Raw genomic sequence first — 57,671 nt, 5'->3', positions numbered from 1 at the left:
GCGGAGTTGGGGGGTGAGGATGGCGCCGATGGGGCCGGGGTAGGGGGAGCCGTAGGCGTGGCCGCCGGCGCGTTCGTAGACGGGGCAGACGTTGAGGCAGGCGGAGCAGCGGATGCAGCGCAGGGCCTGGCGGCCGGTGGTGTCGGCGAGGGTGTCGGTGCGGCCGTTGTCGATGAGGACGAGGTGGAAGTTTTCGGGGCCGTCGGTGTGGGTGGTGCCGGTCCACAGGGTGGTGTAGGGGTTCATGCGTTCGGCGGTGGAGGAGCGGGGGAGGGTCTGGAGGTAGATTTCCAGGTCCTGGAAGGTGGGGATGACCTTCTCGATGCCGACGACGGAGATCAGCGTCTCGGGGAGGGTGAGGCACATGCGGCCGTTGCCTTCGGATTCGACGACGACGAGGGTGCCGGTGTCGGCGATCATGAAGTTGGCGCCGGAGATCCCGACTTTCGCGCGGAGGAACTTCTCCCGCAGGTGGAGGCGGGCGGCTTCGGCGAGGTCGGCGGGGGTGTCGGTGAGGTTGTCGGGTGCGGGGCGGCCCCAGGCGGTCATCTGGGTGTGGAAGATGTCGCGGATCTGGTGGCGGTTTTTGTGGATGGCGGGGACGAGGATGTGGGAGGGGAGGTCGTTGCCGAGCTGGACGATGAGTTCGGCGAGGTCGGTTTCGTAGGCGGTGATGCCGGCGGCGGTCAGGGCGTCGTTGAGGCCGATTTCCTGGGTGGCCATGGATTTGACTTTGACGACTTCGGTTTCGCCGGTGTCCTGGACGAGGCGGGTGATGATGCGGTTGGCGTCGTCGGCGTCCAGGGCCCAGTGGACGGTGCCGCCGGCGGCGGTGATGTTCTCCTCGAGCTGGAGGAGGTAGTGGTCGAGGTGGCGCAGGGTGTGGTCCTTGACGGCGGCGCCCGCTGCGCGGAGTTGGGGCCAGTCGGCGAGTTCTGCGATGGCTCTGGCGCGTTTGTCGCGGATGGTGTGGGTGGCGTGGGTGAGGTTCGCGCGGAGCTGGGTGTCCTTCGTGGACGAGGCGGCGGCCTTCGGGAACGACGGCAGACCCAGATACGTACCACTCATCGGACCACTCCTCCATTGCGCGCGCCGCCCGTGGCGACATGGACCGGAACCCCGGCGGTCGGGACCGTCAGCGGGTGCTCCCGCGTACTGGCCAGGATCTCCGCGATGTGCACCGGGCGGATGGCGGTGCGCTGCCGGGACATCGTGCCGTCCAGGTGCATCAGGCAGGAGTTGTCGGCCGCGCACAGCACGTCGGCGCCGGTCTCCTCCGCGTGCCGCACCTTGTCCGCGGCCATCGCGGCCGAGACGTCGGGATTCTTCACGGCGAAGGTGCCGCCGAAGCCGCAGCACTCCTCCGCACCCTCCAACTCCCGCAGCTCAAGCCCCCTCACGGCCTCCAAGAGCCGCCGGGGCCGCTCACCGAGCCCCAGCATCCGCAGCCCGTGACAGGTGGGGTGGTACGTCACCGTGTGCGGGAAGTACGCCCCCACATCCGTCACCCCCAGCACGTCCACCAGGAACTCCGTCAACTCGTACGTCCTGGGCACCACGTCGGCCAGCGCCTCGCTCAACTCGTCGCCGCGGCCCTCCTCCCGGGCCCGTTCGCCGAGGCGCGGGTAGATGTCCCGCACCATCGCCGCGCAGGAGCCGGACGGCGTGACCACGTAGTCGTATCCGGCGAAGACCCGCGCCTGGCGGCGCGCCAAAGGCTCCGCCTCGTGCCGGTAACCGGTGTTGTAGTGCGCCTGGCCGCAACACGTCTGCCCCATCGGGAAGTCCACCTCGACGCCGAGCCGCGTCAGCAGCGCGACGACGGCCTGGCCGGTCCGTGGATAGAGCGTGTCGTTCACGCAGGTGAGAAACAGGGCGGCACGCATCGCGGCTCCCTCGGGGTCGTGCGGGCGGATGACGGACGGCGGTTGGGCGGGTGACGGACGGTCAGGGGGCGGCGAGGGCACCGGAGATACGGGCGTCCGCCGCGTCCCAGGCGCGCAGGTCACCGCGCGGCTCGTACCGGCGCAACTCCTGCGTGTCGGCGACCAGTTGCCGCATCCGGGCCAGATCGCCGACGAGGCCGTGGGTGCGGGCCTGGACGAGGATGTTGCCGAGCGCGGTCGCCTCGGTGGGCCCGGCGATCACCGGCAGCCCGGACGCGTCCGCGGTGAGGCGGCACAGCAGTTCGTTGCGGCTGCCGCCGCCGACCAGATGGATGTGGGTGATCTCCCGGTCGGCGAGTTCGGCGGCCTTGCGCAGCACCCTGCGGTGCGCGAGCGCCAGGCTCTCCAGCACGCAGCGGACCAGCGCGCCCCGGCTCTCCGGCGGGCGCTGCCCCGTACGCACGCAGTAGTCCGCGATGGCCGCGGGCATGTCGGCCGGTGCCAGGAACTCCGGCGCGTCCGGGTCGATCACCGCGCCGAACGGCTCCGCGCGGCCCGCGTCCGCGAGCAGCGACGCCAGCTCGGACGGCTCGCCGCGCGCGGCCCAGACCCGACGGCACTCCTCCAGCAGCCACATCCCCATGATGTTCCTGAGATAGCGGAACGTGCCGTCGATCCCGCGCTCATTGGTGAAATTCGCGGCCCGCGACGCCGCGCTGAGCACCGGCGCGTCCAGTTCGAGCCCGGCCAGCGACCAGGTGCCGCAGGAGATGTACGCGGAACCCGGCGCGGTGGCCGGTACCGCCGCCACCGCAGAGGCCGTGTCGTGCGAGCCCACCGTGGTGACCCGCGTCCCCGCCGCCAGACCCGTCGCCGCCACGATGTGCGGCAGCAACTCCCCTGCGCTGTCGCCCGGTTGCCGCAGCGGCGGCAGCAACGCCGGGTCCAGGCCGATCCGGTCGGCGAGGTCCCGCGACCACTCGCCCGTACGGGCGTCCAGCAGGCCCGTCGTCGAGGCGTTGGTGACCTCCGCACCGACACTGCCGGTCAGCCAGTGCGTCACCAGGTCGGGGATCAGCAACAGCGTCCGCGCGGCGGCCAGTTGGACCGTGCCCCGCGCCGCCGCGAGCTGGAACACCGTGTTGAACGGCAGGTGCTGGAGGCCGTTGGCCGCGTACAGCTCCTGCGCGCCGACCTCGTCCCGCACCCGCGGCGCCACCTGCGCCGTACGGCTGTCCCGGTAGTGGTACGGGATCCCCAGCAGCGCGCCGTCCGCGTCCAGCAGGCCGTAGTCCACCGCCCACGTGTCCACGCCGACGGACGCCACCGCGGCGCCCGACCTCGCCGCCTCGCGCAGTCCGTCCAGAACGCCGGTGAACAGGCCCGGCAGGTCCCAGTGCAGCCCGCTCGGCAGCCGCACCGGCACATTCGCGAACCTGTTCACTTCCGTGAGGGCCAGTTCCCCGCCGCCCACCCGGCCCACGACGACGCGGCCGCTCGTCGCGCCGAGGTCCGCCGCCGCGAACACGCCTGCGGCTGGGCTTGCGCCTGGGGGTTCGCCGATCATGCCTCTCCTTATACGGCCACTCCTGCGGAGTGCGGTGCTTCATTCTTCCCGCCCCGCGGCCCGGAACGGCTCTCCTACCGAGGCGGTAGGCCGACTTCTTTTAGGGGCGCGGCCCGTGTGCGGTGTCCTTGGGCTCGGGCGTTGCGCCGATCTTTTAGGGGCGCTGGGGGCACCTCCCGGCCGCAGGCCGGGGGAGGAACCGCGCGCTCAGCCGAAGCGCTCCCGCAGGTCACCACCGGCCCCAGAGGGGCAATTCGGTGGTGTCCCGACCACCGGCCGGTGGGGGCGGGCCGCGCAGTTCCTCCCGCAGCCTCGGCCGGGAGGTGCCCCCGGCACCCCTGACGGGGCACGTCCTGCGCAGGGCGAACGCCTAGGGCCGTGCCCTTGAACACCGGCCCTGCGCAGGGTGACACGCCCTAGCGGAGGAAGGCGGCCGCGACGCCCGCGTCGACGGGGATGTGAAGCCCGGTCGTGTGGGTCAGCTCCCCGCCGGTGAGGGCGAAGACGGCATTGGCGACGTGCTCGGGAAGAACTTCCCGCTTCAAGAGCGTCCGCTGCGCGTAGAACTCCCCGAGCTTGGCCTCCTCGACGCCGTAGACGGCCGCCCGCTTGGCCCCCCAGCCGCCGGCGAAGATGCCGGAACCACGGACGACCCCGTCGGGGTTGATGCCGTTGACACGTACCCCGTACTCACCCAACTCGGCGGCGAGGAGCCGTACTTGGTGGGCCTGGTCGGCCTTGACGGCCGAATAGGCGATGTTGTTGGGCCCGGCGAAGACCGCGTTCTTGGAGGCGATGTAGACGATGTCGCCGCCCAGCTTCTGCTCGATCATGACGCGCGCGGCGGCGCGGGAGACGAGGAAGGAGCCGCGGGCCATGATGTCGTGCTGGAGGTCCCAGTCCTTGGCTGTGGTCTCCAGGAGCGGCTTGGAGATCGAGATGCCCGCGTTGTTGACGACGAGGTCGACCCCGCCGAAGGCGAGCAGCGCGTCGGCGAAGGCCGCCTCGATCTGCTCCTCGGAGGTGACGTCCACGGTGACCGCGACGGCCTTGTCGGGACCGCCCAGTTCCTCGGCCACGGCGGCGGCGTTGCCCGCGTCGAGGTCCGCGACCACCACGCAGGCGCCCTCGGCGACCAGCCGCTGGGCGATGGCCTTGCCGATGCCGGACCCGGCACCGGTGACGAGCGCGATCCGGGTGGCCAGCGGCTTCGGCTTCGGCATCCGCCGCAGCTTGGCCTCCTCCAGCTCCCAGTACTCGATACGGAACTTCTCCGACTCCTCGATCGGCTTGTACGAGGAGACGGCCTCCGCGCCGCGCATCACGTTGATGGCGTTGACGTAGAACTCGCCCGCGACGCGCGCGGTCTGCTTGTCCTTGCCGTAGCTGAACATGCCGACGCCCGGCACGAGGACGATCGCCGGGTCGGCGCCGCGCATGGCGGGGGAGTCGGGCGAGGCGTGCCGCTCGTAGTAGGCGGCGTACTCGGCGCGGTACTCCTCGTGCAGCGTGCGCAGCCGGGCCTCGGCCTCGTCGAGGGCCGTGCCCGCGGGCAGGTCGAGGACCAGCGGGCGGACCTTGGTGCGCAGGAAGTGGTCCGGGCAGGACGTGCCCAGCGCGGCCAGCCGCGGGTGCTCGGCGCGCGACAGGAAGTCCAGCACCTCGGGGGAGTCGGTGAAGTGGCCGACCTGCGGCCGGTCCTGGGAGGCGATCGAGCGCAGCAGCGGTGCCAGCGCGGCGGCCCGTGCGCGCCGCTCGGACTCCGGCAGCGGCTCGTACCCGTCGAGCACCGGGCCGAACGGGTCGGCCTTGCCGCGCTCCTGGAGGAAGGTCTCCGCGGTGCGGATGATGTGCAGCGAATTGCGTTCGCACTCCTGCGAGGTGGCGCCCCAGGCGGTGACGCCGTGCCCGCCCAGCACACAGCCGATCGCCTCCGGGTGGGCCTCCTTGACCGCCGCGATGTCCAGTCCGAGCTGGAAGCCGGGGCGGCGCCAGGGCACCCACACCACGGTGTCGCCGAAGCACTCCTTGGTCAGCGCCTCGCCGTCGGCCGCGCACGCCAGCGCGATACCGGAGTCCGGGTGCAGGTGGTCCACGTGCGCCGCGTCCACCAGCCCGTGCATCGCGGTGTCGATCGACGGCGCCGCGCCGCCCTTGCCGTGCAGGCAGTAGTCGAAGGCGGCGACCATCTCGTCCTCGCGCTCCACCCCCGGGTAGACCTCGGTGAGGGCGCGCAGCCGGTCCAGGCGCAGCACCGCGAGACCGGAGCCGGTGAGCGTACCGAGGTCGCCGCCGGACCCCTTGACCCACATCAGCTCGGTGTCGGCCCCGGTCACCGGGTCGGGCGCGGTGCCCTTGGCGGACGTGTTGCCGCCCGCGTAATTGGTGTTGCGCGGATCGGATCCGAGCCGGTTCGAACGGCCGAGCAGCGCCCCGACCGTGCTGTCGTCGGAACTGGAGGCGGAAGCCATGCGGTGTCCTTCGGAGAAATGAGTGCGGGTGCGGGTGCGATGGGCTCGACCGGCTCGGAGGCTCCACTGCGCGTCGCGGAGCCGGTCGGCCGCGTGGGCTCGCCGTCAGGAGGGCCGGCGAGTGAACCGAAGCGGAGCGGTCGCTGTTGAAAGGGAGAACGCGCGCAGGTTGTGAGGAACGAGCAACCGAGCACGATCGACCGTCGACAGCGACTCAGCGCAGCGGAGGTGAACCGAGCCTCTAAAAAATCACGCGCCCCAGCCGGCCTGTTCGCCGCCGACGCGTTCCGAGGTGATGCGGGTGGCCCAGCCGGAGCCGCGGTAGGCGGCCATCGGGTCGGGGTCGAGACCCAGTTCGGTGCGCACCTCGGCGAGCAGCGGCCGGACGTCGGTGTTGTAGGCGTCCATCAGTACGGCGTTGGCCTCCAGTACGTCACCGGCGCGCTGGGCGGCGCCGAGAGCGTCGAGGTCGACCAGCAGTGCCTTGGCGGTGGCCTCCTGGACGTTCATCACCGAGCGGATGATCGCGGGGATCTTCGCCTCGATGTTGTGGCACTGGTCGAGCATGAAGGCGACGCCGGTCTCCTGCTTCAGGCCGCCGTTCTTGGCGACCTCGTGCATGATCCGGAAGAGCTGGAAGGGGTCGGCGGAGCCGACCATGAGGTCGTCGTCGGCGTAGAAGCGGGAGTTGAAGTCGAAGCCGCCGAGCTTCTTCTCGCGCAGCAGGAACGCGACGATGAACTCGATGTTGGTGCCCGGCGCGTGGTGGCCGGTGTCCACGACGACCTGCGCCTTGTCGCCCAGCTTGAGGCAGTGCGCGTAGGAGGTGCCCCAGTCGGGGACGTCCGTGGTGTAGAAGGCGGGCTCGAAGAGCTTGTACTCCAGCAGCATCCGCTGGTCGTCGCCGAGCCGGTCGTACACCTGGGACAGCGCCTCGGCGAGCCGGTCCTGGCGGGCGACGATGTCGTCCTGGCCCGGGTAGTTGGTGCCGTCGGAGAACCACAGCTTCAGGTCGCGCGAGCCGGTGGCGTCCATGATGTCGACGCACTCCAGCAGATAGCTGACGGCCTTGCGGCGGATCGCGGGGTCGGCGTTGGTGACCGAGCCGAGCTTGTAGTCGTCGTCCTGGAAGACGTTGGAGTTGATCGCGCCCAGGGTCAGGCCGCGCTCCTTCGCGTACGCGCCGAGCGCCGCGTAGTCGTCCACCAGGTCCCAGGGGATGTGCAGGGAGACGATGGGCGCGACGCCGGTGGCCGCGTGCACCTGGGCCGCGTCGTCCAGCTTTTCGTACGGGTTACGCGGCACGCCCTCCTGCCTGAACACCTTGAAACGGGTGCCCGAGTTGCCGTAGGCCCACGAAGGGGTCTCGATCCGCTGGGACTTCAGCGCCGCCTTCACGGCCGACAGGTCTGTCATGGCAACCTCTGTGAATCGTTTCATTTGACGGCTCACCTTAAAGGCGACACTGCGCCATGTCAATGGTCATGACGAGAACCCGATGGCGGGCCGGTCGCCGTTATTGAATCGTGTCACATGAGCCGGACGCGCTGCTAGAGGGTCTCTTTCCAGCCGCGATTGGCCGTCCGTCGGGGGTTGATCTCCCGAAATGGCTTCCACGGACTCTTGACGGCCTGATCAAGCGGGGCTAACGTCCCGGCAACTCCATTGAAACATTTCACCCCGCGGCGCAAGACCGGGAGATCCAGGAGACATCAATGACCGACCCCGAACCGGAACGGACTCCGGTCCTCGCGCTGGAGGGGGTGAGCAAGTCCTTCGGCGCGGTACGGGCACTGCGCGACGTCTCACTGCGGCTGTACGCGGGTGAGGCGCACGCCCTCGCGGGGGAGAACGGCGCCGGCAAATCGACCTTGATCAAGGCACTGGCCGGGGTGCACCGACCGGACACCGGAACGGTACTGCTCGACGGCGCGCCGGTGGTCTTCCACGGCCCGGCCGACGCGCGCGACGCCGGTGTGGCCGTCATCTACCAGGAGCCCACGCTCTTCCCCGACCTCTCCATCGCCGAGAACATCTTCGTCGGCCGCCAGCCGCGCCGCTCGCTCGGCCGGGTCGACCACAAGGCCGTGCACAAGGCCACCGAGCAACTCTTCAAGCGGCTCGGCGTCGACCTCGACCCCGACCAGCCCGCCCGCGGCCTGTCCATCGCCGACCAGCAGCTCGTCGAGATCGCCAAGGCGCTCTCCTTCGACGCCCGCGTGCTGATCATGGACGAGCCCACCGCCGCCCTCACCGGCAGCGAGGTCGCCCGGCTCTTCGGCGTCGTCAGGGCGCTGCGCGAGGACGGCGCCGCCGTCCTGTTCATCTCGCACCGGCTGGAAGAGGTCTTCGCGCTGTGCCAGCAGGTCACCACCCTGCGGGACGGCGCCTGGATCGCCAGCGAGCCGGTCGACGGCCTCACCGAGGACGACCTGGTCCGCCGGATGGTCGGCCGTGACCTGGACGAGCTCTACCCCAAGCAGGACGCCAAGGTCGGCGACGTCGCGCTGAGCGTGCGCAGGCTGACCCGTGAAGGCGTCTTCACCGACGTGTCCTTCGACGTCAGGCGCGGCGAGATCGTCGGCCTGGCCGGACTCGTCGGCGCCGGGCGCAGCGAGGTGGCCCGCGCCGTCTTCGGCGTGGACCGCTGGGACGCGGGCGAGGTCGAGGTCGACGGCCGCCCGCTGAAGTCCGGCGCCCCCAGCCTCGCCATGGCCGCGGGCCTGGCCCTCGTACCCGAGGACCGCCGCGAACAGGGCCTGGTCATGGAGATGTCCATCGAGCGCAACATCAACCTCACCGGCTTCAAGGCCACCACCCGCGCGGGCCTGATGGACCGCGGCGCCGAGCGCAGCCGCGCCGTCGACTGGGCCATGCGCCTCCAGGTGAAGTACGCCCGGCTCGCCGATGTCGTCGGCACGCTGTCCGGCGGCAACCAGCAGAAGGTGGTGCTGGCCAAGTGGCTGGCCACCGACCCCCGGGTGCTGATCGTCGACGAGCCCACCCGCGGCATCGACGTCGGCACCAAGGCCGAGGTGCACCGGCTGCTCTCGCAGCTCGCCGCCGACGGCCTCGCCGTCCTGATGATCTCCTCCGACCTCCCGGAGATCCTCGGCATGGCCGACCGCGTCCTGGTGATGCACGAGGGCCGGCTGGCCGCCGACATCCCGCGCGCGGACGCCACCGAGGAATCCGTCATGGCAGCGGCCACCGGCCGCGGAAGGAACGCGGCATGACCATGACCGCCAAACCGGCGTCGGCCGCGCCGCCGGACACCGCCTCCACCGGCGGCCTCCTCGACCGGGTGCTGAAGGTCAGGGAACTGGCCATCCTCGTCGTCCTGGTGCTGATGCTGCTGGCCACCCAGCTCGACAACAGCGCCTTCCTGTCCCAGCAGGGCATCAAGGACCTGCTGCTCAACGCGACCATCCTGGTGCTCGTCGCGGTCGGCCAGGCCATGGTGGTGATCACCCGGAACGTCGACCTGTCGGTCGGCTCCACGCTGGGCATCACCGCCTTCGCCGCGGGCGAGTTCCTGCGCGGCGGCGGCAATCCGCTGGTCGCCATCCTGATCGCGGTCGCCCTCGGCGCCGGATTCGGCATCGTCAACGGCCTGTTGGTCAGCCTCGGCCAGGTGCCCGCGCTGGTCGTCACCCTCGGCACGCTCTACATCATCCGCGGCCTGGACTCGATCTGGTTCGGCTCCAAGCAGATCACCGCCGCCGACCTCCCGTCGGGCTTCGGCAGCTTCGGGCACGACGGCCTCGGCGCCGTCCCGTATCTCGCGCTGCTCACCGCGGTCGTGCTGATCATCGCCGCGTACTACCTGCGCAGTTACCGCAGCGGACGCGACCTGTACGCGCTCGGTTCGAGCCCGGAGGCCGCGCGGCTGGCCGGTGTGCCGGTCCGCAAGCGCATCCTCACCGCCTACATCGTCTGCGGCGCCCTCGCGGGCCTGGCGGGCGCTCTCTACCTCGCCCGCTTCGGCAATGTCGACTCCGGCACCGGCAGCGGCTACGAACTCACCGTCGTCAGCGCCGTGGTGGTCGGCGGCGTCGCCTTCACCGGCGGCTCCGGCAGCCTGTACGGCGCCGCGCTCGGCGCCCTGCTGCTGACCTCGATCAACAGCGTGCTCCCCTCGATCGGCGTCAGCTCCGTATGGGTGCAGGCCATCGACGGCGTCCTCCTGCTGCTGGCCATCGCCGTCGACCGGGTGGTCGCGCTGCGGGTCGCGGCGGTGCTCCGTAAGCGGGCCGCACAGACAAGGAGTGCGACAACTCATGCCTGAGCCAACGAAATCCACCGGTCCGGCGAAGGCCGCGAAGCCGTCCGCCGGTACGAACCCGTCCGCCGGTACGAACCCGTCCACCGGTACGAAGCCGTCCGCGAGCGCGAAGCCCGCCACCGCGGGCCGTACGGCGACCGGTTGGGCGCGGGACGCGTTCCGCTGGGACACCGTCGTCGGAGCCCTGCTCGTCGTCCTGCTGCTCTGCTCCTTCTCCCTGGTCGACAACTTCGGCAACGCGCTGAATCTGTCGTTCCTGATCGGCAACACCCTGCCGATCGCGCTCATCGCGCTGCCGATGACGATGCTGGTGATCTCCGGCGAGATCGACCTGTCGGTCGGCTCCACCGCGGGCCTGTCCGGCGCCGTCATGGGCAAACTGTGGAACGACGGCATGGCCATCGAGATGATCATCCCGCTGTGCATCCTGCTCGGCGTGGTCTGCGGCCTGGTCAACGGCCTGCTGGTGACCCGGCTCGGACTGCCCTCGCTGGCCGTCACCATCGGCACCCTGGCCGCCTACCGCGGCATCGCGCAGATCGTGCTCGGCTCCAACTCGGTGACCGACTTCCCGCAGCAGTACCTGGACTTCGGCTCCGCGCGGATCGGCGGCACCTTCATCCCGCAGGCCGCCATCCCGTGGGCCGTCCTGCTGGTCATCGCGGTCGTCGTCCTGCACGCCACCCCGGTCGGCCGCTCGCTGTTCGCGGTCGGCGCCTCGCAGGAGGCCGCGCGCTTCGCGGGCATCCGCACCAAGCGGCTGAAGCTGTCGATGTTCGTCGCCACCGGCACGATCTCCGCGCTCACCGGCGTCTTCTGGGCCCTGCACTACGCCAGCGCCCGCTACGACAACGCCACCGGCCTCGAACTGTCCGTCATCGCCGGTGTGCTGCTCGGCGGCATCGACTTCGACGGCGGCAAGGGCACGCTGGGCGGCGCGATCGCCGGAGTGTTCCTGCTCGGCGCGCTCCAGAACGTGATGAGTCTGATCAACGTCTCCGCGCAGTCCCAGATCCTGATCACCGGAGTCCTGCTGGTGATCTCGGTACTGGCACCGCGGGTGGCCCGGCAGGTGGGCAGGGCGCGAGCCCGGCGCAGAACCGCCGACGCGCCACCACCGGCCGCACTGGCCGCCACCTGACCCCCCGCACCACGCACGTCGTCCGAACACCCTCACCTGGTCGTCACCTGCCGCGAGTGCGGCATCGAAAGGACACCCGCATGTCGTACAGAACCGCCCCCGCCCGTCGCGCCGCGGCCGCGGTCGCCGTTGTCGCCGTCGTCGCGCTCAGCGCCACTGCCTGTGGCGGCACCACCAAGAAGTCCAGCTCGGACTCGGAATCGGCCTCCGCCGGATCCGGTACGAAGGCGTCGGCCTCCGCCGACCCGAACGCGCCCGTCAAGAAGGGCCTGACCATCGCCTACCTGCCCAAGCAGGTGAACAACCCGTACTTCACCATCTCCGACAACGGCGGCAAGAAGGCCGTCGAGGCGCTCGGCGAGAAGTACAAGGAGGTCGGCACCAGCAGCGGCACCGACACCGCGGGCCAGGTCAGCTACGTCAACACCCTGACGCAGCAGCAGGTCAGCGCCATCGCGGTGTCCGCGCAGGACCCGGGCGCGCTGTGCACCGCGCTGAACCAGGCGCGCAAGAACGGCGTCAAGGTCGTCACGTACGACTCGGACACCAACACCAACTGCCGTGACGCGTTCGTCTCGCAGGCCAGCGCGGAGGACCTGGGCCGTACCGAGGTCCAGTTGATGGCCAAGCAGATCAACAACAAGGGCCAGATCGCGATCCTGTCGGCGGCCCAGACGGCCACGAACCAGAACACCTGGATCGACTTCATGAAGGACGAGCTGAAGAAGCCGGAGTACAAGGACATCCAGCTCGTCAAGGTCGCCTACGGCAACGACGACGCGCAGGCGTCGTTCCAGCAGACCCAGGGCCTGCTCCAGCAGTACCCGAACCTGAAGGGGATCATCTCCCCGACCACGGTCGGCATCAAGGCCGCGGCGCAGTACCTGAGCGGTTCCAAGTACAAGGGGAAGGTCCAGCTCACCGGCCTGGGCACGCCCAACGACATGCGCGCGTACGTCAACAACGGCACCGTGCAGTCCTTTGAGCTGTGGGACCCGGCCAAGCTCGGCGCGCTCGCGGGCTACACCGCCGTCGCGCTGGCCTCCGGCCAGATCACCGGCGCCGAGGGCGAGACCTTCACCGCGGGCGACATGGGCACCTTCACCGTCGGCAAGGACAGCGTCATCGTCCTCGGCAAGCCGACCGTCTTCGACAAGGCGAACATCGGCCAGTTCAACTTCTGAGCCGACGGCACCATCCAGTAAGGCAGTTGGACCGCCGGCCCTGTGGGTCCGGGCCGGCGGTGTGCGGAAGGAAATCCTCAAGTGCGGCGCGTCTGCTTTGTGTTGAAGGTCCGTCAGGAACGGCTGGACGAGTACCGTGCCAGGCACGCGGACGTCTGGCCGCGGATGCGTGAGGCGCTGTCCGCCGCCGGCTGGCACAACTACTCGCTGTTCCTGCGCGAGGACGGCCTGCTCGTCGGCTATCTGGAGACCGAGGACTTCGAGCGGGCGCGCGCCGCCATGGACGGTACGGAGGTGAACGCCCGCTGGCAGGCGGAAATGGCGGGCTTCTTCGAGGAGTTGGACGGCGTCGCGCCCGACGCGGCGATGGTCCCGCTCACCGAGGTGTTCCACCTTCCGTGAACATGAGAGGTTGGAACGATTCAGTTCGTGCCGGATCAACCAGCACGCACTGTGCTTGAATAAGTTCAATGCGTTGATTCCGGGTGAACGTCGAGCACGTCGCGCCGACGCCGGATGAGCGTTACGAGGAGCCCTGCCTGCGGCGGGCGGGACGGAGCAGTGGAGCCCATGGTTGGGATCAAGGACGTGGCACGGCAGGCGGGTGTCTCGGTCGGGACCGTCTCCAATGTGATCAACCGCCCGGACCTGGTGTCCGAGGAGACCAGGACCCGGGTGCAGTCGGTCATCAGCCGCCTCGGCTACATACGGAGTGAGTCCGCCCGCCAACTGCGGGCCGGGGCAAGCCGTATCGTCGCGCTGCTCGTCCTCGACATGGGCAACCCCTTCTTCGTCGACGTGGCCAGCGGCGCCGAGCGCGCCGCCCGCGCCGCCGGACTCGGCGTCATGGTCTGCAACAGCGCGCAGAGCACCAGCGAGGAGGTCGAGTACCTGTCGCTCTTCGCCGAGCAGCGGGTGCGCGGCGTGCTGGTCACCCCCGCCGACGCGACCGGACACAGCCTCAAGACGCTGCGCAGCCAGGGCATTCCGTACGTCCTGGTCGACCGGGTCTCCGCCGACGTCGCCGTCTGCTCGGTCTCGGTGGACGACGTCGTCGGCGGACGCCTCGCCGCCCAGCACCTGATCGCCGCGGGACACCGCTCGATCGTCTACGTCGGCGGCCCGCCCGAACTCCCGCAGGTCCGCGACCGCCGCGCCGGGGCGCTCGCCGCGCTGGCCGAGGCCGGACTGCCGCCCGAGTCGCTGACCGAGGTGTCCGCCGAGCGGCTGGACGTCTCGGCGGGCCGCGACGCCGGAGCCCGGCTGCTCGGCCTGGCGCCCCGGCCCACCGCCGTCTTCTGCGCCAACGACCTGCTGGCCCTCGGGGTCCTCCAGGCGGTCTTCGCCGCCAGGATCGCGGTCCCCGAGGAGATGGCCATCGTCGGTTACGACGACATCGAATTCGCCGCCGCCGCGGCCGTACCGCTGACCTCGGTCCGGCAGCCCGCCGTCGCGATGGGGCGGCTCGCCGCCGAGATGCTGCTGGAGGAGACGGCGGACCCCGAGGGCCACGAGCACCGCCAGGTCGTCCTCCAGCCGGAGCTGGTCGTGCGCGGCTCCAGCCTCGGGGCGCGCTGAGGGAGTCCGGCCGCGCGCCCCGCGTTACGTGAGCGGGGCGTCGTTCGGCCGGGTCGGGACGGCGTCCAGCGCGGCGAGAGTCGCGGCGTCGAGCGTCAGCGCGCCCGCGGCCACGTTCGCTTCGAGGTGGGCGGTGTTCGACGTGCCCGGAATGAGGTGGACGTTCGGCGCGTGGTGCAGCAGCCAGGCCAGGCCGACCTGGGAGGGCGTGGCGCCCAGCGCCCGCGCCGCGGCGATCACCGCCGGTTCCTCGGTCACCTTCGGCAGGCCGGGGAAGGCGCTGCCGAGCGGGAAGTACGGCACCCACGCGATGTCCTGCGCGGTGCAGAGAGCCAGCATGTCCTCGTCGTCGCGCGCCACGAGGCTGTACGCGTTCTGCACGCACGCGATGCCCGCCGGGATCGCCCGGCGCAGATTGTCCAGGCTCACGCTGCTCAGCCCGATCGCGCCGATCTTGCCCTCGTCGCGCAGCGCCACCATCGTCGCGAGCTGGTCGTCGAGTTCGACCACCTGGTCGCCCTCGGCCCGCAGGCCCGGCCCGACATCGGTGCGGCGCAGATTCACCAGCGGGATCCGGTCGAGGCCGAGGCTCGCGAGATTGTCCTCCACGGCCGCCCGCAACTCCTCGGGCTTCTGCGCGAGTCGCAGGTGCACCGGCCCGCCGGAATCCGGTGCGGCTCCCACCTTGCTGGCGACCAGCACCTCGTCCTCGGACCTGACCGCCTCGCGGATCACCCCGTTGACGAAGCCGTCGCCGTAGAACTGCGCCGTATCGACGTGGTCCACCCCGAGTTCGACCGCCCGCCGCAGTACGGCGACCGCGGCGGCCCGCCCGGCCCGCTCCGTCAGTTGCATCGCCCCGTACCCGACGCGCGACACCGTCCGCCCGGCCAGCGCCCCCGCCCCTCCGGCCCGCCGCGCCCCGCCGGCCGTCGTCCCGTCCGAGGTCATCCCGCTGGAAGCCATGAGCATCCCGTTCCCGTGCGACACCAGAACAAGCGGAGGTCACTCCGCTTCTTCGACCGTACCACTACCGGAGATCCCTCCGCTTTGCTCCGGCGCTCTCCGCCCGCCCGTGGCGGCGGGCGTTAATTCGGTGGCGGAGGCGGTGGGGGAGGGGATACGGTCCCTGGTGTTGGAGCGGAAGCCGCGGAAGCGGCTCGCCGCTGTCGGCTCGTGAGTACGGCCAGGAGGTGTGACTCGATGACTGCCTTGGTGATGGGCGCTGCCCAGATGCGGAAGTTCATTCAGTTCACCTCTGTGGTCTCCGGCTGACCTCTCTTCTTCTGCCGCGCCGATCGGACGCGCGGTGCCGGGGCCCTGTTGGAAGGGTTTCCCTTGTCTTTCTCGTCTTCTTCCTTCTCGTCGTCGTCCTCCTCTTGGTCCTCACTCGTCCCGTACGGCTGGGACTCGCTGCTGGACGACGCCTTCTCGGCGTACGCGGCGGACGGACTGGTGCCCGCGCGGATCGTGCGGGTCGACCGGGGGATGTGCGACGTCGTCGTCCCCGACGGCGCGGACGGTCTGCTGACGGTCCGCGCCGACACCGATCCGGTGCACTCGCCGGATCCGATGCTCGTGGCGTGCACCGGGGACTGGGCGGCGTTCGACCCGGACCCGGCGCAGCCGAAGGGCCCGTCGGTACGGGCGCTGCTGCCGCGCAGGACCGCGATCGTACGGTCGGCGTCGTCCAAGCGCTCCGAGGGCCAGGTGCTCGCGGCCAATATCGACCACGCGGTGATCGCGGTGTCGCTGGCGGCCGACCTCGACCTGGGGCGCCTCGAACGCTTCCTCTCCCTGGCCTGGGAGAGCGGCGCGCAACCGGTGGTCGCGCTGACCAAGGCGGACCTCGTGCCGGACACCACCTATCTGCTGGAGGACGCCGAATCGGCGGCGCCCGGAGTGCCGGTCCTGGTGGTGAGCGCCACGACCGGCGAGGGGATCGAGGCGCTGTCGGAGCTGCTGGCGGGCGGCACCTCGGTGCTGCTCGGCCAGTCGGGCGCGGGCAAGTCCACGCTCACCAACGCCCTGTTGGGGCGCGAAGCGCAGGAGGTGCAGGCCACCAGGGACTCCGACGGCAAGGGCCGGCACACCACGACCACGCGTGACCTGCTGCCGATGCCGCAGGGCGGGGTGCTGATCGACACGCCGGGGCTGCGCGGGGTCGGCCTGTGGGACGCGGAGTCCGGGCTCCACCAGGTGTTCTCCGAGATCGAGCAACTGGCCCGCGACTGCCGCTTCCAGGACTGCTCGCACCAGTCGGAGCCGGGCTGCGCCGTCCTGGCCGCGCTGGAGGACGGCACCTTGCAGCACCGCCGTCTGGAGAGCTACCGCAAGCTGCTGCGCGAGAACGCGTGGATCGCCTCACGCACCGACCAGCGGCTGCGCTCCGAGATGCGGCGCGAGTGGAAGCAACGGACCGCGGCGGGCCGGGAGATGTACGAGCGCAAGCGCGGCGGGGGCGGCGGCCACCGCCGCCGGTCCTGAACCCGGTCCCGTACGGCCGACCGTACGGGCGCGGACCCTATCCGGCGCCGCCGCCAGGACCCTGCTGGTGGCGGCGCCGCACCGCGATCGGGCTGCCCGCACTCCAGAACGAGCCGACGACACAGGCGACCACGAGCACGACGATCACGACGCCGAGAATCACGCTGTATGCCATGTCGGACCTCCTCGCCTCCGGCACGGCCTTCACCGTGCCCTCACCTTCGCTACCTGTTCGTGACCTTCCCTTCGCCCGACGTTCCCAACCCACAGGTGGGGGACCGGTGTTCGCGCGTGGGTTCGATCCGATGAAGTGACGGTATGTCAGGCGGAGTCGGGCGGTGCCGAGTGCCCTCGGACGGGCGCGGTGCGGCGCTCAGGGGGAAGCGTGGTGCTCGGGCCGGGATTCGGCGCTCAGGCGGAGGCGCGGACCACGAGGTGCGTCGGCGTGACGATGGAGGACAGGGCGGGAACGCTCTGCGGGCCCGTCGGCGGCGCCACCGCGCGCAGGAGGAGGCGGGCCATGAGGCGGCCCATTTCCTCGATGTCCTGGCGGACGGTGGTCAGGGGCGGGTCGGTCCATTCGGCGACGGAGACCATGTCGTCGAATCCGACGACGGCGATGTCGTCGGGGACGCGGTGTCCTGAGGTGCGCAGGACGCGCAGGGCGCCGGAGGCCATGACGTCGGAGGCGGCGAAGACGGCGTCCAGGTCGGGGCAGCGCTGGAGGAGTTCGGCCATGGCGCGGGCGCCGCCTTCCGGGGTGAAGTCGCCCTCGGCGATCATCCGGGGGTCGGTCTCCGGCAGCACGTCGCGGAACCCGTCGAGCCGGTCCACCGACGCCGTCTGGTCAAGTGGCCCCGCGATGTGGGCGATCCGGCGGCGGCCGATCCTCAGCAGGTGACGGACCGCGTCCCGCGCGCCGCCCCGGTTGTCGCAGTCCACGTACAACGTGCCGTGGTCGCTGTCGAAGTCGGTCCAGCCGGGCCGCCCGCCGATCACCGTGGGCACTCCGGCCCTGCGGGCCAGCACGGGCAGCGAGTCGTCGGTGTGCAGCGAGAAGATCAGCGCGCCGTCGACGTGTCCGCCCGCCAGATAGCGGCCGACCCGCTCGTAATCCGCGGCTCCTTCGGTCAGCAGCAGCACCAACTGGTTGTCCCGCGCGGTGAGTTCCTTGCTGATCCCGCGCACCTGCTGCGCGAAGAACGGGTCGGTGAAGAACCGCGTCTCCGGCTCGGCCACCACCACCGCGATGGCGTCGTTGCGCCGCGTCACCAGCGTGCGGGCCGCCTGATTGGGCACATATCCCAGCTCGTCCACGGCCTTGCGGACCCGCTCCACCAGCGGCGCCCGTACCCCTTCGCTGCCGTTGACCACGCGCGAGGCGGTGGCACGCGACACCCCGGCCCGCGCGGCGACGGCCTCCAGCGTAGGACGCGGCGCGAAGCTCGGGTCGGACAAGGGACGTCTCCTTCACGCGGAAATAACAGAAAACCGGGGGCCGGTACGCGCACAGCGTAACGGGTCCCCCGGCGCGGCGTGAGAGCGCTCTCCGTGTCGGTTCGGCAGGTGAGACGGGTGTGCCTTGTGTGCGCCTTGTGCGGGCCGGGCGACGGTGGTGCGAGCGACGCCCGGCGAGGTCCGGCGCGCGGGGTTCAGTCCTCCAGGCCCCAGCCGATAATCGAGTACGGGTGGATCCGGATCAACTCGTCGCTCATCTGCGCGCCGAGGTCGTGCGGGCCCACGACCTGCTCGGCGGTGCCGCGGATCTCGACCCCGCGCACCGTCCACGGGTCGGTGCCCGCGATGTCGTCCACGACCAGCGACACATAGTGGTTCGCCGCCACATTGCGCCACTTCTTCGTGGCGCCCATCGTGTAGCCGCCGATGTCGACCGTGCCGTCCGGGCGAAGGAAGTAGCCGACCGGATTGGCCTGCGGACGGCCCTGCGCGTCCACGGTCGCCAGCCGCCCGAGGCGCTGCGTGCGCAGATAGCGCAGCTCGGCCTCGGTCAGCGCTGTCCTGGGTGTCTTGATCGCCATGCGCTCACCCTCACACGGGTGAGCGCACCGGGCCATTGGACCTTTGACCTATCCAGGACCTAGGCCGATTGGGGACGCGCGGTCGTACGGCCATACGTATGTCCGTACGACCGCACACCCCGTACGTCTCCCCCTGCGCGCGGGGCCGGGTGCCGGTCAGCCCGCGATCACCGCGCCCAGCCACGCGCCCGCCACGACGAGGCACGCCAGGAGTTCGACCAGGACGGAGCCGCCCACCGCGCGCATCGCGGTGCGGGTCGCGGTCCAGGCGGCGCGGTGGCCGCCGAGGCGTACGCGCTCGGTCGCGTAGATCGTGCCGACGAAGCCGAGGACCGCGCCCACCACCGGGATCAGGAAGAAACCGGCGATGGCGAAGGAGCCCGCGACCAGCACGGTGTGCCAGGTGATGCCCGAATCGCGGATCCGGCGCGCCGGGAGCAGCCACACCACCACCTGGACGACGGCCAGCAGACCGGTCGCCCCGGCCAGTACGCCCCAGGTCAGGCTCGTGTGCTCCTGCGTCGCCCACCACATGACGGCGGCCCAGCAGAGCAGCGTCCCCGGCACGCCGGGGGCCAGCACACCGACGAGTCCGAGCAGCATCACCGCGCCGATCAGGCACACCTGTGCGGTCCCCATGAGCCCACCCTGCCCGATGACGCGCCCGTCCGCCGGGCGGATCACCCTCGGGGCGCAAGGCGAGACCTGTCCGAGACCCGCAGGACCACTCGCGTACGCCGCTCGTACGCCGTCCGTACGCCGGGGGGACGTCGTCGGTCCGCCGCGCCGTCGACCGTCCGGTGGCGCGCTCACCCTTCCGGCGGGACCGTCGGACCGGCGACCGGCCACCGGCCACCGCGTACGGCCCCGCGCTCATACGTCCGTGTCGCCGCGCGCCACCCAGCCGCGTTCGTAGGCGTGCCAGCCGAGCTGGAGGCGGGTGGTGACCTCGGCGATCTCCATCAGCCGCTTGACCCGGCGCTGCACGGTGCGCAGCCCGAGGTCGAGCTGCTTGGCCGCCGAGGCGTCCGTCAGACCGGCCAGCAGCAGCGAGAGGATGCGCAGGTCGGTGCTGTCCGGCGCTTCGGGGGACTCCTCGGCCACGGTGCCCGTCCCGTCCAGGCTCAGCGGCATCCCCTGCCGCCACACTCCCTCGAACAGCCCCATCAGCGACTCCAGCAGCCCGCTGGCGTGCACGACCAGCGCGGCGGGCTGGGCGAGGCGGCGGGTCAGCGGCACCATCGCCAACGACCGGTCGGCCACCACCAGTTTGGTCGGCACCCGGTCCACCACCCGCACCTGTTCGTTCCTGCCGAGCGCGGCGGACACCTCCGTGAAACCGCTCGGGCTCGTCACGACGGAACGTTCCAGCACCACGCGGTACGTGACGCCGCGTCGGGACGCCTCCTGCTCGGCGTCGTTCTCCGTCCCGGTGATGGCCACCGGGCGGTCGGTGACCAGGGCGCAGACCTCGCTCTCCGCGCCGAACTGGAGTTGCAGGAAGCGCTGCGCCACCGCGTTGGCGCCGGTGACCACCTCGACCAGGTCGTGCACGGCCGGTTCCGTCGCCTCCGCCCGGAACTCGGCGGCCAGGACGGCGGCGGCCAGCTCCGCCTGCTCCAACTCGTGCCGCTGCCGGGTCAGCAGCGCCGACAGCGCCACGGCCGGTGGCGCGGCGACCCAGCGGCCGGGCCGCGCCGACGACTGCGCGACCAGCCCGTGCCCCTCCAGCCTGCGCAGAATGCGGCCCGCGTCCTCCTCGTTCAGCCCGAGGCGGTGCGACAGGTCGCCGACCTCGGCCGCGCCCAGGCCGACCAGCGCCCGGTAGGCCGATTCCTGCACTTCGTCCAGACCGATGGCGCCGAGCACGGAGCCCCCTCCCTGCGGTGATGGTGACGGTGGCGGAAATGAGCCACGGCGGTTTCCCGCCTTGGTCATCTTGTACTCCCGCAGGTCCGCTCTGCCAGTGTGATCGACACCGAGCTTTGCGGAGAGCTTGACGGGGAGCTTGACGGGGAGCTTTTCGGTGGCTTCGCGGGAGGCGGGACGGAGGGCGCCGGGGACGGTGTCCCTGGCAGCCCCCGGAAGAAGTCTCCGGAAGCGTCCGAAGGTCTCGGTGCGGTCCCCGGAGGATCTTTCCCGAGGTCCCGGCCGGGGACGGCGACTCCGCCGGGCGGCCCTGCTGTGGGGGCGGGGCCGGCCCGGCGGTTCCACGTTTCCCGGCGGCCCGCGCGGTGGACAATAAGGGCATGAGCCAGCAGGGGGACTCCCACAGCAGCCAAGAGGACGACTGGTGGCGTCAGTTGTACGACGACGACGCGGCCACGCCGTCCGCCACGCCGGATTCCGTCGACGCGCACTTCGATACGGCGCTGGACGCGGTGGCGCCTCCGCCGCCGACGCCGGCCGCCGACACGTTGCGACTGCGTCGGCCCACTCCGCCGCCTCCGCCCCCTTCCTGGCCGGGGCCGCCGCGCACACCGGGTGCGCCTCCGGCGCCGGTCCCGACCACGGTGCCGGTCTCGGCTCCGGAGCCCGCTTCGGTGTCGATTCCGGCTCAGCAGGACGCGTCGCCCGAGGTACCGGCCGACGTGGTACCGGCCGACGAGGTACCGGCCGACGTGGTGCCGGCCGACGTGGTGCCGGCTGACGAGGTGCCGGCTGACGAGGCGCCGGCCGACGCGGCGCAAGCCGAGCGGCCGGTCGAGCCGCCGGTCGAGTCCTCGGCCGAACCACCCGCCAAGCCGTCGATCGCCGCGCCGGACGCGCCGCCGGTCGATGACGCTCCCGCGTGGGACGCCTGGTCGGCCGAGCCGACCTTCGGTACGGCGCCGCCGCCACCGGAAGAGACTCCGGAGGCCGCCGCGCCCGAGCCCACTCCGCCGCCTCGGCCGGAGCAACGCCCTTGGGACGCCTGGTCGTCCGCTCCCACCTTCGTCGAACGCCCCGAGCCGTCGGCCCCCGCCCCGGAGCCCCGCGAGGCGCCGCGCCCCGCGTCCGACTCCTGGTGGGCCCGCTCACCTTCGGCCGCCCCCGAGCCGGCACCGGCGCCGGAGCCCGTCGCCGAAGAGCCGGAGGCACCGGAGGGCGATACGCCCGGAGCCTCGTGGGACGCATGGTCGGCCACCCCGACCTTCGCCGTCGAGGACCCCCCGCCCGCTTCCCCGGACGAGCCTGCCCTCTGGCCCCGCACCGCCTGGCAGGCCCCGACCCCCGAGACGGCCGAACCGGCACCGGCCGAACCGGCACCGGCCGAGCCGGACGATTCCGGACCGCCGTCGCCGAACGACTCGGCGCTCGACCAACTCCTGGCAGCCCGCCGCCCCGCGCCCGAGCCGCCCCCCTCCGACAACTCCTGGGCCACCCCCGAGCCGGACCGCCCCGTGGCCGAGCCCCACCGCCCGCTTACCGCCCCGACCGGCGCGGCGGACCCCAACTACCCCTGGCCGCCCGCCCCGACCACGCCGAGCGCACCCCCGAGCCCGCAGACCGCCCCGCCCGGACCTGCCCCCGGTCGTTCCCCTTCGGCGGCCCAACCACCCGCCCCTGCGACACCGGACGAGCCCGCCCAGCCCATTCCCCCGCAGCCGTCCGCCCCGCCCGAGCCCCGCCGCCCGTGGGTCCCCCCGACCGAGGCGGAGTCCGCCCAGTCGGGTCCCTCCCCGCAGGCGGCTGACGCCGAGCCTGTCCCGGCCGACCGGGAGGCCCCCACCGCCTCCCCGGAGCCCGGCTCTCCCTGGGCTGTCCCGCCCGAGGCGGACGTCGATCGCTCCTGGGCGGCCCCGCCGCCCGCCGTACCGGAGCCCGATCAGCCCATTCCCCCGCAGCCGTCCGCCGCGCCCGAGCCCCGCCGCCCGTGGGTGGGTCCGACTGCCGTGGGTGTGCCGACCGCAGCGCAGAACGATCAGCCGGGTCCTTCTCCGGAGGCACCTGCGGCCGAGGCCGAACCGGTCGAGCCGGAACCCGATCCGTCACGCCCTTCGCAGGCGGCTGACGCCGAGCCTGTCCCGGCGGTGCCGGGCGAGTCCGACGGGTCGGAGTCCGAACAGCCCAATCCCCCGCAGCCGTCCGCTTCGGTCGAGCCCCGCCGTCCGTGGGCGGGGCCCGCGGTCGTCGGCGTGCCGGTCGGCGGGCGGAAGGGGCAGGCGGGGGAGCGGGACGGTGCCGAGGCCGGGACCGGGGCGACCGAGGGCGCAGGGAAGGCGGCCGGGTCGGCGGCGGGGTGGGGGCGGGAGACGGCGTTCGTGGAAGGGGAGGTGCGGTGGGCGCCGGAGCTGCCGCCCGGGTGGGTGGCGGCGGTGGGGGCGCGCGACGAGGTCGCGGAGCCGGAGGTGGTGGGCGGGGGGCCGCCGACGTACGCGGCGGAGCCGACCGCGTGGCCGGAGGCGGAACCGGACGACCTCGGCGCCCTGGTGGCGGACACGGTGCTGGACGGCGCGCGGTACGGCCGCATGACGGTCCGGACGGTGTCGCTGCGCGGCGACTCGGCGCGGTACCGGGGCCAGCCCCGCAGGGACGCCCTGCTCACGGCCCGCTTCGGCAGCGGCGACGAGGCGCTGCTGCTGGTCGCGATGGCCAGCGGCGCCCGCGCGGCGGACGACGCGCACAAGGCGGCGCAGGACGCGGTGCGGTGGATCGCGGGCGCGGTCGGCCGGAGCAGGAACCGGCTCTCTGACGACCTGCGCGCGGCCCGCAGAGGCTCGCTCAAGTCGGGCCTGCACCGGCTGACCGACCGTTGCTACGGACGCCTGCGGGCCCGCGGCGAGGACCTGGGCCTGGACGAGGGCACGTACACCGCCTCGCTGCGCTGTCTGCTGCTGCCCGCGGACCCGGAGTGCCGGACCCGGCTGTTCTTCGGCGTCGGCGACGGCGGACTGTTCCGGATCAGGGACGACACCTGGCAGGACCTGGACCTGGCGCCGGACGAGACGGCGGCGCCGTTCCGCTTCCGGGCCACCGTCGCGCAGCCCGGCGACGCGCTGGTGATGTGCAGCGGCGGCCTCGCGGAACCGCTGCGCGGCGAGCCCGCGCTGGCCGTCCACCTGGCAGGCCGCTGGGGCGCGGGACCGCCCGGCATGGCCGCGTATCTGGCCGACGCCCAGACCCGCGTCAAGGGCTACGCCGACGACCGGACGGCGGTGACCGTCTGGGACGCGTGACCGGGCGCGCCCCGGCGCTCCCGGATGCGGGGCCACCCACTTCCCGGTGAGATGAGAGGAGTCACCGACGAGGACAGGTGGGCCCGATGGCGAAGCAGACCGTGGCCGAGCAGTTCATCGACGTGCTGGTGCGCGCGGGCGTACAGCGCGTGTACGGGGTGGTGGGCGACAGCCTCAACCCCGTCGTGGACGCCGTACGCCGCAACCGTTCCATCGAATGGGTGCACGTACGCCACGAGGAGGTCGCGGCCTTCGCGGCGGGCGCGGAGGCCCAGCTCACCGGCAAGCTCGCGGCCTGCGCGGGTTCCTGCGGCCCCGGCAATCTGCACCTGATCAACGGCCTGTACGACGCGCACCGCTCGATGGCCCCGGTGCTGGCGCTCGCCTCGCACATCCCCAGCAGCGAGATCGGCACCGGCTACTTCCAGGAGACCCACCCCGACCAGCTCTTCCGCGAGTGCAGCCACTACAGCGAGCTGATCTCCAACCCGGCGCAGATGCCGCGGGTCCTCCAGACCGCCATCCAGCACGCGGTGGGCCGCGGCGGCGTCAGCGTCATCAGCCTGCCGGGCGACATCGCCGCCCAGACCGCGCCGCAGCGCAGCATCGAGCACGCCCTGGTCACCCGCCGCCCCACCGTCCGCCCCGGCGACGCGGAACTCGACGTCTTCGCCCGGCTCGTCAACGGCGCCAACAAGGTCGCCCTGTTCTGCGGCAGCGGCACCGCGGGCTCGCACGACGAGGTGATGGCCTTCGCCGAACGCGTCAAGGCCCCGGTCGGCCACGCCCTGCGCGGCAAGGAGTGGATCCAGTACGACAATCCGTACGACGTCGGCATGAGCGGTCTGCTCGGCTACGGCGCCGCGTACGAGGCGATGCACGAGTGCGACCTGCTGATCCTGCTCGGCACCGACTTCCCGTACAACGCCTTCCTGCCGGACGACGTGACGATCGTGCAGGTCGACGTGCGGCCCGAGCACCTCGGGCGCCGCTCGAAGCTGGACCTGGCGGTGTGGGGCGACGTCGGCGAGACGCTGCGCTGCCTGACGCCGAAGGTGCGGGAGAAGTCCGACCGCAAATTCCTCAACCGGATGCTGAAGAAGCACAGCGACGCGCTGGAAGGCGTCGTGAAGGCGTACACCCGCAAGGTCGACAAGCACGTGCCGATCCACCCGGAGTACGTGGCGTCCGTGCTCGACGAAGAGGCCGCGGACGACGCGGTGTTCACCGTCGACACCGGCATGTGCAATGTGTGGGCGGCGCGCTATCTGACGCCCAACGGCAAGCGCCGCGTCATCGGCTCCTTCACGCACGGCTCGATGGCGAACGCGCTGCCGCAGGCGATCGGCGCGCAGTTCCTCGACCGCCGCAGGCAGGTGGTGTCGATGTCGGGCGACGGCGGCTTCACCATGCTGATGGGCGACTTCCTGACGCTCGTCCAGTACGAACTCCCCGTCAAGGTCGTGCTGTTCAACAACTCCTCGCTCGGCATGGTCGAGCTGGAGATGATGGTCGAGGGCCTGCCCGCGTACGGCACCACCAACCACAACCCGGACTTCGCGGCCATCGCCAACGCCGCCGGGGCCTACGGCGTCCGGGTCGAGAAGCCCAAGGACCTGCGGGACGCGCTGCGCGGCGCCTTCCGGCACAAGGGGCCCGCCCTGGTCGACGTCGTCACCGACCCGCACGCCCTGTCCATCCCGCCGAAGATCACCGGCGAGCAGATCGGCGGCTTCGCGCTGTCGGTGGGCAAGGTCGTACTGGACGGCGGCGTCGGCAAGATGGTGCAGCTCGCGCGCTCCAATCTGCGCAACGTGCCGCGCCCGTAGCCCCGTTCGGCTCCGTTGTGACCCAGGACCGCGCCCTCCAGCACACCCCGACCGGCACGTTCCACCGGCTCGACCCCCCGTCCCGGTCCAGCGGTGCCCGGACAATCAGCCGTCGCTGTACGGGTACCGCGGGACGGAACAGGGGGCCGACGGAGGAAAAGCCGTCAACTCTGGATCAGATCGAACTCCTCCCACTGCCCGATGGCCGCCCGATTCGCGATCAGCGCCGCCGCGCCCCCGTTCTCGGCCGTCACGTACTGGTTGTTGACCCGCGCCCGCAGGCTGACGCTCCCGTCGCCGTTGCGCACGAGCTGGAACTGCTCCCAGGTGCCGACCGCGTCGACCTTGGCGAGCAGCGGGGCGGCGCCCGCGTTGTCGGCCGTCACGTACTTGTTGTTGGCGTGCGCGCGCAGCGCGATCCAACCGCCGCCCTGGTCGATCTCGTCGAACTGCTCCCAGGGCCCGATGGCCGTACGGTTGGCGATCAGCGGCGCCGCGCCCGCGTTGTCCGCCGTCACGTACTGGCCGTTGGCGTGCGCGCGCAGCGAGACCACCGTGCCGCCGCCGGGCGCGGTGCCGCCGTCGTCCAGACCGATCTGCACATTGCCCAGGTGCTTGGCGGCGGTGGCGGGGGAGCCGGAGACCTGCGCGTAGGGCAGCGCCGTGGTCGGCGCGGCCACCGGTTCGACGAGGTACGACTGCCCCGAGGCGACCGGCACATTGAAGGTGCCCGCGGTGGTCGGCGCGACCACGACGGCGTTGCTCGAACCGTTCACCACCTGCACCGACTGACCCGGCCAGGGGTTGCGCACGCGCATGGTCTGCGACGACCCGGCCTGGATGGCGACCGTGACCGGGGTGCCGTTCTGGACCTGCACGTCCACCTTGGTGTTGCCCTGCACCGAGACCGTGCCCGCCGCGTCCCAGCCGGCCGGCCAGGCCGGGGCGATCCGCAGCAGCCCGTCGTAGTCCTGCACCAGCGCCTCGTTCAGCGCGGTCGCGACACCGGACGCCTGCTCGATGTACGCCTCCGTGCCGACGGTGTTGCCGAGGTCGGCCAGCCCGTTGATGTACACCTGGTGGCTCTGGGTGATCGACGTCAGCCTCGCCGCGACCTCACTGGCCAGCCCGAGCCTGGCCGCGTCGATCGCGTCCATGCTCCAGTCGTTGCCCCCGGTCACCGCCCGGTGGTTGTACGAGCGCACCGCCAGGTCCCGCAGTGCCCCCGGGTCGTCAGTGACCAGGTTGTACGGCCACACCGGCTCCAGGTCGATGTTCTCGCTGTTCCTGATCTGCGCGGTCGGCTGGTACGAGTACGCGATGATGTCGTTGTTCGACGCGTCCGCCGACGGCGGCAGCACCTGCGTACGGCCGTAGTCGGTACGCGCCCACGCCGGTATCTGGCCCTGCGCGGTGGTCAGTTGCGAGATCAGCGCGGTGTCCCCGGTGTTGAGGAGCTGCGCCGCCTTGATCACCACGGGGAAGAGCGCGGCGTCCGCGGCCAGGTCGGTCGTCGGGTCCTGCACCGCCCACTGCGTTTCGTGCGCGTTGGCGACCGCGTGCAGCTTCCCGTCCGAGCCGACCTTCTGGTAGTTGAGCAGGAAGGTCGCCGACGACTTCAGCAACGGGTAGTACGTGCGCAGGAAGTTGATGTCGCCGGTGGCCAGGTACTGCTGCCAGATGAACAGGCTGATCTCGGCGCCCGAGGTGATGTTCAGGGCGTTCCAGTTGGGGCTGCCCGGCTGGCTGCACGCCGCGTTGGCGCCGTTGCCCGGGTCGCCGCCGTTGCCGTTGAACCGCATGACCTCGGGGACGCAGGCGCCCGGTGTGCCGCCCATCTGCTGCTTGGTCCACGCCTCGATGGCGGCCAGGTTGTTCTGGTAGAGGTTGAAGATCGGGATGTTCAGCGCGAAGTTGCCGCTGCTGGTGTTCGCGGAGATCTGGGTGCGCAGATTCCACAGCCAGGTCGCCGACGGCGTCCAGTTCTGGTGGTCCTGGCCGAAGTTGAACATGTCGGCGACGCCCGCCTGGCTGCCCGGCACGGTGCCGCGCATCGAGGCGGCCTCCATGTACAGGTACAAGGTGCGCAGCGTCTCCATGTACTGCGCGGTGCCGTCGGCCGAATTCGCCTCAAGGACACCGGAGTTGGCCCAGAAGCCGGACCACCAGGACTGCTGGGAGGACAGCAGCGAGGACTCGGCGGCGGTCGCGTCGGAGCCGAGCAGATTCGCGGCGGTGGTCGCCGCGTTGCCGCCGGTCCAGGTCGGGGCGCCGAGGATCACCCGGTAGGAGCCGTCGGCGTTGGGGGTGAACGCGACCTTCACCTGGGTGGAGTTGACCACCGAGGCGGTGACATTGCGACCGCCCGCGGAGAGCGCGGCCAGCGAGCCGAAGGTACGGCCCGAGGAGCCCGCCTCCTGGTTGTCCACCCAGGTCTCGGCCAGCGTGCCGACGGTGCCCGAGACGGCGGCCTGCGGACCGCGGCCCGACCACAGGCTCAGCGTCGCGGTCTGCTGGGCGCCCGGATCGGCGCCGGTGACGTCCACGATCAGTTCGTCCTTGGTCGCCGACACCCAGGACTTGAGGGTCATGCCGCCGCCGGACTCGGTGAGCACACCGGTGTAGACGTCGAGCGAGCCCTTGAAGTCGCTCGCGTTCGTCAGCGCGGACAGGCCCGGAATCTGCACCTGGCCGGGGGACTTGCGGCCCGGCAGGGTGTCGGCGCGGTTGAGCTGCGCGGTGAAGCCGCCCGCGGCCCAGGCGGCGGCGCCCAGCGAGCCGTTGCCCAGCGGCAGCGACTGCGCGGCGGCGGTGTTCGGCGAGCCGAGCACGATGTTCGAGCGGCGGATCACATTGGGGGTGTCGACATGGAAGCCGCCGTTCTGCCAGGCCGTGGTCGCGGTCGCCGCCGCGGCCGGCGGGGCGGCGGCGGGGACGAGCAGGCCCGCGGTGAGCAGGCCCGCCGCCAGAAGTGCGGTGGTGACGAGCGCGGGTGGTCGGATCATTCGCCGACGTCCGAGTTTTCCTTGCGGTGAGTACACGGGCCCCTCCCGAGGCAACGGGACGACAACACAGGCGCAACACCCAAGAGACACATGGGATGAGTGCGCCACAGAGTGGAGGCCGTGACCGCGTAGTGTCAAGGATTTTCACAACGCCGACTCGGCTATACATCGGACCTCTTCAGGGAGCGGAGGTCAGAGTGCCTGCCCAGGTCGAGAATCCGCGACGGCGGCGGCGCGATCCGCAGACCTCCGATGTGACGTCGGCTGCGCACATTCGGGACACATCAGGGGATCACGCGCGCAGGACTGGAACCTGTGGGGCTGGGAATGCCTATCGGCAAGAAAGTTCGACCGGGGAATCGCGGCGGCGACCGGAGCGGGGCCATGGAAGAGCCCGAAGCAGGGGAACTGGGGGATCAGACGGACATCACGGGGCAGATACTGCGGCATACGGTGCGGCACGCCGACCTCCCGGCCGTGGCCGAGGTGCGTCGCCTGCTGCGCGAGCATCTGCGGGACTGGGGAGTGCCCGTGCTCTGCGACACGGCGGAGCTGCTCGCCACCGAGCTGGTCACCAACGCACTCCAGCACACCACCGACGGGGCGGTGCTCACCGCCACACTCGTCCCCGGGCGGACGGCCGGGGAGCGGCTGCGCGTCGAGGTCTACGACGACCTCGCCCGGCACCCGAGGCTCCCGGCCCAGGCGACCGCCCCCGAGGACCACGGCACTTCGGGCCGCGGGCTGCTCCTCGTGCAGTCCCTGGCCGACGCCTGGGGCGCGCACTCACGCGGCAAGGGCAAAGTCGTCTGGTTCGAACTCGACGCCCGCCGCGTGTGACAGCGCCCACGGGGCGGGGACCCGGGTATCTCTCCCATGCCCCACCACCCGTGGGCGGCAGTCGACAACCGGCTTTCGGCTCAGCCGAATTGGCGTTCCATTTCCTCCAGCTTGCGTTCCAGGGAGTCCAGTCGGGGGAGGGTCATCGTGTCGTCCTCCGCCGTCAGGTCGATGGTGAAGGGGGCCGCGGCGTCCTCGCGTACCGGCTGGAGCGCCGGACGGGCGCGGACGGGGAGTTCGGCCGCGTGGGCCTCTATGGCAGGCTCCGATGCGGCCTGGCCGCTGCCGCCCGCGGCACTGGCCGCCGGAGGCAGTTCGACCTGACGGCCGCCCCGGCCGCCACCGCGCGGCCAGTTCCTGTGCTGCCGGTTGAGCGCCTTGACGCGCGCCCGCTCCAGCCGGTCGTGGTCGCGGCGGCGCATCACGTTCTGCTCGCGCTCCCGCTTGTCCTCCCGGACCTCCTCGACCGCCTCGTCCAGCGTGCGTACGCCTTCGAGGAGCATCAGGGACCAGGCCGCGTACGTCTCACGCGGTGCCCGCATCCACCGCACCATGCGGATCTGCGGCAGCGGACGCGGTACGAGCCCCTGCTCGCGCAGCGCCGCCCGGCGGGTCTGCTTCAGCGCGCGGTCGAAGAGGACCGCGGCCGAGAGCGACATCCCGGCGAAGAACTGCGGAGCACCGGCGTGGTCGATACCGCGCGGCGCGTGCACCCAGTTGAACCAGGCGGCGGCGCCGGCGAACAGCCACACCAGCATGCGCGAGCCGAGAGCCGCGTCACCGTGGCTGGCCTCCCGCACGGCCAGCACGGAGCAGAACATCGCCGCGCCGTCCAGGCCGAACGGGACCAGGTACTCCCAGCCGCCGGTCAGGTTGAGGTTCTCCCGGCCGAAGCCGACCAGGCCGTGGAAGGAGAGGGCCGCGGCGACGGCGGCGCAGCAGAAGAGCAGCACGTACGAGGCGCTGCCGTATATCGCCTCCTTGCGGCGACGGCGCTCCTCACTGCGCTCCCACGAGTCCACCTGGGCGCCGTCGGCGCTGCTCGAACTCGCCTTGCGGTTGCGGAAGACGAGCACGCAGGCCACGAGGACGACCAGGCCGATGGCCCCCGAGAGCGCCCAGTCCAGCGATATGTCCGTAAGTCTCATGTGCGATTCCTAGTGTCGCTTCCGTCGCGCTCGGGCCGCGGGACGGCTTACGAGCGACATCTTTGCGAAGAGCGCGGATGACTGGAGAGGTTATGGCCCAAGAGCACGCCTTCGGATGGATTGCTCGAACTTCCGTGCCACAACAACTCAGTTGAGCGAGATCGTAGCGTGATCGTCAGGCCGCCGAGACCAGCCGCCTGATCCGGTCCGCGTCGCAGGTCCGCGGGCAGGTGGTGCAGGCATCGGCCGGACTGATCGTATAGAACCGGCAGCAGGTGAGCCGGTCCCGGGTCCGGCTCACGGGCGGTGACGGTGCGTCAGTACCGGTCGGGACCGTCAGTTCGCGGAATGCGGCGCCTCCCGCATACGGCGTAGTGCCACCGGGCAGCAGCGCGGCCAGCTCCGCCGCGGCCCGCTCCTCCTCGCCCAGCAACTGCCCCACGCGCCAGAGCCCTTCGGTGATCTCGTCGGTCGCCATGCCCCACAGCGCACGCGGTCCGCGCCGCAGCCGCGGCCCGAATCCCTCCAGCAGCGGCGCGAGATGCTCGGCCAGCGCGGCCCGCAGTTCGTCGCGCAGTGCCGCCTCGCCGGGCACGACGCGGGCGTGGGGGAGCGCCGCGGCCGGGTCGTCCGGCAGGCAGGCGAAGGAGCGCGGCCGTACGGTCATCCGGCCCGCCGCGCGGTGGAAGGACACGTCGGTGACCGCCAGCCGCGGCACCCGGCGGCTGAGGAACCACGGCACGGTGAAGAGCAGGCACGCGGGCCACGCGTAGCGGTGCAGCGCCAGCGCCGCCGCCACGTCGGGCCGCGGGCGGCGGCCGTGGTCGGCCGTGACCTGGGCGGCGACGGTGTCCGTGAGGGCGTCCGCCGCCGCGCCGCCGTCCGCCAGTTCGCGCGCCCCGACCCAGCCGGGGCCGTGCGGCAGCGGTTGGGTCACGTCGGTCGCCTCGGTCACGACGAGGCCGGGGAAGGCCTCGGCGAGCCGGTCGTACGCCATGGTCAGTGGCGAGCCGGTCGGTGCGGCGGGCGGCAGGATTCTGGACACGGGCATGCGGCTCACCATCGGGTGTTTCGAGCGACACGAGATCGTTACGAGGTAAGGCTTACCTTACTCATGGAGAAGGGTTCTTGAGCAAACCGGGGTGTTTGCCACTACGGCATTCGGGGGAAAGGCGTGCCCGCACGCCCCCCTCCGGCTGCCCCGCGCCCCCACCGGCCCGCCCTGGCCGCTGCCCGCCCTGGCCGCTGCCCGCCCCGGCCGCCGCCCGTGCCGGGCGTGTCGCGTCGGTCCGCTACCGCTGCGCCTCCAGGTCGCGGAGCCAGCGGAGCTGGGTGGCGCGGTGCTCGGCGGAGCCGCCCTCGTGGCCGTTCCAGGGGTAGACGCTGATGTCCTTCGTGCTGCCCGACCAGTGGTTGTACGAGGCGAAGACCGTCGACGGCGGGCAGACCTGGTCCATGAGCGCCACCGAGTACAGCGCCGGAGCCGTCGCGCGGGCGGCGAAGTTGAGGCCGTCGAAGTACGAGAGGGTCGTGAACACGTCGTCGTCCGTGCCGCGTTGGGTCGCGAGGAACAGCACGATCTCCTGGTACGGGTCCCGGTCGGTGAGGGTCAGCGCGCGCCGGAAGTGCGACAGGAAGGGCACGTCGATCAGCGCCGCGGCGACCCCCGGGTGCAGTCCGGCGGCGGCGGTCGCGATGCCGCCGCCCTGGCTGCCGCCGGCCACGTACACCCGCCCGGCGTCGACGGCGGGATGGGCCGCCGCCACGTCCACCGCGCGGACGGCGTCGGTGAAGACCCGGCGGTAGTAGTACGCCTCCGGGTCCAGGATGCCGCGGGTCATGAAACCGGGGGCCTGCGGGTTGCCGCCGCCGTGCGGGTCCGGCGTCGAGCCCGCGCTGTTGCGGCCCACCGCGCCCTGGCCGCGGGTGTCCACCACCAGCGCGGCCCGGCCGGTGGCGGCCCACACCAGATGGTCGTGCGGCAGGCCGCGCCCGCCGCCGTACCCGATGTACTGCACCACGCACGGCACCGGGCCCTGCGCGCCGCGCGGCACGACCAGCCAGGCGGATATCGGGTGGCCGCCCCAGCCGGAGAAGGTCGTGTCGAAGACGTCGACGGCCGTCAACGCGGCGTCGACGGGCAGGAATTCGGCGTCGGGAGCCGACCGCGCCGCCTCGTCGAGCGTGCGCTTCCAGAAGGCGTCGAAGTCGTCGGGCTCGTGGCGCTCCGGCCGGTACGAGCGCAGTTCTTCGAGGGGCAGATCGAACAGGGCCATGCGGACTCCATGGGCGAGAGCGAACCGAGAGTAAACAAGGTCGCACAAGAATAAACGAGACCGCACGCCCGGTCGGCTCCGCCAGCCCGGTCCGTTCTCTCGGACTGGTCCAATGCCGGTGGGGGATAAGGCCGTTGGACCAGTCCACTCATGGTTCCGGAAGCTGACGTCGGACCTGTCCGACGTCACTGCGTCGCACGGAATCCGGTGCGGGGAATTTCCCTCGGCGGGCGGTGACCGGCGCGCGTACGGCGCTCCGCGCGATACCCCGCGGGGGTAATGCGCGGGCGGCCGGGGACACCACCGGCGCGGGTTACGCTTACCGCACTGCGCCACCCGAGTGGCGTCACCAGGCACTGGTCACCGGTCACGGCCAGGACGGCCGGTCACGCTCACGGAGTACGGAGAGGGACGCCGCGTGGAACGAGCCGCACCCGGGGGCGCCGAGCAGGTACGCGGCGACCACCCGCACGCCGGGCAGCCGGAGCTGCCCGCGCCGCGGCGCATGCCCGAGCGGCTGTCCGTACGCGACCAGGTGCTCGGAGCGCTGCGGCACGCGCTGGTCAGCGGTGAGCTGCCGCCCGGCACCGTGCACTCCGCGCCCGCCCTCGCCGGCCGCTACGGCGTCTCCGCCACGCCCATCCGCGAGGCCATGCAACTGCTGGCCCGCGAGGGCGCCGTCGAGGTGCTGCCCAACCGCGGCTTCCGGATCACCGAGCGCAGCGCCCGCGACCTGGCGGAGCTGGCCGAGATCCGCGCCCTGCTCGAGGTGCCCGTCGTCCTCGGCCTCGCCCGCAGCGTCACCGCCGACCAGTGGGAGGCGCTGCGCCCGCTGGCCGAGGCGACCGTGACCGCCGCCGCCCTCGGCGACCGGGCCGCCTACGCCGAGTCCGACCGCGCCTTCCACCGCGCGATGCTGGGCCTGTCGGGCAACCTCCAGCTCGTCTCCGTCGCCGACGAGCTGCACCGCCGCGCCCAGTGGCCGCTGGCCGTCCCGCGCCCGCCGCACGCCGCCCGCCCGGCCCCGGCGGAGCTGCTCGCCGACGCCACCGAGCACGCCGTACTGCTCGACGCCCTCGTCGCGGGGGACATCGACACCGTCGAGGCGCTGGTCAGGGAGCACTTCTCGGGCGCCGCCCGCGGCTGAGCCGGTCGAGACGGCCGAAGACGCCCGCGTATGCCGGTGAGCGGGTCGGCCATGGTCCGGGGGAGGGCCGCTGACGTTGGCTTGACCCATGACGACAACAGACGCACGACACGAGACGGTGCTGGTCCTCGGCGGCAACGGGAAGACCGGCCGCCGCGTCGCCGCCGGGCTGCGCGAGCAAGGGTTGCGGGTACGGATCGGCTCGCGGGCGGGCGAGCCGCCGTTCCTCTGGGAGGACCGGGGGACCTGGCCGAAGGTGCTCGACGGCGTCCGCGCCGCCTACATCGCCTACTCCCCGGACCTGGCCGCGCCCGAGGGCGCCGACGACGTGGGCGCCTTCGCCGCGCTCGCCGTGGAGCTGGGCGTACGGCGGCTGGTCCTGCTCTCCGGCCGCGGCGAGCCGGGCGCGCTCCGCGGCGAGCGGGCCGTCCAGGACAGCGGCGCCGACTGGACGATCGTACGGTCGAGCTGGTTCGCCCAGAACTTCAGCGAGGACTATCTGCTGGAGCCGGTGCTCGCCGGGGAGATCGCGCTGCCCGCGGGTGAGGTCGGCGAGCCCTTCGTCGACGCCGAGGACGTCGCGGACGTCGCCGTGGCCGCGCTGACCGCGCCGGGGCACGAGGGGAAGGTGTACGAGGTCACCGGGCCCCGCCTGCTCACCTTCGGCGAGGCCACCGCCGAGATCGCCCGCGCCACGGGGCGCGACATCCGGTACACGCACCTGCCGGCCGCCGAGTACGCCGCCCTGCTCGGCTCCCACGGGCTTCCCGCCGAGCTGGTCTCGCTCCTCACCGACCTGTTCACCGAAGTCCTCGACGGCCGCAACGCCCACACCGCGGACGGCGTCCGGCAAGCCCTGGGGCGTCCGCCGCGCGACTTCACCGAATACGCCCTGCGGGCCGCTTCCGAAGGCGCCTGGACCCGGGGCTGACCCCGCGCCGCCCCGGGGAATGCAACCACGCGGACCGCCGCCACCGGCCGGTGCCCGGAGACGACCGAACCGCCCCGCCGGGGCCGGTGGCGGGGGCCTGCCCTAGGCCGCCGTGAAGGCCGGGGCGAGCCAGGTGGGGACGCCGTCCAGGAGGGCGTAGAGGCGGGCGGCCTCAAGACGGAGCCGGGCGGCCTCGGGCTCGTCCTCGACATCGGCCAGGGCGAGCAGCGCCGGGGCGGTGCCGACGAGGTGGCCGAGGGAGACGCGGATGCGGAGGGACTCCGCGAAGCCGTGCCGGGCCTCGGCGATCTCGCCGTCGGCGGCGGCGAGCCCGGCGAGGTGGCGCCAGGTGAAGGAGGTCAGGAACACGTCGCCGTGGGCGACGGCGCCGGCGTGGGCGCGGCGGTAGGCGGCGCGGGCGGCAGCCGGATTGGCGGCGATGTTCTCGGCGACCAGGCCGCGCCGGAAGTCCAGCAGCGGCCTGCCGGGAGAGGCGGGGGACAGCAGCGCGGCGGCGCGGCCGAACGCGGAGCTGGCCTCGTCGGCGCGGTCGCGTACGGAGAACAGCGTCGCGCCGTACGCGAGGTACCCCCGTTCGGAGGCGGCGGCGCCGCGCTCCTCGTCGGTGCCCGCCAGCGCCTCGGCGGCGCGCAGCGCGTCCTCCGCCTCGGACCAGCCGTCGAGGTGGTAGAAACACCCCTCGACCAGCAGTTCCGCCCTCCGTAGCGCGGCTCCGGCGTGGTCGGCGCAGAACGGCGCGAGCAGTGTCGCCGCCTCCGCCCAGCAGCCGCGAGCCCGCAGCCGCCATACGTCCGGTTCCCCGACCACCGATTCCGACAGGGCGGTTTCCGCCACAGTCTCTCCCCCAAGCGCGTCGTCGAGCGAGTGCGAGTTCCTGCTTACGTGCAGTGGCCGAAGTCCAACATGGCGCGGGGGTCCACGCCAAGGGGTTGGAGATCACCTTTTGTGAACGGGATCACTAATGCCTGTTCGGCAGGTCGGACGGTCCAACAGGTGAACGTGTGAAGGAGATTCGACGGCCACTTCGGCGGGCGCGCCGCCCGTACCGCCGTGCCGTCAGCTCATCCGCAGCGCGAGGAAGAAGTCCAACTTGTCCTCAAGGCGCGACAGATCACGCCCCGTCAGCTGTTCGATCCGCCCGATCCGGTACCGCAGCGTGTTCACGTGCAGGTGCAGCCGGGTGGCGCAGCGCGTCCAGGAGCCGTCGCACTCCAGGAACGCCTCAAGGGTCGGGATGAGGTCGGCGCGGTGCCTGCGGTCGTACGCGCGCAGCGGGTCGAGCAGCCGGGCGGTGAAGGCGCGGCGCACGTCGTCGGGGACGAAGGGCAGCAGCAGGACGTGGGAGGCCAGCTCCTCGTGCCCGGCCACGCAGACCCGGCCGGGGCGGGCCGCGGCCACCCGGCGCGCGTGCCTGGCCTCCTCCAGGGCGCCGCGCAGCCCCTCGGCGGACTGCACGGCGGCGCTGACGCCGATGGTCAGCCGTCCGTCGTCGGCGAGCCCGCGGCCGAGCGGGCCGCGCAGCACGTCGAGCAGCCGGTCGGCGTGCAGGGTCGCGGGGGAGTCCTCGCCGCCCTCCTGGGCGCCGGGGACCGGCGGCGGCAGCGGTACCAGCGCCATCGCCTTGTCGTCCAGGTGCGCCACCGCGATCCGGTCCGTCGCCTCGGCCCCGGCCGCCGCCGGGTCGACCAGCACTTCCTCCAGCAGGTCCCGCGCCACCGGCCCCGGCGCCAGGTCGCCGCCCGCCCAGTCGACCCGGGCGACCACGATCTGCCACTGCGGCGCGCCGCCCGCGCCCGGCACCAGGACGGGCGCCGCGGCCCGCAGCCGGGCGCCGATCTCGGCGGGCGGCGCCCCGCCGCGCACCAGCTCGAAGACCTCCGCGGCCAGCCGCCGCCGTACCGTACGGGCCGCGTCCCGCCGCTCCCGCTCCACCGCGATGAGCTGCGTGACGCCGTGCAGCAGGTCCAGGCGCTCCGCGGGCCACTCTCCGGCGTCCGCCTCGACGGCGAGGAACCAGTCGGACAGTACGGTCGCCCGTACGTCCTCAGCCCCCGCGCGGACCGGGAAGAGCGAGTAGATCCGGCCGCCCTGGACCGCGACGCGGTGCGGCGCGGGCCGGGCGGTGCGGGCGGCGGCCTGCTGGGCGCCGGCCAGCTCGGCGCGGACCGAGGCGGCCAGCGACTGGCCCGAGCCGCCGATCTCCCGGCCGACCGCGGACAGCACCCAGGCGCGCAGGTCCAGGTCGCTGCCGAGCAGGTCGAGCACGGCGTCGGGGCCGCCGCCCGCGGGCCCCGACGACATCAGCCGCCGGTGCCGGTCCACGACCGCCGCGAGATCACCCGCCCGGCCGCCGGAGACCTGCCGGACCACGTACTCGGTGACGGTCGCGAAGGCCACCGTCTCGTCCACCGCGAACAGCGGCAGCCGGTGCCGGGCGCAGGCGGCCACCAGATCCTGCGGGATCGTGCTCAGCCCCGCCTCGCCCGCCGCGAGCGCCGCCACCCCGGCACCGGCCAGCAGCCGGACGAAGGGCTCGCAGTCGCCGGGGCCGCGCCGCCAGGCCAGACCGGTGAGGACCAGTTCGCCGCCGGTCAGATAGCGGCTGGGGTCGCGCAGGTCCGTGGTCATCACCCCGCGGACCGTACGGTCCAGCTCGTCCTCGCCGCCGAGCAGCCGCAGGCCGAGGGCCTCGGTGTCCAGCAGTGCGCGCAGCCGCATAGTCGTCGCCTTGTCCTCTGCCGGGTCGTGGTCGCGGTCCCGGCCGTCGTCGCGGGAGCCCGGGGTCGCAGTGTCGAACACCGGTGTTGCGGGTGGGCTGCCGCGAGGTTTCGGAGCGGACCCTTTCGGAGGAATCTACAAGACCCACCCCTTGGCCAGCCAACCGCTTCATGTTTTCGGTGACTGCACCCGGACGGCCCCACAGCCGTGTACTGGGGCCACCCCGCGTGTACAGGACATGAACAGCCCACTCGGATTCGAGAAGAGAACCCCATGGAATTCCTGCGCCCCGCCAGCTGGGAGGAAGCGCTCGCCGCCAAGGCCGAGCATCCCTCCGCTGTGCCCATCGCGGGTGGCACGGACGTGATGGTCGAGATCAACTTCGACCACCGCAGGCCCGAGTTTCTGCTGGACCTGAACCGCATCGGTGAGCTCCAGGAGTGGGAGGCGGCCGAGGACACCGTCCGGCTCGGCGCCTCCGTCCCGTACACCCGGATCGTGGAGAACCTCAGAGCCGACCTGCCCGGCCTCGCGCTGGCCAGCCACACAGTCGCCTCCCCGCAGATCCGCAACCGCGGCGGTGTCGGCGGCAACCTCGGCACCGCCTCCCCGGCGGGTGACGCCCACCCGGCGCTGCTCGCGGGCGGCGGCGAGGTCGAGGCGCAGTCCGTACGCGGCACCCGGCTGATCCCCATCGACGACTTCTACCGGGGGGTGAAGCGCAACGCGCTGGAGCCCGACGAGCTGATCCGCGCCGTGCGGCTGAAGAAGGCGACCGGGCCGCAGCAGTTCTCCAAGGTCGGCACCCGCAACGCGATGGTCATCGCGGTCTGCGCCTTCGGCCTGGCCCTGCACCCCGAGATCCGCGAGGTCCGCACCGGCATCGGCTCGGCCGCGCCCACCCCGATCCGGGCGCGGACGGCCGAGGAGTTCCTGGCCGCCGCGCTGGACGAGGCCGGGCTGTGGGAGAGCCGCGGGGTGATCCCGCCCGCCGTCGCCCGGCAGTTCGCGGAGCTGGTCTCCGGGGCCGCCAACCCGATCGACGACGTCCGCGGCACCGCGTCCTACCGGCGGCACGCGCTGGCCGTCATGGCCCGCCGCACGCTCGGCTGGTCCTGGGAGCAGTACCGCGGCAACGAGCCCCACGAGCTGGACGACAGGAGCAAGCCATGCGCGTGACCTTCACCGTCAACGGCAGTCCGCAGGAAGCCGACGACGTATGGGAGGGCGAGAGCCTGCTGTACGTGCTGCGCGAGCGGATGGGCCTGCCCGGTTCCAAGAACGCCTGCGAGCAGGGCGAATGCGGCTCCTGCACGGTCCGCCTGGACGGCGTGCCGGTGTGTTCGTGTCTGGTCGCCGCGGGCCAGGCGCAGGACCGCGAGGTCGTCACCGTCGAGGGCCTGGCCGGTGAGGGCGGTGAACTCTCCACCGTCCAGCAGGCGTTCGTGGACGCGGGCGCCGTCCAGTGCGGCTTCTGCACCCCCGGACTGCTGGTCGCCGCCGACGAGTTGCTCGAACGCGTCCCCGAGCCGTCCGACGGCGACATCCGCGAGGCGCTGTCCGGCAACCTGTGCCGCTGCACCGGCTACGAGAAGATCCTCGACGCCGTACGGCTGGCCGCCGCCCGTACCGAAGGAGCGGTGTGAGCATGCCCAACACACCCGCGCCCGGCGCCGGTTCGTCCGTCACCCGGACACCCACCAGCCTCACTCAGGGCGCCGCCTCCAAGGGCGGCATCGGCGAGTCCACGCTGCGCCCCGACGGCATCCTGAAGGTCACCGGCGAATTCGCGTACTCCTCGGACCTGTGGCACGAGGACATGCTGTGGGGCTACACGCTGCGCAGCACCGTCGCGCACGCCGAGATCCGCTCCATCGACACCTCGCAGGCGTTGGCCACCTCGGGCGTCTACGCGGTGCTCACCTACGACGACCTGCCCACCGAGGTGAAGAACTACGGCCTGGAGATCCAGGACACCCCGGTCCTCGCCCACGGCAAGGTCCGCCACCACGGCGAGCCGGTCGCGCTGGTCGCCGCCGACCACCCGGAGACCGCGCGCCGCGCCGCCGCGAAGATCCGCGTGGAGTACGTCGACCTGCCGGTGATCACCGACGAGGCGTCCGCCACCACGCCGGGTGCCGTCCTGGTCCACGAGGGCCGCGAGGACCACCACATCGGCCATGTCCCGCACCCCAACATCGTCCACCGCCAGCCCATCGTGCGCGGCGACGCGGACGCGGCGGCGGCCCGCGCCGACGTGGTCGTCAGCGGCGAGTACGTCTTCGGCATGCAGGACCAGGCGTTCCTCGGCCCCGAGTCCGGCCTGGCCGTGCCCGGCGAGGACGGCGGCGTCGACCTCTACGTGGCCACCCAGTGGCTCCACTCCGACCTGCGGCAGATCGCGCCGGTCCTCGGGCTGCCGGAGAAGAAGGTCCGGATGACGCTCTCCGGCGTCGGCGGCGCCTTCGGCGGCCGTGAGGACCTGTCGATGCAGATCCACGCCTGCCTGCTGGCGCTGCGCACCGGCAAGCCCGTCAAGATCGTCTACAACCGCTTCGAGTCCTTCTTCGGTCACGTCCACCGCCACCCCGCAAAGCTCTGGTACGAGCACGGCGCGACCCGCGACGGCAAGCTCACCCACATCAAGTGCCGGATCGTGCTGGACGGCGGCGCCTACGCCTCCGCCTCCCCGGCCGTCGTCGGCAACGCCGCCTCCCTGTCGGTCGGCCCGTACGTCGTCGAGGACGTCGACATCGAGGCGCTGGCCCTCTACACCAACAACCCGCCCTGCGGCGCGATGCGCGGCTTCGGCGCGGTCCAGGCGTGCTTCGCCTACGAGGCGCAGATGGACAAGGTCGCGGCCGAACTCGGCCTGGACCCGGTCGAGTTCCGTCAGCTCAACGCCATGGAGCAGGGCACGCTCATGCCGACGGGCCAGCCCGTCGACTCGCCCGCGCCGGTCGCCGAACTGCTGCGCCGGGTCAAGGCCCGCCCGCTGCCGCCCGAGCGCCAGTGGGAGGTGGCCGGGGGAGCCGCCGACGTACGCGCGCTGCCCGGCGGCCTGTCCAACACCACGCACGGCGAAGGCGTCGTACGCGGTGTCGGCTACGCGGTCGGGATCAAGAACGTCGGCTTCTCCGAGGGCTTCGACGACTACTCCACCGCCCGGGTCCGGATGGAGGTCATCAACGGCGAGCCGGTCGCGACCGTGCACACCGCGATGGCCGAGGTCGGCCAGGGCGGCGTCACCGTGCACGCCCAGATCGCCCGTACCGAACTCGGCGTCACCCAGGTCACCATCCAGCCCGCCGACACCCGGGTCGGCTCGGCCGGTTCCACCTCTGCCTCCCGGCAGACGTACATGACCGGCGGCGCGGTGAAGAACACCTGCGAAGCCGTACGCGAGAAGGTGCTGGAGACCGGCCGCCGCAAATTCGGCACCTACCACCCGGCGTGGGCCACCGCCGAACTCCTGCTGGAGGGCGGCAAGGTCGTCACCGACGGCGGCGAGGCGCTGGCCGACATCGCGGACGTCCTGGAGGACGAAGCCGTCGACCTGGAACTGGAGTTCAGGCACCGCCCGACCGTCGCGTTCGACCTGCGCACCGGACAGGGCAACGGCCACGTCCAGTACAGCTTCGCCGCGCACCGCGCGGTGGTCGAGGTCGACACCGAACTGGGCCTGGTCAAGGTGGTCGAACTCGCCTGCGCCCAGGACGTCGGCAAGGCGCTCAACCCGCTGTCGGTCGTCGGCCAGATCCAGGGCGGCACCACACAGGGCCTGGGCGTGGCGGTGATGGAGGAGATCATCGTCGACCCCAGGACCGCCAAGGTCCGCAACCCGTCCTTCACGGACTACCTGATCCCCACGATCCTCGACACGCCGACCATCCCGGTCGACGTGCTCGAACTCGCCGACGAGCACGCGCCCTACGGCCTGCGCGGCGTCGGCGAGGCGCCCACGTTGTCGTCCACTCCCGCGGTCCTCGCGGCGATCAGGAACGCGACGGGGCTGGAGTTGAACCGGACCCCGATCCGGCCGGAGCACCTGACCGGAACCTAGGCGGCCGGGGGGCTCCCGCCCCCCGGTCCCCCTTTCTTGTTCGTCTCGGGCCGTCCCCCGGGTCGTGCAGGCCACGCAGATCCCAAATCCCGTACACCGCGTACGAGTGCCCCTGTGAACCTTGGGAGTTGGCACCATGACCCAGACGCCAGTAGAGCCGCGGACGGCGGCGGAGGACGCGGGCGAAGGCTCGCGACAGCCCGCCGGGAGATCCTGGCTCGACCGGTACTTCCACATCTCGGCCCGAGGCTCGTCGATCCCCCGCGAGGTCCGCGGCGGCATCACGACCTTCATGGCGATGTGCTACATCCTGCTCCTCAACCCGCTGCTGCTGTCGGGACCCGACGTGGCGGGGCACAAACTCAGCCACGCCGCGCTGATCACCGCGACGGCGCTGGCCGCCGCCGTCTCCACCCTGCTGATGGGCTTCGTCGGCAAGGTGCCGCTCGCGCTCGCGGCGGGGCTGAGCGTGGCCGGGGTGATCTCCACCCAAGTGGCTCCGAACATGACCTGGCCGCAGGCTATGGGTATGTGCGTGATCTACGGCGGCGTCATCGTGCTGCTGGTGGTCACCGGGCTGCGCGAGATCGTCATGAACGCGATACCGCTGGCGCTCAAGCACGGCATCACCATCGGCATCGGCATGTTCATCGCGATGATCGGCCTGGTCAACGCCGGTTTCGTCGGCAAGGGCGACCCGCACGGCACGGCCCCGGTCGCCCTCGGCACCGGCGGCCAGCTGCGCGGCTGGCCCGTGCTGCTCTTCTGCGTGACCCTGCTGCTGATCTTCATGCTCCAGGCCAGGAATCTGCCGGGCGCGATCCTGATCGGCATCGTGGCCGGCACGGTCCTGTCCGTGATCGTCAACGCGGCGGGCGACCTCACGGCGGCCGACTGGGGAGGCAGCGCGCCCAAGCTGGAGGGCAGCGCGGTCTCGATGCCGGACTTCGGGCTCTTCGGCCATGTCGAGTTCGGCGGCTGGGGCTCGATCGGCGGTATGACCGTCGGCGTCATCGTTTTCACTCTGGTGCTCGCCGGGTTCTTCGACGCGATGGCCACCATCATCGGCGTCGGCACCGAGGCCGGGCTCGCCGACGACAAGGGCCGGATGCCGGGCCTGTCGAAGGCGCTGTTCATCGACGGCGCGGGCGGCGCGATCGGCGGCGTCGCGGGAGCGTCGGGGCAGACCGTCTTCATCGAGTCCGCGACCGGCGTCGGCGAGGGCGCCCGCACCGGCCTGTCCTCGGTCGTCACCGGCGTCCTCTTCGCGCTCGGCCTGTTCTTCACCCCACTGGCCCAGATCGTGCCCGGCCAGGTCGCCGCCGCCGCGCTCGTCGTGATCGGCGCGATGATGATGAGCAACGCACGGCACGTCGACTGGTCCGACCGCGCCGTGGCCGTACCGGTCTTCATGACCGTCGCCCTCATGCCGTTCACCTACTCCATCACCGCGGGAGTCGGCGCCGGGGTCGTCTCGTACACCGCCATCAAGGCCGCGCAGGGCAAGTGGCGCGAGCCGGGGCTGTTCATGTGGATTCTCACGGCCGTCTTCGTCGTCTATTTCGCCCTGCACCCGATCGAGGGCTGGCTCGGCGTCAAGTGACCGCCGGGCAGAGCGAGTTGTAGGAAGAAGGAGCTGGAACGCCATGCTGGACATCGCTGACGAGTTGTATCGCTGGTGCGGTCTCGGGCGTCCGTTCGCCGTCGCGACGGTCGTCGCGACCGGCGGCAGCGCCCCGCGCCAGCCCGGTGCGGCGCTCGCCGTCGACGGCGGCGGCGACGCCATCGGCAGCGTGTCCGGCGGGTGCGTGGAAGGCGCGGTCTACGAGCTGTGCCGGGAGGTGCTGGCCGCGGGCCCCGACGCGGCCGCGGTCCTCCAGCACTTCGGCTACTCCGACGAGGACGCCTTCGCCGTCGGCCTGACCTGCGGCGGCGAGATCGACATCTTCGTGCAGCGGATCGACCCCGCGGTACGGCCCGAGGTCGTCGCGGCGCTGGCCGCGGCCGTCTCCGGCGAGGCGGCGGCGGTGGCCCGCGTGGTCGAGGGCCCGGCGGAGCTGCTGGGCCGGGCGCTGCTGGTGTCCGAGGCCGAGGGCGCCGGTGCGTACGCGGGCTCGCTCGGTGACGACGAGCGGGACCGTACGGCGGCGGCCGAGACCCGCGCGCTGCTGGCCGCCGGGCGCACCGGGACCGTCGTGATCGGCGCGGACGGCAGCCGCTGCGGCGCGCCGCTCACCCTGCTGGTCGAGGCCAGCGTGCCGCTGCCGCGGATGCTGGTCTTCGGGGCGATCGACTTCGCGGCGGCGCTGGTACGGGCGGGCAAGTTCCTCGGCTACCACGTGACGATCTGCGACGCGCGGCCGGTCTTCGCCACCGCCCGCCGCTTCCCCGAGGCCGACGAGGTGGTCGTCGACTGGCCGCACCGCTACCTGGAGGCAGAGGCGCGGCAGCGGCGGCTGGACGGCCGTACGGCGGTCTGCGTCCTCACCCACGACGCCAAGTTCGACATCCCCCTGCTGGAGCGGGCGCTGCGGCTGCCGCTGGCCTACATCGGCGCGATGGGCTCGCGCCGCACCCATCTCGCGCGCCTGGACCGGCTGCGCGATACCGGGGTGACCGAACTCGACCTGGCCAGGCTCCACTCGCCGATCGGCCTCGACCTCGGCGCCCGCACGCCCGAGGAGACCGCCCTGTCGATCGCCGCCGAGATCGTCGCCCACTCGCGCGGCGGCTCCGGCGCCCCCCTCACCGGCGCCCGCACCCCGATCCACCACGAGCCCAAGACCCCGTCCCGCCGCCTGGGCTCCCCGGCCGCGTAGCGGCCACCGGCCCGCCGAGACCGGGTGCGGGTCCCGATCGGGACCCGCACCCGGACCTCGCCGCACCCCCGTTGCGGGGCCCGGGTCCAGGGCAACCCGAACTCCTGTTGGCGGTGTCGGTCAGCGTGCTTTGAGCGGCGCCTGGACGACCGGGGGCAGTTCCACGATGTCCGAGGGGTCCGGGGCGGGACCGCCGGGCATCTGGCCGGGATGGTCGACGACGCCGGTCGTCACGCGGGCGAAGGAATCGGAGAAGTCGCTCTCTCCGTGCCAGTCGACGCGGTCGCCGCGGTAGGTGTACGTGCTCGGGTCCAGGATGAGGTACTCGTGCGTTCGTTGCCGATCGTGGAAATCGAAGGCGATGGCGAGTCCCGGCCGACCGGCCGCGTCTCGCATCGGCGTGCTAACCAGCGTGGTTCCGGGGATCAGCGCCAGCGCGTGGTAAAGCGCGGCGTTGATCCGGGGCGGGACGGTCGATGCGGTCCGCAGAATGTGGAGGATCCTGGTGAACTGCGCTGCGGGTGTGACGGCCGGGGGCCGTTCACCCAGGCTGTGGAATATTCCGTTGGTGGGGGCCGCGCCCGGCTCTTCTCCTGAACTGTTGAAGAAGGGGTCAGTACTCACCCGCTTGAGGAGCTCGTGGGGATCGGTGGGCAGTCGGGACAGAACCTCGCGGGTCTCCCGCGGATGGTCCCCGACCTTCCCCGAGCGGAAGGGGGTGAAGACATCGCGCACCTGGACGGCAGTGCGGTTTCCTGACGCCAATGACTTGCCGACCGACGCGCTCTTGAGACCGTCGTACCGGTACCAGGACCGCTCGTGCCCGCACGTCGTCACGCAGACAACATCGTCCGTGTACAACCACTGGTGGAGACCCGGCTCCTTGCCCGGACCCTTCGCGGCGTTGTCCGCGGCGGCGTCCAGCACCTGGGCGACCGTCATGGCGTGTACCGGCTGGGGCTGCGCTCCCCGGACGGAGGAGGTCGCGACGATCGTGGTGGCCGCCACGCCCGCGGCCAGGCCCGCGAACGCGGTCCGACGTACGGCGGGGCGTGCGAGGATCCCGCGGGCGGCCACCGGCGGCTTTCGTCGGGATGCTCGCTCTGTTTCCTGCTGTTCGGCTCGTGCCTGTTCCAGTAGGGCCAGCTCGGCACCGAGTCGTTGCTTGAATCCGACCGGGGTGTTCATCGGGTGACCTCCGTGAGGGGGGAATCGAATGCGGCGGACGGGGTGGTGGATTCGGCACGCAGGGCGGCGCGGGCGCGGTGCAGGCGGACCCGGGCGGTCGCCTGGGAGATCCGGAGCACCTTCGCGGCCTCCTTGGTCGTGAGACCGTCGACAGCGACGAGGTCGATCACCGCGCGCAGCGGCTCGGAGAGCCCGGCGTGCCGGGCGAGCAACTCCCTGGCCGCCCATTCGGCGTCGATGCGCTCCTCGAAGCGCTGCATGTCCTGCTCGTCCAGCAGCCGCCGACCGCTGACCGCGGCCACCGCGTCCCGCTCACGTACCGCGCGGCGGGCATGCGCGGCCGTGGTGTTGCGGGCGATCCCGTAGAGCCACATGAGGTGCGTGCCGCGCCTGGGGTCGTAACCCTCGAATGCCTCCAGCGCGGCCACGAAGACGTCGGCGGTCAGGTCGGCGGCCAAGTGCCGGTCGGTGGTTCTCCGGGTAATGAAGCCGAGAACGGCGTCGAAGTGCGCCTCGTACACCTCGCCGAACGGGGTTCGGTTCCGTCCGGGCTCGTGCGTGGGTATCTGCACGCGGGGACCTCCTGTGCTGTCTGCCACCTGTCACCCATCACTTGGTTCGGGGACCGAAAACCGTTTCTTCCCGCAGGTCAGGGTGGTCAGTGGCTCGGCCGTCGCGCGCACCGCCCGCACCGCCCGCACCGCCCGCCCGCCGTCGCGGACAGCAACTGTCCGCGACGGGCCCTAGCGTAGGAGCCATGCTCACGCCGCTCGACCGCCGCACTCTCAACCGGACCCTGCTCGCGCGCCAGCTGCTGCTGGACCGGCGGCGGACGGCCGCCGAGGACGCCGTCGCCCATCTGCTCGGACTCCAGTCGCAGCACCCCACCTCGCCCTATCCGGGCCTGTGGACCCGGCTGAACGGCTTCCGCTTCGACGAGTTGGGCACGCTGCTCACCGAACGCGCGGTGGTGCGCGTCGTCTTGATGCGCGGCACCGTGCATCTGGTGACGGCGGCGGACGCGCTGCGGCTGCGGCCGTGGATCCAGCCGATGCTGGACCGGGGATTTCGCGGCTCGCAGTGGGCGGCCGGGGCCGCGGGCGTCGACCGCGCGGAACTGGTCGCGCACGGCCGCGAGGCGCTGGCCGAACGGCCGCTGGGACCCGCCGAGTTGCGTACCGCGCTGAGCGCCCGCTGGCCCGACGCGGACCCCGCCTCGCTGGTCAACGCGCTACGGGTGTGGGCGCCGCTGGCACAGGTGCCGCCGCGCGGGCTGTGGGGCGCGAGCGCCCAGCCCGCCTACGCCCTGCTGGACGACTGGCTGGGACAGCCGATGGCCGACCCCGCCGCGACCGCCGCGGAACCGGCCGCGCTGGTCCGCCGCTACCTGGCCGCGTACGGCCCCGCCACCCCCGCCGACATGCAGAAGTGGTGCGGACTCACCGGCCTCAAGAAGGTCTTCACCGCGCTGGACTGCCGGACCTACACCGCCGAGGACGGCAGGGAGCTGTACGACCTGCCGGACGCGGAACTCACCGACCCCGCCACCGAGGTCTCCGCGCGCTTCGTCGCCGACTTCGACAATCTGCTGCTCTCGCACGCCGACCGCACCCGCGTCCTCGCCGACGAGCACCGGCCGCGGGTGATGACCGTCAACGGCATCATCCGCGGCACGGTCCTGGTCGACGGATTCGTCGGCGGCACCTGGCGGTTCGAGCGCGCCAAGGACACCGCGGCCGTCGTCGTCGCGCCCTTCGCGCCGCTGCGCCCGGCCGACCGGGACGCGCTCGACGCGGAGGGTCTGCGGCTGCTGGCCGCCTCCGACCCGTGGGCGCGGACGCCCGAGGTGCGGTTCGAGCGACCCGCCGGGTGAGGCGGCGCGCTGACGACCGCTCAGCGCGCCGCCTCGAACGCCCGCCCCGCCGCCGTCTCCACCGGACCGCTGTGGAACAGCCCGCTGCTCGGCTTGTTGTCGTCGGCGGGCAGCCCGAACCAGGCGTACCGCTGGAGCCACGGCAGTCCGTCGAGCATCTTCGTCGCGGCCGTCACGAAGGCGGCCTGCTGGCTGTCGGTCGGGAAGCGGACGCCGTTGGCGAAGTCGATCAGCGCGAATTCAGTGAGCCAGATCGGCTTGTTGTACCGGTTGTGGACCGCCGTCAGATACGACTTGAGCTGGGAGACCGCGTTCGGCGTCGTGAAGTCCCCGCCGTACCAGTGCAGGGCGATGAAGTCGACGCGGTAGCCGCGCTGTTGAGCCCCCGACATGAACCGGTCGAGCCAGCCGCCGGCCGTGTCACCGCCGTAGGCGACCGCGGGACTGCCGAGCACCTTGCCGTTCGTCATCAACTTCGGCCACAGCGACAGCGCCTGATCGACCGTCATGTTCGCCTGGCCGCCCATGTCCGGCTCGTTGAAGCCCAGCAGGTACGGACCCGCCGCCTTCGCCTGCGCCAGCGCCGTCGGACTCGCGCTGTCACCGCCCCAGATCATCGGCACGAAGCCGGGTCCGCTGATGCCGCCGTGCGTCGTGGACCACGTGTAGTACCAGCCCGCGCCCGACCGGTCGAGCGCGGTGTTCACACCGGGGAAGGACCACACCCCGACGCCCTTGCGGACCGAGGAGACCGGCGCGACCGGCGGCGGCGCCGCGGGCGGCGGCGCGTGGGTCGTCGGCGTGGGCTTGCGCGGCGGCTTCGTCGTCGGCTTGACGCCGGTCCTCGTCGCGGACGGCGTGGGGGAGGGGGAGGCGGTTGTGGCGGGCGCCGAGATCGTCACCGAAGGACGGATCGGCGTGCTGTCGGCGGCCGGGGTGCCGGGGGACCGGTCGGCCGACAGGTGCACGGCCAGCAGCGCTCCGGCCGCCACCGCCGCGACCGCGCCCATCGCGGCGGCCGGGACGCTCAGCGGACCGTGCAGCAGCCTGCCGCGGATTCCCCGGGGCGCACCGCTCCGCCGTGGGGGGCGGTGTCGCGGAGCGGTGCGCGGGGCCGCCGCTTGGGGAGCGGCCTGGGAGGGGGGTATCGGGGAGTGCGCGGGCGGCGGGCCCGCGGGGCCGGTGTGCGGGGGCGCCGCCGGGGCGTGCCCGCCGAAGGGCGCGCTGAACGGCATCCCGAGCGGCACCGGCAACAGCGGCAGCCCGCTGAGCAGCCGGTCCATCGGCAGCAGCGTCCGGCCGCGCTGCCCGCAGTCCGGGCAGCCGCGGATGTGCCGCGCGAAGCGCTTGCGCCACAGCGGGCTCGGCACACCGTCCCAGCCGCCGGTCACATGCGTGAGACCCGCGCAGCCGCCCGCGTCGCCGAGCGCCCGCACCACCGTGCGCGAGGTTTCGAGCTGTTCCTTCATCCGCTGGACCTTCACCGCGGCGTGCTGCCGGGTCAGGCCCAGGGCGTCGGCCAGCTCCGAGCGGCCGAGGTCGCCGGTCTCCTCCAGCCACCACAGCGCGAGCAGCGTACGGTCGTCGCGGTCCAGCCAGCGGGTGGCCTCCGCGATCTCCCGGCGCTGGTCGGTCAGCCCGAGCCGCAGGATCGTCACGGCGGCGAAGTCCGAGGCCGGGTCCGGTATCAGCTCCGCCGCGTCCAGGGCGGTCTGCTGGTGCCACGCCGCCTTGCGGGCCTGCTCGCGGTCGCGCACCTGGCGGACCGCGATGGCCACCAGCCAGGAGCGGAACGCCGCCGGGTCGCGCAGGTCGGACAGGCCGCGGACCACCCGCAGCAGCGTCTCCTGCACCACGTCGTCCACGTCGTCGTGCCCGTCCAGGGCGCGCCCGACGATGTTGTAGACCAGCGGCAGGCACTCCGCGACCAGCCGGTCGAGTGCCGCCTGGTCGCCCGCCCGCGCGGCACTCACCAACGCGGGGTCGGGACCGACCCGGTCGCCTGCGCGCATGCTGCTCACACTCCGTCCTGGCCCGGACTCCGGCCGGGTGACACGTATCTGCCCTCGGACAGGAGACGCTGCCACGACCAGGGGGATAACAGAAACCCGCCGGCCCCCCGGACTTCCCGCGCGGGGAGGTCCGGGGGGCCGGCGACCGGACGGCGGGCCGGGCCCCCGGTCCGGGGGCCCGGCCGCGCCACCGGATCAGGAGGACGGCACGGTGTCCGTGAAGGTGGTGCCCGCCGTGCGGTAGGCCGCGACCTGGGTCTGCACCTGGGCGGGCGTCAGCACCTGGTCCTTGAGGAAGTACACGTAGTCGACCTGCTGGTTGTACGAGCGCGGGGTGTTGCTCGTCTGGCCCGCGAGGTCGATCAGCCAGTGGTTGAAGTCGATCCACTGCGGCGTCTCGGGCAGGTACGGCTCGCCGTGCTGCGCGACCTGGTTGCCGTCGATGTAGTAGGTGATGTTCGTGTTGTCGATGGTGATCTGGAGGTTGTGCCAGCCGTCGAGGCTGCCGTACTGCTGGCCGTGGGTGTTGACCGCGTTCCACGGGTCCGGGTTGTAGGTCTCCCAGGACGTCTCGTACATGATGTTCTGGGTCTCGCCCCAGCCGCCGTTGGGCAGGTACTCGAAGTCCTGCTCGCTGTAGTTCGGGTCCATCGGCGCGTTGAGCGGCGTGAAGGTGAAGAAGGTCTGGTTGACGTGGTCGCCGTCGGGGCCGCCGGTCGGTGTGTCGTTGAACTTGACCCGTGCCGCGTAGGTGCCGTTCTTGAACTTCCTTGCGGTGGTCTGGAGTTCGGTCTCCTTGGTGCCCGCCGCCGTGCCGTCGGTGGTGAGCCGCAGATTCATCACCTTGTTGCTCGCGCCGTCGGCGACGAAGGTCACGTCCTGCGGCGACCAGGTGGCGCCGGCCACACCGGGGCCGCCCTGACCGGACTTGACCGTCCAGCCGTGCTGCTGCACGGCCGGGTCGGAGCTGGAGGTGTAGGTGAAGTCGTCGAACATCGCGGGACCGGTCGGGTTGCCGGTCGGCGGGGTGGTCGGGGGAGTGGTGGGCGGGTTGGTCGGGTCGTTGCCCGCGGGCGCGGTGCCCCAGACCACGGCGCCGCTCTTCTGCACCGTGACCTTGTTCCAGTTCGCGTACGCCGTCTGCGAGCCGTTGAAGGAGTAGTCGTCGGACTGCGTGAGGGTCTGCCAGTCGGCGCGGTAGAACCGCAGTTGCATGTCACCGGTGTTCTGACCCGGCGTCAGCGAACCCGCGCCCGAGGTGAAGCCGATCTCCAGGTAGCGGTCCGCGGTGGCCGTCGGATTGGCCAGCGTCCCGAAGGTGCCGGTGATGTTGCCGCAGCCCTTGACCGCCCACGAGCACGCGAAGCGGTAACTGACGTTCGGGCCGTCGGACTTGAAGTAGTACCGCACGGTGACGGTGTTCAACGGCACCGTGGTGCTGCCGGTGTTGGTGACCTCCAGCCACGGCTCCGACTGGTCGGCGGTGGCGCCGGAGGCGCTGGTGCGGTACTGCGCGCTCAGCGAGTCCTGCGCCGCCGAGGCGGGCATCGCGGTGAGCGCGGCGCAGGCGAGACCGGCCGCCGTACAGACGGCCATCGCCGTACGGACGCGGGTCGACATGCGGAACTTTCCTGACACGGTGATCCCTTTCCAGAGGGGGGTGATGGTGCGGGACTACTGGGAGATGGTCCGGGGAGAGGTGGTGCGGGAGGTGGCTCGGGGGGTGGGCGGCGGGACCGCGGGGTGCGGGATCGTCCGGTGGGCGATACCCAGCGCCGCCAGCCGGTCCTCGTGCCGGAGCAGGGCGGGCAGGAAGTCCGTCGACCAGTCGCCCGCCGGATTCCAGGCCCGGTCGGCCAGCGCGCACAGCCGGGGGAAGACCAGGTACTCGGCGTGTTCGGCGGTCGGCACGAATTCGCTCCAGAGCTGCGCCTGCGTGCCCAGCACCCGTGCCGCCGCGGCCGGTTCCCAGTCGCCGGGTACGGTCTCGCCGCCGTGCACGGCCCGCAGGTCGACGATTCCGCCCGCCTGGCCGAGCGGTTCACCGGGCTGTTCGGTCTGCGGGTAGTCCAGATACGTGGAGCGGTGCGGCGCCATGATCACGTCGTGGCCGCGCCGGGCGGCGGCCAGCCCGTGGTCGGTGTCCCGCCACGGCATCACGGTGAACTCCGGCGGCAGCGTGCCCGAGTCCTCCGCCCAGCACAGCGGGCGCCGCCCCGCCTCGATCAGGAAGTCGCCGATCCGCCCGAGGAACCAGCCGCGCAGGTCCTTGGGCGCGGCCAGGCCCAGCTCCGCCGCGCGCCGCCGCGCCGCCGGGCTCTCCTCCCACTCGGTGACCGGGCACTCGTCGCCGCCGATGTGCACGTACGAGGAGGGGAACACGTCGAGCACCTCGCCGAGCACGGTGCGGCAGAAGTCCAGCACCTCGTCGTGGACGCCGAGGATGTTGCGGCACACACCCCACTCGGTCCACACGTCCAGCTCGCGCCCCGGCACGTTCCCCAGGTGCGGATAGGCCGCCAGCGCCGCGCGGGTGTGCCCCGGCATCTCGATCTCCGGCACCACAGTGACGCCGCGCTCGGCCGCGTAGGCGACCAGCGACCGCAGCTCTGCGGTGGTGTACGCCCCGGCGTGCGGCAGGTCGTCGAACCGGCCGCTGCCCGAACGCCCGATCATCGAGCGGGACCTGGCCCCGCCGACCTCGGTGAGCCGGGGGTAGGCGGCGACCGGCATCCGCCAGCCCTGGTCGTCGGTCAGGTGCAGATGCAGCACGTTCAGCTTGTGGAACGCCAGCAGGTCCACGAAGCGCCGCAGGAACGACACCGGCTGGAAGTGCCGGGCGACGTCCAGCATCATGCCCCGCCAGCCGAACCTCGGCACGTCGGTGACCTGCACGCACGGCATGCGCCAGGCGACCCCGCTCTCCGGGCGCTCCGACAGGGCCTGCGCGGGCAGCAGTTGACGGATCGTCTGCACACCGTGCAGCAGTCCGGCCGGCCTGGCCGCCCGCAGCAGCACCGCGTCGGGCCCGACGGTCAGGCCGTAGCCCTCCGCGCCGAGACCGCCGAGCTCGGGGTCGAGCGCGAGCACCACCCGGCCGGTGGGCGAGGGCCGCAGCGGCAGCCCGGTGGCGGGCGCGAGCAGCGTACGCAGCAGGTCCGCCGCGCCCTGGGCGCCGTCGCTCGCCCGGACGGACGTGGTCGCGTCGAAGGTGAAGTGGCCGGGGATACGGGCGAGATGGGAGGGGTGCGGAATGATCACAGCGGCTCCAGTGGGGGCGGCGGGGGTCGGCGGTCGACGGCGTCGAGCGAGGTGACCTGGGAGCGGGCGTGGGGAGCGGTCGCGGGCAGCGGTCGCGGGCAGGGAGCGTGGACAGCGGTCGCGCGGTCAGCCCTTCACGGCGCCGGCGGTCATTCCGGTGGTGACCCGGTTCTGGAGGACGAGGAAGACCAGCAGCACGGGCAGCATGAACAGCGAGGAGGCGGCCATCGTGGCGCCCCAGTCGGTACCGAAGACATTGCTGAACGAGGAGAGCCAGACCGGCAGCGTGCGGGCGTCCTGGTTCTTGATGATCAGCGTGTTGGCGAAGGCGAACTCGTTCCACGCCGTGATGAAGCCGAACAGTGACGTGGACAGCAGGCCGGGCGCGAGCAGCGGGAAGGTGACCCGGCGGAACGCCTGCGGCCTTGTGCAGCCGTCCACTTGGGCGGCCTCCTCCAGCTCCACCGGGATCGCCGCGAGGAAGCCGCGCAGCGTCACGATCGTGAACGGCAGCGTCGTCATGAAGTAGACCAGCGTCAGCATCGACAGCTTGTCGAGCATGTCGGTGTCCCGCGCGATCACGTACATCGGGATCAGTAGCGCCTCCCACGGCGCCATCTGCGCGGTGAAGACCAGCAGGATGAAGGCCCGCCGGCCGCGCCAGCGCATCCGGCCGACCGCGAAGGCCGCCAGCAGCGCCACCACCAGCGACATCAGCACCGCGCCGAGCGTCACGGTCAGGCTGTTGCGCCAGAAGGTGCCGAAGCCGTCGGCGTGCATGGCCGTGCGGAAGTGCGCGAAGGTGGGGTGCAGCGGCAGGAAGGACGGGGTGTCGGCCTGGATGGCGGTGGTCGGCTTGAAGGCCGTGATCACCATCCAGTAGACGGGGAAGGCGGCGACCGCCAGCGTGAACAGCGCGGCCAGATTGAGCGGCAGCCGCCGCAGGGACCCGCGGCCCGGCCGGTTCCGACGGCCCGGTCCGCCCGGTCCGCCCGGTCCGCCCGGTCCACCCGCGCGCGGGGCCTTACCAGTTGCGGTGAACGTGCTCACTGCGCGCCCTCCTCACGGAACATCCGGCGCAGGTTGAAGACCAGCACGCCGAGCAGGATCAGGACGGTCAGCGTGGAGACCGCGGACCCGAGGTCGTACTTGTGCAGGGACTGCGCGATCTGGAAGGCGTAGACCGGCAGCGTGGTGGTCGCCCCGTTGGGACCGCCCTCGCTGATCACCCAGATCTGGGCGAAGCACTTGAAGCACCAGATCACCTCAAGCGAGGTGATCAGCGCGAACAGCGGGCGCAGCATGGGGAAGGTGACCAGCCGGAAGGTCTGCCAGGCGCCCGCGCCGTCGATCCTGGCCGACTCGTACAGCTCCGCCGGGATCGTGGTCAGGCCGCCGTAGAGGGTCAGCGCCGCGAACGGCACGGACTGCCAGACCACCAGCGTCACCAGGATCGCGAAGGTCGAGCCGCCGTGCGCGAACCAGGTGTAGTCGCGGTACGACTCGAAGCCCAGCTTTACCAGTAGCCAGTTGACCACTCCGAAACGGGACTGGAACAGCCACTGGAAGATCGTGGTGGCCGCGATCACCGGAGTGGCCCAGGCCAGGACCAGACCGCTCATCACCGCGAGCCGCATCCGCTTGCCGAGCTTGACGAGCATCAGCGAGACCAGCGTGCCGAGCACCATGATCAGCACGACGTTCAGCCCGGTCCACCACAGGGTGCGGCGGACCACCGTCCAGAACTCCGGATCGTCCAGCACCGTACGGTAGTTGGCGAAGCCGACCCAGGTGGCGCCGCCGCGGATCAGCTCGCCGAGGCCGAAGTGCTGGAACGACATGACGGTGTTTCTGACCAGCGGGTAGACCAGCAGGAAGGCCGTGCCCACCACGGTGGGGGCGACCAGCAGATACGGCCAGACCGCGGCGAGCGGGCGGCGGCGGCGCCGACGTTCGCGGGGCGGCGGTGGCGGTTCCGCGACGGCCGGCCGTGAGGCGGCGTTGGGAGCGGTGAGCACGGCGGTTCTCCTCGGGGCGCTGATCGGACGCTGTCGGGCGGACGCGGATCAGATAGGGAGCGGGCGGGGCGTGGCCGGTCAGGAGGCGGTGTTGAGGGCCTTGGTGACGGCCGCCGAGGCCGTCTTGCCCGCCGCGTCCGGGTCGCTGCCGGTCAGCACCTGCGTCATGTACTGCTTGATCGGGTTGTTGGCCTCGACCGCCGCCCAGTTGGGCGAGTTGGGCGTGGCATGGCCGTTGGCCGCGCCGACCGCCATCACCGAGGCGCCCTCGTTGCCCGCCAACACCCCCGCGAGCGAGGTGCGGTTGGGCACGTAGCTCATCTCCTTGGCCATGTCCGTCTGCCACTTGGTGCCCGCGAGCGCCTTGACCACCTCGTAGGCGAGCGCCTGGTGCCGGGACGCCTCGGGGATCACCAGGTCGGAGCCGCCGGTGAAGACCGCGCCCGGCTTGTCGGCGGTCTTGCCGGGGATCGGGAAGAAGCCGATCTTGTCCTTCATCGCGGGATTGGCCTTGACGATGGCGTCGGCGCCGCCGGGCACCGAGATGATCTGCGCGCTCTTGCCCTTGGCGAAGACGTCGGCCTGGAGCGGCTTGGCCTCGTCGGAGTCCTTCGGGCCCTTGCCGAGCGCCTGGAGCCGCTTGTAGAACTCCATGCCCGCCTTGGCCTGCGGGGTGTCCAGCGCGCCCTTCCAGTTGTCGCCGTCCTGGACCGCCAGGTCGCCGCCCTCGTCCCAGATGAATCCGGCCAGCGCGTACCAGGTCTGGCCCGGCAGGTAAATGCCGTCGTTGCCCCCGGTGTTGAGCTTGGTGGTGTCCTGGATCCACTCGTCGCGGGTCTTGGGCGGCGCGGCGATGCCCGCCTTCGAGAAGAGGTCCTTGTTGTAGATCACGACGCGGTTGGCCGCGTACCAGGGGATGCCGAACTGCTTGCCGTCGATCTTGCCGGGGTCGGCGAGGCCGGGAATCCAGTCGGCGCCCTGGAGGTCGGTCACCTTGTCGGTGAGGTCCTTGACGCCGCCGCTCGCCGCGTACTGCGCGACCTGCGTGTTGCCGACCTCCATCACGTCGGGTGCGTCGTTGCTGGCCAGCGCGCTGGTGATCTTCTGGCCTATGCCGTCCCACTCCTGGATCTGGATGTCCAGGGTGGTGCCCTTGTGCCCGGCCTCGAAGTCGGACCTGAAGCGGCTGAGGAAACCGTCGGACATGCTGCCGCGCATGATCCACACGGTGAGCTTGGCGGGGGCCGGCGTCTTGGCGGAACCGCCGGTGTCGCCGGAGTCACCGGAACCGCCGGATCCGGAGGAGGAGCCGCACGCGGAGAGCGCGGCGACGGCGAGGACGAGCGCCGCGGCGCCGGGAACGAGTCTGGATCTCACGGGGATGTCACCTCGGGCAGGGAGCGAACAGGACTTACCACTTGCCAACTGGTCTAGTGCTGGTCAGTGAAAATGGCATAGACCACTGAGCACGTCAAGAGTTCGCGCACCCGTCGCCCGCCGACCCGCCGTCCGCCGCGCACCCGCTACACGCAGGCCGTATACGAATGAGGCCCCCGAAAGCCAGGTGGCAAGGAGCGCTGGCATACTGGTCAGCATCTGGATAACCTCAGCTCACCAGCACGTCACATGAACCCACCGGCACGTCCCCCGAACTCAGCAGCACGTCATACGAACTCACCCGCACGACGGCGGCACACCGGTGACCCGTCGGCGGCAGGAAGGTGCCCCCCATGGCCAGCGAGCCGCCGCGCTCGGCGCTGAAACGCGAACGGGTCCGCGACTACCTGATGGAACTGGTCGAGTCGCGCGCGCCCGGCGACCCGATCCCGTCGGAGCGCACCCTGTGCGAGCAGCTCGGCGTCTCCCGCCCCACGCTCCGCTCCGCCGTGGACGAACTGGTCACCACGGGACTGCTGGTCCGCGAACACGGCCGCGGCATGTTCGTCGCCCGCGCCAAGATCACCCAGGAGCTGGCGCTCGACGGCCAGGCGCACCGCCTCCCGCAGGCGTCCGGCACCTGGGCCAGCCGCGTCCTGGAGTTCACCACCGTGCAGGCGGGCGCCCGCGTCGGCCGCAAGCTGCGCATCTCCCCGGCCGCCGAGATCACCTACATCGCCCGGCTCCGGCTGGTCGACGACGAGCCGATGGCCATCGAATACCTGCACGTCCCGGCCGACCTCGTGCCCGGCCTGCACGCGGCGGACATGGAGTCCGGCGACTTCTACGACTTCCTGCGCGCCCGGCATGGCGTCCACGTCCACGAGGCCGTCCAGTCCATCGAGCCCACCGTGACCAACGACGAGGAGGCCCGGCTGATCGGCGTGCCCGTCCTGTCACCGGCGCTGCTCTTCGAACGGCTCACCAAGGACGCCACCGGCCGTCCGGTGGAGTACGTCCACTCCGTCTACCGCGGCGACCGCTACCGGATCGTCTCCCGGCTGGCCCTCGGCGACGCCGCGCCCGCGACCGCGCAGTCCGCCGACCGGCACCACCCGGGCATCCCGCCGGGCGACCTCGCGGGGCGCGGGGACGTGACGGCGCAGATGGTGGGGGAGGTGCAGCCCGCGGGCTGAGGCCGGGGGCGTACGTGCTGAGGGTGCGCCGCGGCGCACCCAGAAGTGCCGGGGTCTCGAACGGCGAACTACGGTGCCAGGCCCGCCGGTTGCTGGCGTATGCCGTCGCCGCCCTCGTCCCCTTCAGCGGTGCCCGCCGCGGCGCCGTCGGT

At 72.0% G+C, this 57,671-nt stretch carries 45 protein-coding genes (2 of these 45 only partly in view); 19 read left to right on the top strand and 26 right to left on the bottom strand.

Annotated features, from left to right (window positions below):
* The 5 genes from ACZ37P_RS13115 to rhaI all read right to left on the bottom strand — a co-directional run.
* Window positions 1-1,068, bottom strand: partial view of a lactate utilization protein B gene (locus ACZ37P_RS13115; RefSeq protein ID WP_467346450.1) — the 5' portion only. 423 nt of this gene lie to the left of the window's left edge; only the first 1,068 of its 1,491 coding nucleotides appear in the window; it begins with the start codon at window positions 1,066-1,068; its stop codon lies off the left edge, out of view.
* Entirely contained in the window at window positions 1,065-1,886 is an 822-nt protein-coding gene (locus tag ACZ37P_RS13110) for a (Fe-S)-binding protein (protein WP_391049386.1), read from the bottom strand. The genes ACZ37P_RS13115 and ACZ37P_RS13110 overlap by 4 nt, the downstream gene beginning before the upstream one ends.
* Before the next feature lie 61 nt (window positions 1,887-1,947).
* The gene (locus tag ACZ37P_RS13105; protein ID WP_401311771.1) at window positions 1,948-3,453 is read right to left on the bottom strand and encodes a rhamnulokinase; all 1,506 of its coding nucleotides are present in this window, start codon (window positions 3,451-3,453) and stop codon (window positions 1,948-1,950) included.
* A gap of 416 nt (window positions 3,454-3,869) precedes the next feature.
* Window positions 3,870-5,924, bottom strand: a complete 2,055-nt coding sequence (locus ACZ37P_RS13100) for a bifunctional aldolase/short-chain dehydrogenase (protein WP_401719709.1) — start codon at window positions 5,922-5,924, stop codon at window positions 3,870-3,872.
* Between the two features lie 249 nt (window positions 5,925-6,173).
* Entirely contained in the window at window positions 6,174-7,340 is a 1,167-nt protein-coding gene (gene rhaI / locus ACZ37P_RS13095) for an L-rhamnose isomerase (RefSeq protein WP_188282894.1), read from the bottom strand.
* 299 nt (window positions 7,341-7,639) lie between these two features.
* Between rhaI and ACZ37P_RS13090 the strand changes: the two genes are divergently transcribed.
* The 6 genes from ACZ37P_RS13090 to ACZ37P_RS13065 all read left to right on the top strand — a co-directional run bounded on the left by ACZ37P_RS13090 (window position 7,640) and on the right by ACZ37P_RS13065 (window position 14,112).
* Window positions 7,640-9,160: a sugar ABC transporter ATP-binding protein gene (locus tag ACZ37P_RS13090; protein WP_355350157.1), complete on the top strand. Its 1,521-nt coding sequence runs from the start codon at window positions 7,640-7,642 to the stop codon at window positions 9,158-9,160.
* Window positions 9,157-10,212 (top strand): ABC transporter permease, encoded by a 1,056-nt coding sequence (locus tag ACZ37P_RS13085; RefSeq protein WP_355350160.1) that lies wholly within the window; start codon window positions 9,157-9,159, stop codon window positions 10,210-10,212. Before ACZ37P_RS13090 ends, ACZ37P_RS13085 begins: the two co-directional genes overlap by 4 nt.
* Window positions 10,205-11,350, top strand: a complete 1,146-nt coding sequence (locus tag ACZ37P_RS13080; RefSeq protein WP_467346445.1) for an ABC transporter permease — start codon at window positions 10,205-10,207, stop codon at window positions 11,348-11,350. Before ACZ37P_RS13085 ends, ACZ37P_RS13080 begins: the two co-directional genes overlap by 8 nt.
* Before the next feature lie 80 nt (window positions 11,351-11,430).
* Complete coding sequence (gene rhaS / locus ACZ37P_RS13075; protein ID WP_355350166.1) at window positions 11,431-12,534, top strand: rhamnose ABC transporter substrate-binding protein; 1,104 nt, start codon at window positions 11,431-11,433, stop codon at window positions 12,532-12,534.
* Window positions 12,535-12,615: 81 nt separating this feature from the next.
* Window positions 12,616-12,936, top strand: coding sequence for an L-rhamnose mutarotase (locus tag ACZ37P_RS13070; RefSeq protein ID WP_188282885.1), 321 nt, complete (start codon window positions 12,616-12,618; stop codon window positions 12,934-12,936).
* 159 nt (window positions 12,937-13,095) lie between these two features.
* Window positions 13,096-14,112, top strand: coding sequence for a LacI family DNA-binding transcriptional regulator (locus ACZ37P_RS13065; RefSeq protein ID WP_355350172.1), 1,017 nt, complete (start codon window positions 13,096-13,098; stop codon window positions 14,110-14,112).
* Window positions 14,113-14,136: 24 nt separating this feature from the next.
* Here the strand turns inward: ACZ37P_RS13065 and ACZ37P_RS13060 are convergent, their stop codons facing one another.
* A complete protein-coding gene (locus ACZ37P_RS13060; protein ID WP_467346443.1) occupies window positions 14,137-15,078 on the bottom strand; it encodes an aldo/keto reductase in 942 nt (313 codons plus the stop codon).
* 372 nt (window positions 15,079-15,450) lie between these two features.
* Here ACZ37P_RS13060 and rsgA point away from each other — a divergent pair, with 372 nt between their 5' ends.
* The gene (rsgA, locus tag ACZ37P_RS13055; protein WP_391163570.1) at window positions 15,451-16,599 is read left to right on the top strand and encodes a ribosome small subunit-dependent GTPase A; all 1,149 of its coding nucleotides are present in this window, start codon (window positions 15,451-15,453) and stop codon (window positions 16,597-16,599) included.
* 37 nt (window positions 16,600-16,636) lie between these two features.
* On the opposite strand, the gene ACZ37P_RS13050 is transcribed toward rsgA, so the two are convergent.
* From ACZ37P_RS13050 to ACZ37P_RS13030, 5 genes are all read right to left on the bottom strand, one after another.
* Window positions 16,637-16,774, bottom strand: a complete 138-nt coding sequence (locus ACZ37P_RS13050; RefSeq protein WP_188282881.1) for a hypothetical protein — start codon at window positions 16,772-16,774, stop codon at window positions 16,637-16,639.
* A gap of 236 nt (window positions 16,775-17,010) precedes the next feature.
* The gene (locus tag ACZ37P_RS13045) at window positions 17,011-18,057 is read right to left on the bottom strand and encodes a LacI family DNA-binding transcriptional regulator (protein ID WP_355350182.1); all 1,047 of its coding nucleotides are present in this window, start codon (window positions 18,055-18,057) and stop codon (window positions 17,011-17,013) included.
* A gap of 194 nt (window positions 18,058-18,251) precedes the next feature.
* Window positions 18,252-18,638, bottom strand: a complete 387-nt coding sequence (locus tag ACZ37P_RS13040; RefSeq protein WP_355350185.1) for a PPOX class F420-dependent oxidoreductase — start codon at window positions 18,636-18,638, stop codon at window positions 18,252-18,254.
* A gap of 156 nt (window positions 18,639-18,794) precedes the next feature.
* On the bottom strand, window positions 18,795-19,277 hold the full coding sequence (locus ACZ37P_RS13035) for a DUF456 domain-containing protein (RefSeq protein WP_391049398.1): 483 nt from the start codon (window positions 19,275-19,277) through the stop codon (window positions 18,795-18,797).
* A 234-nt stretch (window positions 19,278-19,511) separates the two neighbouring features.
* Window positions 19,512-20,507, bottom strand: coding sequence for a helix-turn-helix domain-containing protein (locus ACZ37P_RS13030; protein WP_355338832.1), 996 nt, complete (start codon window positions 20,505-20,507; stop codon window positions 19,512-19,514).
* Between the two features lie 380 nt (window positions 20,508-20,887).
* Between ACZ37P_RS13030 and ACZ37P_RS13025 the strand changes: the two genes are divergently transcribed.
* Complete coding sequence (locus ACZ37P_RS13025) at window positions 20,888-23,797, top strand: protein phosphatase 2C domain-containing protein (protein WP_467346440.1); 2,910 nt, start codon at window positions 20,888-20,890, stop codon at window positions 23,795-23,797.
* 86 nt (window positions 23,798-23,883) lie between these two features.
* Complete coding sequence (locus tag ACZ37P_RS13020; protein ID WP_355338838.1) at window positions 23,884-25,626, top strand: pyruvate dehydrogenase; 1,743 nt, start codon at window positions 23,884-23,886, stop codon at window positions 25,624-25,626.
* Between the two features lie 164 nt (window positions 25,627-25,790).
* Here the strand turns inward: ACZ37P_RS13020 and ACZ37P_RS13015 are convergent, their stop codons facing one another.
* The gene (locus tag ACZ37P_RS13015) at window positions 25,791-28,631 is read right to left on the bottom strand and encodes a fascin domain-containing protein (protein ID WP_467346438.1); all 2,841 of its coding nucleotides are present in this window, start codon (window positions 28,629-28,631) and stop codon (window positions 25,791-25,793) included.
* A 384-nt stretch (window positions 28,632-29,015) separates the two neighbouring features.
* Here ACZ37P_RS13015 and ACZ37P_RS13010 point away from each other — a divergent pair, with 384 nt between their 5' ends.
* The gene (locus ACZ37P_RS13010; RefSeq protein WP_391163575.1) at window positions 29,016-29,471 is read left to right on the top strand and encodes an ATP-binding protein; all 456 of its coding nucleotides are present in this window, start codon (window positions 29,016-29,018) and stop codon (window positions 29,469-29,471) included.
* An 80-nt stretch (window positions 29,472-29,551) separates the two neighbouring features.
* On the opposite strand, the gene ACZ37P_RS13005 is transcribed toward ACZ37P_RS13010, so the two are convergent.
* The 3 genes from ACZ37P_RS13005 to ACZ37P_RS12995 form a co-directional block, all read right to left on the bottom strand.
* Complete coding sequence (locus tag ACZ37P_RS13005; RefSeq protein ID WP_355338847.1) at window positions 29,552-30,619, bottom strand: DUF2637 domain-containing protein; 1,068 nt, start codon at window positions 30,617-30,619, stop codon at window positions 29,552-29,554.
* Window positions 30,620-30,794: 175 nt separating this feature from the next.
* On the bottom strand, window positions 30,795-31,670 hold the full coding sequence (locus tag ACZ37P_RS13000) for a (2Fe-2S)-binding protein (protein ID WP_467346436.1): 876 nt from the start codon (window positions 31,668-31,670) through the stop codon (window positions 30,795-30,797).
* 241 nt (window positions 31,671-31,911) lie between these two features.
* Complete coding sequence (locus ACZ37P_RS12995; protein ID WP_467346434.1) at window positions 31,912-32,895, bottom strand: acetylxylan esterase; 984 nt, start codon at window positions 32,893-32,895, stop codon at window positions 31,912-31,914.
* Window positions 32,896-33,313: 418 nt separating this feature from the next.
* On the opposite strand from ACZ37P_RS12995, the gene ACZ37P_RS12990 reads away from it, so the two are divergent.
* Window positions 33,314-34,042: a GntR family transcriptional regulator gene (locus ACZ37P_RS12990; protein WP_467346432.1), complete on the top strand. Its 729-nt coding sequence runs from the start codon at window positions 33,314-33,316 to the stop codon at window positions 34,040-34,042.
* A gap of 88 nt (window positions 34,043-34,130) precedes the next feature.
* On the top strand, window positions 34,131-34,973 hold the full coding sequence (locus tag ACZ37P_RS12985) for a Rossmann-fold NAD(P)-binding domain-containing protein (RefSeq protein WP_467346431.1): 843 nt from the start codon (window positions 34,131-34,133) through the stop codon (window positions 34,971-34,973).
* 102 nt (window positions 34,974-35,075) lie between these two features.
* Here the strand turns inward: ACZ37P_RS12985 and ACZ37P_RS12980 are convergent, their stop codons facing one another.
* The gene (locus tag ACZ37P_RS12980) at window positions 35,076-35,828 is read right to left on the bottom strand and encodes a hypothetical protein (RefSeq protein WP_391049409.1); all 753 of its coding nucleotides are present in this window, start codon (window positions 35,826-35,828) and stop codon (window positions 35,076-35,078) included.
* A 222-nt stretch (window positions 35,829-36,050) separates the two neighbouring features.
* Entirely contained in the window at window positions 36,051-37,712 is a 1,662-nt protein-coding gene (locus ACZ37P_RS12975; protein ID WP_391163579.1) for a PucR family transcriptional regulator, read from the bottom strand.
* A 273-nt stretch (window positions 37,713-37,985) separates the two neighbouring features.
* Here ACZ37P_RS12975 and ACZ37P_RS12970 point away from each other — a divergent pair, with 273 nt between their 5' ends.
* The 5 genes from ACZ37P_RS12970 to ACZ37P_RS12950 all read left to right on the top strand — a co-directional run bounded on the left by ACZ37P_RS12970 (window position 37,986) and on the right by ACZ37P_RS12950 (window position 44,594).
* Window positions 37,986-38,891 (top strand): FAD binding domain-containing protein, encoded by a 906-nt coding sequence (locus tag ACZ37P_RS12970; protein ID WP_467346429.1) that lies wholly within the window; start codon window positions 37,986-37,988, stop codon window positions 38,889-38,891.
* A complete protein-coding gene (locus tag ACZ37P_RS12965) occupies window positions 38,882-39,358 on the top strand; it encodes a (2Fe-2S)-binding protein (protein WP_355338872.1) in 477 nt (158 codons plus the stop codon). The genes ACZ37P_RS12970 and ACZ37P_RS12965 overlap by 10 nt, the downstream gene beginning before the upstream one ends.
* 2 nt (window positions 39,359-39,360) lie before the next feature.
* Complete coding sequence (locus ACZ37P_RS12960) at window positions 39,361-41,775, top strand: xanthine dehydrogenase family protein molybdopterin-binding subunit (protein WP_467346428.1); 2,415 nt, start codon at window positions 39,361-39,363, stop codon at window positions 41,773-41,775.
* 136 nt (window positions 41,776-41,911) lie between these two features.
* Window positions 41,912-43,378, top strand: a complete 1,467-nt coding sequence (locus ACZ37P_RS12955; protein ID WP_467346427.1) for an NCS2 family permease — start codon at window positions 41,912-41,914, stop codon at window positions 43,376-43,378.
* Between the two features lie 43 nt (window positions 43,379-43,421).
* The gene (locus ACZ37P_RS12950; protein WP_467346426.1) at window positions 43,422-44,594 is read left to right on the top strand and encodes an XdhC family protein; all 1,173 of its coding nucleotides are present in this window, start codon (window positions 43,422-43,424) and stop codon (window positions 44,592-44,594) included.
* Window positions 44,595-44,714: 120 nt separating this feature from the next.
* Here ACZ37P_RS12950 and ACZ37P_RS12945 read toward each other — a convergent pair whose 3' ends face one another.
* Both ACZ37P_RS12945 and ACZ37P_RS12940 read right to left on the bottom strand, forming a co-directional pair.
* On the bottom strand, window positions 44,715-45,782 hold the full coding sequence (locus tag ACZ37P_RS12945; protein WP_467346425.1) for a CU044_5270 family protein: 1,068 nt from the start codon (window positions 45,780-45,782) through the stop codon (window positions 44,715-44,717).
* Window positions 45,779-46,354, bottom strand: a complete 576-nt coding sequence (locus tag ACZ37P_RS12940; RefSeq protein ID WP_355338887.1) for an RNA polymerase sigma factor — start codon at window positions 46,352-46,354, stop codon at window positions 45,779-45,781. The genes ACZ37P_RS12945 and ACZ37P_RS12940 overlap by 4 nt, the downstream gene beginning before the upstream one ends.
* 185 nt (window positions 46,355-46,539) lie before the next feature.
* Between ACZ37P_RS12940 and ACZ37P_RS12935 the strand changes: the two genes are divergently transcribed.
* The gene (locus ACZ37P_RS12935) at window positions 46,540-47,655 is read left to right on the top strand and encodes a winged helix DNA-binding domain-containing protein (RefSeq protein ID WP_467346423.1); all 1,116 of its coding nucleotides are present in this window, start codon (window positions 46,540-46,542) and stop codon (window positions 47,653-47,655) included.
* 20 nt (window positions 47,656-47,675) lie between these two features.
* Here the strand turns inward: ACZ37P_RS12935 and ACZ37P_RS12930 are convergent, their stop codons facing one another.
* From ACZ37P_RS12930 to ACZ37P_RS12905, 6 genes are all read right to left on the bottom strand, one after another.
* Complete coding sequence (locus tag ACZ37P_RS12930) at window positions 47,676-49,667, bottom strand: sigma-70 family RNA polymerase sigma factor (protein WP_467346561.1); 1,992 nt, start codon at window positions 49,665-49,667, stop codon at window positions 47,676-47,678.
* Window positions 49,668-49,862: 195 nt separating this feature from the next.
* Complete coding sequence (locus ACZ37P_RS12925) at window positions 49,863-51,287, bottom strand: cellulose binding domain-containing protein (protein ID WP_355338895.1); 1,425 nt, start codon at window positions 51,285-51,287, stop codon at window positions 49,863-49,865.
* Between the two features lie 54 nt (window positions 51,288-51,341).
* Window positions 51,342-52,928: a beta-N-acetylhexosaminidase gene (locus ACZ37P_RS12920; RefSeq protein WP_467346421.1), complete on the bottom strand. Its 1,587-nt coding sequence runs from the start codon at window positions 52,926-52,928 to the stop codon at window positions 51,342-51,344.
* Window positions 52,929-53,054: 126 nt separating this feature from the next.
* A complete protein-coding gene (locus tag ACZ37P_RS12915) occupies window positions 53,055-53,978 on the bottom strand; it encodes a carbohydrate ABC transporter permease (RefSeq protein ID WP_467346420.1) in 924 nt (307 codons plus the stop codon).
* Window positions 53,975-54,946: a carbohydrate ABC transporter permease gene (locus ACZ37P_RS12910; protein ID WP_391163586.1), complete on the bottom strand. Its 972-nt coding sequence runs from the start codon at window positions 54,944-54,946 to the stop codon at window positions 53,975-53,977. The genes ACZ37P_RS12915 and ACZ37P_RS12910 overlap by 4 nt, the downstream gene beginning before the upstream one ends.
* A gap of 78 nt (window positions 54,947-55,024) precedes the next feature.
* On the bottom strand, window positions 55,025-56,323 hold the full coding sequence (locus ACZ37P_RS12905; protein WP_401311706.1) for an extracellular solute-binding protein: 1,299 nt from the start codon (window positions 56,321-56,323) through the stop codon (window positions 55,025-55,027).
* Window positions 56,324-56,676: 353 nt separating this feature from the next.
* Between ACZ37P_RS12905 and ACZ37P_RS12900 the strand changes: the two genes are divergently transcribed.
* Window positions 56,677-57,519 carry a GntR family transcriptional regulator gene (locus ACZ37P_RS12900; RefSeq protein WP_391163588.1) on the top strand — a complete coding sequence of 281 codons (843 nt, stop codon included), beginning with the start codon at window positions 56,677-56,679 and terminating at the stop codon, window positions 57,517-57,519.
* 68 nt (window positions 57,520-57,587) lie between these two features.
* Here ACZ37P_RS12900 and ACZ37P_RS12895 read toward each other — a convergent pair whose 3' ends face one another.
* Window positions 57,588-57,671, bottom strand: partial view of an SAV_915 family protein gene (locus tag ACZ37P_RS12895; RefSeq protein ID WP_467346417.1) — the 3' end only. Its footprint extends 420 nt past the window's final position; 84 of the gene's 504 nt are visible here — the last part of the coding sequence; its start codon lies off the right edge, out of view — the gene reads right to left on this strand; it ends in the stop codon at window positions 57,588-57,590.

It is taken from the genome of Streptomyces sp. NPDC024632 (genome assembly GCF_055559175.1).
This window is presented reverse-complemented; position numbering and strand designations above follow the sequence as displayed.

What these genes read in the sequence shown, in the direction of transcription:
- ACZ37P_RS13110 (WP_391049386.1), bottom strand. Translation starts at nt 1,886, where the DNA reads ATGCGTGCCGCCCTGTTTCTCACCTGCGTGAACGACACGCTCTATCCA.
- ACZ37P_RS13105 (WP_401311771.1), bottom strand. Translation starts at nt 3,453, where the DNA reads ATGATCGGCGAACCCCCAGGCGCAAGCCCAGCCGCAGGCGTGTTCGCG.
- ACZ37P_RS13100 (WP_401719709.1), bottom strand. Translation starts at nt 5,924, where the DNA reads ATGGCTTCCGCCTCCAGTTCCGACGACAGCACGGTCGGGGCGCTGCTC.
- rhaI (WP_188282894.1), bottom strand. Translation starts at nt 7,340, where the DNA reads ATGACAGACCTGTCGGCCGTGAAGGCGGCGCTGAAGTCCCAGCGGATC.
- ACZ37P_RS13090 (WP_355350157.1), top strand. Translation starts at nt 7,640, where the DNA reads ATGACCGACCCCGAACCGGAACGGACTCCGGTCCTCGCGCTGGAGGGG.
- ACZ37P_RS13085 (WP_355350160.1), top strand. Translation starts at nt 9,157, where the DNA reads ATGACCATGACCGCCAAACCGGCGTCGGCCGCGCCGCCGGACACCGCC.
- ACZ37P_RS13080 (WP_467346445.1), top strand. Translation starts at nt 10,205, where the DNA reads ATGCCTGAGCCAACGAAATCCACCGGTCCGGCGAAGGCCGCGAAGCCG.
- rhaS (WP_355350166.1), top strand. Translation starts at nt 11,431, where the DNA reads ATGTCGTACAGAACCGCCCCCGCCCGTCGCGCCGCGGCCGCGGTCGCC.
- ACZ37P_RS13060 (WP_467346443.1), bottom strand. Translation starts at nt 15,078, where the DNA reads ATGGCTTCCAGCGGGATGACCTCGGACGGGACGACGGCCGGCGGGGCG.
- ACZ37P_RS13050 (WP_188282881.1), bottom strand. Translation starts at nt 16,774, where the DNA reads ATGGCATACAGCGTGATTCTCGGCGTCGTGATCGTCGTGCTCGTGGTC.
- ACZ37P_RS13040 (WP_355350185.1), bottom strand. Translation starts at nt 18,638, where the DNA reads ATGGCGATCAAGACACCCAGGACAGCGCTGACCGAGGCCGAGCTGCGC.
- ACZ37P_RS13035 (WP_391049398.1), bottom strand. Translation starts at nt 19,277, where the DNA reads ATGGGGACCGCACAGGTGTGCCTGATCGGCGCGGTGATGCTGCTCGGA.
- ACZ37P_RS13025 (WP_467346440.1), top strand. Translation starts at nt 20,888, where the DNA reads ATGAGCCAGCAGGGGGACTCCCACAGCAGCCAAGAGGACGACTGGTGG.
- ACZ37P_RS13020 (WP_355338838.1), top strand. Translation starts at nt 23,884, where the DNA reads ATGGCGAAGCAGACCGTGGCCGAGCAGTTCATCGACGTGCTGGTGCGC.
- ACZ37P_RS13015 (WP_467346438.1), bottom strand. Translation starts at nt 28,631, where the DNA reads ATGATCCGACCACCCGCGCTCGTCACCACCGCACTTCTGGCGGCGGGC.
- ACZ37P_RS13010 (WP_391163575.1), top strand. Translation starts at nt 29,016, where the DNA reads ATGGAAGAGCCCGAAGCAGGGGAACTGGGGGATCAGACGGACATCACG.
- ACZ37P_RS13005 (WP_355338847.1), bottom strand. Translation starts at nt 30,619, where the DNA reads ATGAGACTTACGGACATATCGCTGGACTGGGCGCTCTCGGGGGCCATC.
- ACZ37P_RS13000 (WP_467346436.1), bottom strand. Translation starts at nt 31,670, where the DNA reads ATGCCCGTGTCCAGAATCCTGCCGCCCGCCGCACCGACCGGCTCGCCA.
- ACZ37P_RS12995 (WP_467346434.1), bottom strand. Translation starts at nt 32,895, where the DNA reads ATGGCCCTGTTCGATCTGCCCCTCGAAGAACTGCGCTCGTACCGGCCG.
- ACZ37P_RS12985 (WP_467346431.1), top strand. Translation starts at nt 34,131, where the DNA reads ATGACGACAACAGACGCACGACACGAGACGGTGCTGGTCCTCGGCGGC.
- ACZ37P_RS12975 (WP_391163579.1), bottom strand. Translation starts at nt 37,712, where the DNA reads ATGCGGCTGCGCGCACTGCTGGACACCGAGGCCCTCGGCCTGCGGCTG.
- ACZ37P_RS12970 (WP_467346429.1), top strand. Translation starts at nt 37,986, where the DNA reads ATGGAATTCCTGCGCCCCGCCAGCTGGGAGGAAGCGCTCGCCGCCAAG.
- ACZ37P_RS12965 (WP_355338872.1), top strand. Translation starts at nt 38,882, where the DNA reads ATGCGCGTGACCTTCACCGTCAACGGCAGTCCGCAGGAAGCCGACGAC.
- ACZ37P_RS12960 (WP_467346428.1), top strand. Translation starts at nt 39,361, where the DNA reads ATGCCCAACACACCCGCGCCCGGCGCCGGTTCGTCCGTCACCCGGACA.
- ACZ37P_RS12955 (WP_467346427.1), top strand. Translation starts at nt 41,912, where the DNA reads ATGACCCAGACGCCAGTAGAGCCGCGGACGGCGGCGGAGGACGCGGGC.
- ACZ37P_RS12950 (WP_467346426.1), top strand. Translation starts at nt 43,422, where the DNA reads ATGCTGGACATCGCTGACGAGTTGTATCGCTGGTGCGGTCTCGGGCGT.
- ACZ37P_RS12945 (WP_467346425.1), bottom strand. Translation starts at nt 45,782, where the DNA reads ATGAACACCCCGGTCGGATTCAAGCAACGACTCGGTGCCGAGCTGGCC.
- ACZ37P_RS12935 (WP_467346423.1), top strand. Translation starts at nt 46,540, where the DNA reads ATGCTCACGCCGCTCGACCGCCGCACTCTCAACCGGACCCTGCTCGCG.
- ACZ37P_RS12930 (WP_467346561.1), bottom strand. Translation starts at nt 49,667, where the DNA reads ATGCGCGCAGGCGACCGGGTCGGTCCCGACCCCGCGTTGGTGAGTGCC.
- ACZ37P_RS12925 (WP_355338895.1), bottom strand. Translation starts at nt 51,287, where the DNA reads ATGTCGACCCGCGTCCGTACGGCGATGGCCGTCTGTACGGCGGCCGGT.
- ACZ37P_RS12900 (WP_391163588.1), top strand. Translation starts at nt 56,677, where the DNA reads ATGGCCAGCGAGCCGCCGCGCTCGGCGCTGAAACGCGAACGGGTCCGC.